Origin of the sequence: Methylobacterium sp. GC_Met_3, assembly GCF_026540775.1 — a bacterium.
In the GTDB taxonomy this organism is placed as follows: Bacteria; Pseudomonadota; Alphaproteobacteria; order Rhizobiales; family Beijerinckiaceae; genus Methylobacterium.
Genome location: NZ_JALNUL010000001.1, coordinates 554737 through 612407 on the forward strand (window position 1 = coordinate 554737; position 57671 = coordinate 612407).

The 57671-nt window shown below is 68.6% G+C and carries 46 protein-coding genes and 2 pseudogenes (1 of these 48 running past the window's edge); 29 read left to right on the forward strand and 19 right to left on the reverse strand.

Annotated features, from left to right (window positions below):
* Window positions 1–612: 612 nt before the first annotated feature.
* From OXS27_RS02740 to OXS27_RS02755, 4 genes and pseudogenes are all read right to left on the reverse strand, one after another.
* Window positions 613–826: pseudogene (locus tag OXS27_RS02740) on the reverse strand (MFS transporter); the annotation flags it as partial.
* Between the two features lie 83 nt (window positions 827–909).
* Window positions 910–3417: a GAF domain-containing protein gene (locus OXS27_RS02745; RefSeq protein WP_267354121.1), complete on the reverse strand. Its 2508-nt coding sequence runs from the start codon at window positions 3415–3417 to the stop codon at window positions 910–912.
* A gap of 242 nt (window positions 3418–3659) precedes the next feature.
* A complete protein-coding gene (locus tag OXS27_RS02750; RefSeq protein ID WP_267354123.1) occupies window positions 3660–4229 on the reverse strand; it encodes a type 1 glutamine amidotransferase domain-containing protein in 570 nt (189 codons plus the stop codon).
* A 54-nt stretch (window positions 4230–4283) separates the two neighbouring features.
* Complete coding sequence (locus OXS27_RS02755; RefSeq protein ID WP_267354125.1) at window positions 4284–5366, reverse strand: catalase family protein; 1083 nt, start codon at window positions 5364–5366, stop codon at window positions 4284–4286.
* 272 nt (window positions 5367–5638) lie between these two features.
* On the opposite strand from OXS27_RS02755, the gene OXS27_RS02760 reads away from it, so the two are divergent.
* Both OXS27_RS02760 and OXS27_RS02765 read left to right on the forward strand, forming a co-directional pair.
* On the forward strand, window positions 5639–6712 hold the full coding sequence (locus OXS27_RS02760) for a catalase family protein (RefSeq protein ID WP_267354127.1): 1074 nt from the start codon (window positions 5639–5641) through the stop codon (window positions 6710–6712).
* 54 nt (window positions 6713–6766) lie between these two features.
* Window positions 6767–8323, forward strand: a pseudogene (locus tag OXS27_RS02765) (ATP-binding protein); the annotation flags it as partial.
* A gap of 104 nt (window positions 8324–8427) precedes the next feature.
* Here OXS27_RS02765 and OXS27_RS02770 read toward each other — a convergent pair.
* Both OXS27_RS02770 and OXS27_RS02775 read right to left on the reverse strand, forming a co-directional pair.
* The gene (locus tag OXS27_RS02770; protein WP_267354129.1) at window positions 8428–10422 is read right to left on the reverse strand and encodes a PAS domain-containing sensor histidine kinase; all 1995 of its coding nucleotides are present in this window, start codon (window positions 10420–10422) and stop codon (window positions 8428–8430) included.
* Window positions 10423–11064: 642 nt separating this feature from the next.
* Complete coding sequence (locus tag OXS27_RS02775; RefSeq protein ID WP_346733080.1) at window positions 11065–11847, reverse strand: DNA-binding protein; 783 nt, start codon at window positions 11845–11847, stop codon at window positions 11065–11067.
* Between the two features lie 456 nt (window positions 11848–12303).
* On the opposite strand from OXS27_RS02775, the gene OXS27_RS02780 reads away from it, so the two are divergent.
* The 5 genes from OXS27_RS02780 (at window position 12304) to OXS27_RS02800 (ending at window position 22113) form a co-directional block, all read left to right on the forward strand.
* Window positions 12304–14085 (forward strand): ATP-binding protein, encoded by a 1782-nt coding sequence (locus OXS27_RS02780; protein WP_267354131.1) that lies wholly within the window; start codon window positions 12304–12306, stop codon window positions 14083–14085.
* A 1-nt stretch (window position 14086) separates the two neighbouring features.
* Entirely contained in the window at window positions 14087–14572 is a 486-nt protein-coding gene (locus tag OXS27_RS02785; RefSeq protein WP_267354133.1) for a metallophosphoesterase, read from the forward strand.
* On the forward strand, window positions 14569–15480 hold the full coding sequence (locus tag OXS27_RS02790) for a metallophosphoesterase (protein WP_267354134.1): 912 nt from the start codon (window positions 14569–14571) through the stop codon (window positions 15478–15480). The genes OXS27_RS02785 and OXS27_RS02790 overlap by 4 nt, the downstream gene beginning before the upstream one ends.
* A 106-nt stretch (window positions 15481–15586) precedes the next feature.
* Window positions 15587–20059, forward strand: coding sequence for an AAA domain-containing protein (locus tag OXS27_RS32635; protein ID WP_267354136.1), 4473 nt, complete (start codon window positions 15587–15589; stop codon window positions 20057–20059).
* Entirely contained in the window at window positions 20056–22113 is a 2058-nt protein-coding gene (locus OXS27_RS02800; protein WP_267354138.1) for a hypothetical protein, read from the forward strand. Before OXS27_RS32635 ends, OXS27_RS02800 begins: the two co-directional genes overlap by 4 nt.
* Before the next feature lie 42 nt (window positions 22114–22155).
* On the opposite strand, the gene OXS27_RS02805 is transcribed toward OXS27_RS02800, so the two are convergent.
* Window positions 22156–23553 carry a radical SAM protein gene (locus OXS27_RS02805; protein WP_267354140.1) on the reverse strand — a complete coding sequence of 466 codons (1398 nt, stop codon included), beginning with the start codon at window positions 23551–23553 and terminating at the stop codon, window positions 22156–22158.
* A 530-nt stretch (window positions 23554–24083) separates the two neighbouring features.
* Here OXS27_RS02805 and OXS27_RS02810 point away from each other — a divergent pair.
* From OXS27_RS02810 to OXS27_RS02830, 5 genes are all read left to right on the forward strand, one after another.
* Entirely contained in the window at window positions 24084–26063 is a 1980-nt protein-coding gene (locus tag OXS27_RS02810; protein ID WP_267354142.1) for an AAA family ATPase, read from the forward strand.
* 816 nt (window positions 26064–26879) lie between these two features.
* Window positions 26880–27479 (forward strand): hypothetical protein, encoded by a 600-nt coding sequence (locus OXS27_RS02815; protein ID WP_267354144.1) that lies wholly within the window; start codon window positions 26880–26882, stop codon window positions 27477–27479.
* Between the two features lie 76 nt (window positions 27480–27555).
* Window positions 27556–29769 (forward strand): hypothetical protein, encoded by a 2214-nt coding sequence (locus tag OXS27_RS02820; protein WP_267354146.1) that lies wholly within the window; start codon window positions 27556–27558, stop codon window positions 29767–29769.
* Window positions 29766–30815, forward strand: a complete 1050-nt coding sequence (locus tag OXS27_RS02825; protein WP_267354148.1) for an ATP-binding protein — start codon at window positions 29766–29768, stop codon at window positions 30813–30815. Before OXS27_RS02820 ends, OXS27_RS02825 begins: the two co-directional genes overlap by 4 nt.
* Window positions 30812–32806 (forward strand): TniQ family protein, encoded by a 1995-nt coding sequence (locus OXS27_RS02830; RefSeq protein ID WP_267354150.1) that lies wholly within the window; start codon window positions 30812–30814, stop codon window positions 32804–32806. Before OXS27_RS02825 ends, OXS27_RS02830 begins: the two co-directional genes overlap by 4 nt.
* On the opposite strand, the gene OXS27_RS02835 is transcribed toward OXS27_RS02830, so the two are convergent.
* Entirely contained in the window at window positions 32742–33407 is a 666-nt protein-coding gene (locus OXS27_RS02835; protein WP_267354152.1) for a hypothetical protein, read from the reverse strand. The two genes, OXS27_RS02830 and OXS27_RS02835, sit on opposite strands and share 65 nt — an antisense overlap.
* Window positions 33408–33886: 479 nt before the next feature.
* On the opposite strand from OXS27_RS02835, the gene OXS27_RS02840 reads away from it, so the two are divergent.
* The 4 genes from OXS27_RS02840 (at window position 33887) to OXS27_RS02855 (ending at window position 36351) form a co-directional block, all read left to right on the forward strand.
* Window positions 33887–34309: a hypothetical protein gene (locus OXS27_RS02840; protein ID WP_267354154.1), complete on the forward strand. Its 423-nt coding sequence runs from the start codon at window positions 33887–33889 to the stop codon at window positions 34307–34309.
* Between the two features lie 58 nt (window positions 34310–34367).
* Window positions 34368–35033, forward strand: a complete 666-nt coding sequence (locus OXS27_RS02845; RefSeq protein WP_267354156.1) for an HAD-IA family hydrolase — start codon at window positions 34368–34370, stop codon at window positions 35031–35033.
* Between the two features lie 46 nt (window positions 35034–35079).
* The gene (locus OXS27_RS02850; RefSeq protein WP_267354158.1) at window positions 35080–35871 is read left to right on the forward strand and encodes an ATP12 family protein; all 792 of its coding nucleotides are present in this window, start codon (window positions 35080–35082) and stop codon (window positions 35869–35871) included.
* 144 nt (window positions 35872–36015) lie between these two features.
* A complete protein-coding gene (locus OXS27_RS02855; RefSeq protein ID WP_267354160.1) occupies window positions 36016–36351 on the forward strand; it encodes a hypothetical protein in 336 nt (111 codons plus the stop codon).
* Here OXS27_RS02855 and OXS27_RS02860 read toward each other — a convergent pair.
* On the reverse strand, window positions 36324–36815 hold the full coding sequence (locus OXS27_RS02860; RefSeq protein WP_243916674.1) for a glutathione peroxidase: 492 nt from the start codon (window positions 36813–36815) through the stop codon (window positions 36324–36326). The genes OXS27_RS02855 and OXS27_RS02860 overlap by 28 nt on opposite strands.
* A gap of 230 nt (window positions 36816–37045) precedes the next feature.
* Here OXS27_RS02860 and OXS27_RS02865 point away from each other — a divergent pair, with 230 nt between their 5' ends.
* Window positions 37046–37306: a hypothetical protein gene (locus tag OXS27_RS02865; RefSeq protein ID WP_267354163.1), complete on the forward strand. Its 261-nt coding sequence runs from the start codon at window positions 37046–37048 to the stop codon at window positions 37304–37306.
* Between the two features lie 41 nt (window positions 37307–37347).
* Here OXS27_RS02865 and OXS27_RS02870 read toward each other — a convergent pair whose 3' ends face one another.
* Entirely contained in the window at window positions 37348–37881 is a 534-nt protein-coding gene (locus tag OXS27_RS02870; RefSeq protein WP_243916672.1) for a hypothetical protein, read from the reverse strand.
* Between the two features lie 120 nt (window positions 37882–38001).
* Here OXS27_RS02870 and OXS27_RS02875 point away from each other — a divergent pair, with 120 nt between their 5' ends.
* On the forward strand, window positions 38002–39390 hold the full coding sequence (locus tag OXS27_RS02875) for an aminotransferase (protein WP_267354165.1): 1389 nt from the start codon (window positions 38002–38004) through the stop codon (window positions 39388–39390).
* Window positions 39391–39594: 204 nt separating this feature from the next.
* Here OXS27_RS02875 and OXS27_RS02880 read toward each other — a convergent pair whose 3' ends face one another.
* The gene (locus tag OXS27_RS02880; protein ID WP_243916670.1) at window positions 39595–40917 is read right to left on the reverse strand and encodes an HlyC/CorC family transporter; all 1323 of its coding nucleotides are present in this window, start codon (window positions 40915–40917) and stop codon (window positions 39595–39597) included.
* A gap of 60 nt (window positions 40918–40977) precedes the next feature.
* Entirely contained in the window at window positions 40978–42414 is a 1437-nt protein-coding gene (locus tag OXS27_RS02885) for a hypothetical protein (RefSeq protein ID WP_267354167.1), read from the reverse strand.
* Between the two features lie 363 nt (window positions 42415–42777).
* On the opposite strand from OXS27_RS02885, the gene OXS27_RS02890 reads away from it, so the two are divergent.
* The 6 genes from OXS27_RS02890 (at window position 42778) to OXS27_RS02915 (ending at window position 48869) form a co-directional block, all read left to right on the forward strand.
* Window positions 42778–43176, forward strand: a complete 399-nt coding sequence (locus OXS27_RS02890; protein WP_243916668.1) for a DUF3775 domain-containing protein — start codon at window positions 42778–42780, stop codon at window positions 43174–43176.
* A 20-nt stretch (window positions 43177–43196) separates the two neighbouring features.
* Window positions 43197–44480 carry a phosphatase domain-containing protein gene (locus tag OXS27_RS02895; RefSeq protein WP_267354286.1) on the forward strand — a complete coding sequence of 428 codons (1284 nt, stop codon included), beginning with the start codon at window positions 43197–43199 and terminating at the stop codon, window positions 44478–44480.
* Window positions 44481–44690: 210 nt separating this feature from the next.
* Complete coding sequence (locus OXS27_RS02900) at window positions 44691–44948, forward strand: hypothetical protein (protein WP_243916667.1); 258 nt, start codon at window positions 44691–44693, stop codon at window positions 44946–44948.
* A gap of 53 nt (window positions 44949–45001) precedes the next feature.
* A complete protein-coding gene (locus OXS27_RS02905) occupies window positions 45002–46168 on the forward strand; it encodes an MFS transporter (RefSeq protein ID WP_267354169.1) in 1167 nt (388 codons plus the stop codon).
* Between the two features lie 65 nt (window positions 46169–46233).
* A complete protein-coding gene (locus OXS27_RS02910; protein ID WP_243916665.1) occupies window positions 46234–48429 on the forward strand; it encodes a primosomal protein N' in 2196 nt (731 codons plus the stop codon).
* Between the two features lie 77 nt (window positions 48430–48506).
* The gene (locus OXS27_RS02915; RefSeq protein WP_267354172.1) at window positions 48507–48869 is read left to right on the forward strand and encodes an STAS/SEC14 domain-containing protein; all 363 of its coding nucleotides are present in this window, start codon (window positions 48507–48509) and stop codon (window positions 48867–48869) included.
* Window positions 48870–48977: 108 nt separating this feature from the next.
* Here the strand turns inward: OXS27_RS02915 and OXS27_RS02920 are convergent, their stop codons facing one another.
* From OXS27_RS02920 to OXS27_RS02945, 6 genes are all read right to left on the reverse strand, one after another.
* The gene (locus OXS27_RS02920) at window positions 48978–49367 is read right to left on the reverse strand and encodes a hypothetical protein (RefSeq protein ID WP_267354174.1); all 390 of its coding nucleotides are present in this window, start codon (window positions 49365–49367) and stop codon (window positions 48978–48980) included.
* 455 nt (window positions 49368–49822) lie between these two features.
* A complete protein-coding gene (locus OXS27_RS02925) occupies window positions 49823–50029 on the reverse strand; it encodes a Trm112 family protein (protein ID WP_243925253.1) in 207 nt (68 codons plus the stop codon).
* Between the two features lie 12 nt (window positions 50030–50041).
* A complete protein-coding gene (locus OXS27_RS02930; protein WP_243925252.1) occupies window positions 50042–50707 on the reverse strand; it encodes an LON peptidase substrate-binding domain-containing protein in 666 nt (221 codons plus the stop codon).
* Between the two features lie 251 nt (window positions 50708–50958).
* The gene (gene trxA / locus OXS27_RS02935) at window positions 50959–51873 is read right to left on the reverse strand and encodes a thioredoxin (RefSeq protein ID WP_243925251.1); all 915 of its coding nucleotides are present in this window, start codon (window positions 51871–51873) and stop codon (window positions 50959–50961) included.
* Between the two features lie 84 nt (window positions 51874–51957).
* A complete protein-coding gene (locus OXS27_RS02940; protein WP_267354178.1) occupies window positions 51958–52425 on the reverse strand; it encodes a hypothetical protein in 468 nt (155 codons plus the stop codon).
* Between the two features lie 153 nt (window positions 52426–52578).
* Window positions 52579–53556 (reverse strand): glutathione S-transferase family protein, encoded by a 978-nt coding sequence (locus OXS27_RS02945; protein WP_267354180.1) that lies wholly within the window; start codon window positions 53554–53556, stop codon window positions 52579–52581.
* Window positions 53557–53796: 240 nt separating this feature from the next.
* Between OXS27_RS02945 and OXS27_RS02950 the strand changes: the two genes are divergently transcribed.
* Window positions 53797–54027: a hypothetical protein gene (locus OXS27_RS02950; RefSeq protein WP_243925248.1), complete on the forward strand. Its 231-nt coding sequence runs from the start codon at window positions 53797–53799 to the stop codon at window positions 54025–54027.
* Here OXS27_RS02950 and OXS27_RS02955 read toward each other — a convergent pair.
* Entirely contained in the window at window positions 54021–54983 is a 963-nt protein-coding gene (locus OXS27_RS02955) for a hypothetical protein (RefSeq protein ID WP_267354182.1), read from the reverse strand. The genes OXS27_RS02950 and OXS27_RS02955 overlap by 7 nt on opposite strands.
* Before the next feature lie 73 nt (window positions 54984–55056).
* Between OXS27_RS02955 and OXS27_RS02960 the strand changes: the two genes are divergently transcribed.
* The 4 genes from OXS27_RS02960 to OXS27_RS02975 all read left to right on the forward strand — a co-directional run.
* On the forward strand, window positions 55057–56178 hold the full coding sequence (locus tag OXS27_RS02960) for a spore photoproduct lyase family protein (protein WP_267354184.1): 1122 nt from the start codon (window positions 55057–55059) through the stop codon (window positions 56176–56178).
* Between the two features lie 25 nt (window positions 56179–56203).
* Entirely contained in the window at window positions 56204–56722 is a 519-nt protein-coding gene (locus OXS27_RS02965; protein ID WP_267354186.1) for a 2'-5' RNA ligase family protein, read from the forward strand.
* A 31-nt stretch (window positions 56723–56753) separates the two neighbouring features.
* Window positions 56754–57512: a phosphatase PAP2 family protein gene (locus tag OXS27_RS02970; protein WP_267354188.1), complete on the forward strand. Its 759-nt coding sequence runs from the start codon at window positions 56754–56756 to the stop codon at window positions 57510–57512.
* 136 nt (window positions 57513–57648) lie between these two features.
* Window positions 57649–57671, forward strand: partial view of a Gfo/Idh/MocA family oxidoreductase gene (locus OXS27_RS02975; RefSeq protein WP_267354189.1) — the start only. The gene runs 1282 nt beyond the window's last position; only the first 23 of its 1305 coding nucleotides appear in the window; the start codon lies at window positions 57649–57651; its stop codon lies off the right edge, out of view.

Here is a 57671-nt window from a genome sequence, read left to right on the forward strand (position 1 = left end):
ATCGCCAAGCTTTCCGTGCGCACGGAATGCATCCGGGATGCTCAAGGCAGTTGGCATCTCGTACCCTCGCTTGGTCCCGACCTGGATGTCGATCTCAATCAGTCGCCGGAATGGATGACGCAACAACTGACCGCGAGGATCTAAACTTTATCGAAGTTGTAGGATGGCGCGAAGGGCGGCACGACATACCGCCAGGACAAAGCCAGCCGCAGCTACGTTGGCGAGCGCATCTTGAACGGCTATTTTGCGAACACCCAATCCGCCGGGCCGATTTGGGGCTTCGGAGAGGCGATGTCGAGCAGCTGACGACCAGGAACTTCCGACACCTAGCGAAGCATCAACGCGACGACTAGATTTACATCAATCAATTCGGAGAGCCACGATATGGCGCGCGGAAAGCCGGTTGTCCTGCCCTCGCGAACGTTTGCGAACCAGACGCTTGCGGGTGAGCATTTCGCGTCGATGCTCAACCGATACAGCCCAGGCGATCGGGTTTCCGACGAGGACGCCGCCGAACTCGCGGACGAGGCCCACGCGTTCGAGAACCTCAGCCGTCTCGGCAGCCTTCAGGAATACTGCTCGAACCACCTACCAAACAACCGCGGAATGCTCACCGAGCGAGACCGGCGCCATCGCGACCGCAATCGTTCGGAGCGGATAGTGGCGGCCGTTCCCCGCCATCTCGATCAGCCGGGCTTCGACCTGCGCCGGACCGATGGCGCCGTACGAGACGGCGGAGGCCGGCGCCACACTTCGTCTTGAGCAGGGCGACCGGGGGCACCGATACCATCACCATCACGGTGCCCCCGAGGACGAGGACGGCCGCGGCGCTGGATGCCATCTTCCGCAATAAGGGCAGCATCGTCTGCCGCCGACGGTCGACGCATCGCAGGCTCCACGGCCATTCGCTTACAGGTGCTGCAACTGGGCCAGGGGCGCCCGCATCGTCGCCTCGAACCCCGAGGGCGGGTAGCGCAGGTCGACGTCGCCCGCTCCCACGAGCCCCATCCGAATGAGGCGAGAGCCGAACCCCTTACGGCCCGAGGTCGATGGCGGGACAGGCGACGGGCCGCCGCGCTCGATCCAGTCGAGCACGAGCTCGCGGTCGTCGTCCGCCCCGTCGAGACGCCATGTCAAAGCCACGCGGCCGTTTGGAGCCGACAGCGCACCGTACTTGGCGGCGTTGGTTGCCAACTCGTGCAACAGCAGCGACAGGGAAAGCGTGGCCCTTGGACCAAGGTCGAAGTCCGGACCCGCGGCATCGAACCGTTCGCCGTGCCCGGCAGCGCGGAGGACCTCATGAAGGACCTCCCGTGCCGGGGCTGCGGTCCATGTCCGGCGCAGCAATACGTCATGGGCGGTGGACAGCGCGAGGAGGCGTTTCTCGAACGCTTCCACCGGCGCCCGGTCCGGAACCTCGCGAAGTGTCTGCATGGCGATCGAGAGCACCATCGCCATCGTGTTCTTGAGCCGATGCGCGATCTCCTCGTTGAGGACGCGCTGATCCTCCTCGGCCCGGACCCGGGCGACGCCGGCCTCCAACCGCTGACCCACGCCATGGAGGAACGCCAGGGTCTCCGGCGTCCAGTGCCGCGGCTTGCCGTCCTGCACGATGAAGACCGCGACCGTGCGGCCCCGGTCGCGCACCGGCACGTTGACCAGGGCCTCGATCCCGAGGTCGAGCATCGGTCCCGGATCGTTCCGCGTACGCGGATCGAGCCTGACGTCATCGATGACCAAGGGCTGGCCCCTTTGAAGGTCGGCGCGGATGTCGCCGAAATCCATGAAACGATGGCGCCCGGCGATGCTGGCGACCCCTGGGGCGGTCCAATCCGACTCGATGTCGACGTGGTCGACTGTGGCGTCGACCCGGCCGAAGCCAGCACGGGCCGCTCCCAACGTCGTGCCGACGATCTCTGATGCCGCATGGACCATCTCCGGGACGGTCGTGAGGTCGCTGAGGCGATCCCCCAAGGTCGACATCGCGGTCCGGCGCGCGTCGGCATCCACCCGTTCCGTGACTTCCAGGAACAGCGCCGCGAACCGGTTTGCACCAATGGAGAAGGCTCGTCCCTCGTACCAGCGGCCAAGGCTGCCGACACGCCGCAGGAACGCGACGGGCTCCCCGCTCTCGACGACCTGCGCGAACTCGCTGACCCACTCTTCCTCGATGGTGGGAAACACCTCGCGGATCGTGCGTCCGGTCGCGGCACGGACGTCCACGCCGAGGAGATCGCCCCAGGCGCGGTTGGCCTCGACGAACCGCCAATCGACGGTTCGTCCCGCTTCGTCCCTCACTGCCTCGCCGACGACGAACCCCTCGCTGAGCCGCTCGAACATGCTGCGCCAGTAGGCCCCGGTCTCGGCCAGCGCCGCTTCGCCGTCCATGCGCTCGAAGACCGCCGCCATGAGGCGGGCCAGCGTCTCGAAGAAGGCGAGGGCCTCGGTGTCGAACGCCGGTTGCCGCGTCGAGCCAAACGCGATCACGGCCGTCAGCTCGCCCCGGCTTATGACGGGAAAACCGGCATAGGCATCAAGGCCGAGTTTGCGCGAAAGGGCATCCTCAGGTGCGTCGCCGGCTTGGATGGACGTACGGATCACCGGGAGCCGCGTCTGTGCGACGACGCCGCAGGCCGGATCACCGAACGCCCTGCGCCTCAGGAGCGCGTGCGCTTCCGGTGTGACGTTGACCGCGTGGCACAGGCGAAGGTGGCAGCCGTCCGGTGCGACGTCGTAGAGTAGGGCCCGGTCGAACCCGAGCACATCGGCGCCGTCGGCGAGGATGGGTTCGAGTACCGCGGTGGGCTCGTCGCTCAGGAGCAGCGCGGCCGACGCCTTGGCCAGCACGTCGAGGCGGCCGGCCTGGCGCAGTTCGGCCTTCTGATAGGCGAGCAGCTGATCCCGCTCCTCGACAGCACGCCGCATCTGGATCTGCACGACGACGTGGCCCGCAAGCGTCCGCAAATCCTCGAACTGCTCCGCGGTCAGGCCCTCGGGGCGTGGCACCATGTCGATGACGCAGAGCGATCCCAGCACCGCTCCATCCGGGGATCGCAGCGGGGCACCGGCGTAGAAGCGGATGTGAGGCTCGCCCGTCACGAGCGGATTGGCGGCGGTACGAGCATCCTTGGTCAGGTCGGGGATGACGAGAACGTCCGGCTCGGCCAATACGAACTTGCACACCGAGCGTTCGAGGTCGGTTTCGCAATGCGGAAAGTTGATCCTCGCCTTGAACCATTGGCGGTCAGCGGAGACGAAGCTCACGAGGCCGACCGGGGTCCGGCACAGACGCGTGGCCAAGCGCACGATGCCGTCGAACTCGGGTTCGGGAGGCGTATCCAGGATGCCGTAGGCAGCGAGCGAGGCGAGTCGGGCTTCCGAACCGATCAATATATCTGGAATCGTATGCAGGTTCATGCCTCGGCCATCGGCGCGGCCCGCGGGTCAAGCCTGCGTGATGGATGGTCCCGTCGACCGCAACGAAACGTCGATATCATTCCAAGCTTCGCGCGCAAACCAACGTGGTGCCGAAGGTGGGTCGAAGGACGCTGAAACCGCCGTGATTGAAGGGCGACACACTCGGCTTCCATCGCTTGCCGGGACGCTCGGGCGAAACAGTTAAGCTTCGACTTAGCGTCCCGGCAAATGGTTCAGTGCGATCAGGCGCTCCGGGCCTGGTCGGGATGGCGGCCTTCCGCGAACTCCTCGATGATCTTCGCGCAGAATGCGGGCAGATCCTTCGGGTTGCGGCTGGTGACGAGGCCTTGGTCGCAGACGACCTCTTGATCGACCCAGGTCCCACCGGCGTTTTCGATGTCCCGCCGCACGGTCGGGAACGACGTCAGCGTGCGGCCCTTCACGACGTCGGCCTCGATCAGCACCCACGGACCGTGGCAGATGACGCCGACCGGCTTCCCCTGGGCGAAGAAGTCCCGAACGAAGGCAACGACCGCCTCGCTCGCCCGCAGCTTGTCGGCGCCGACGCTGCCGCCGGGAACGACGAGCCCGTCGTACTCCGAGGCCGAGGCACCCTCGATTGTCTTATCGATCTTGTAGCGTCCGGCCGGATCGAGGTCGTTGTTGACCGTCTCGGCCTCGCCGGCCTCAAGCCCGATCACCGTGACGGCGGCTCCCGCCTCGGTCACGGCATCCCGGGGCTTGGTGAATTCCGGCTCCTCCGTCCCGCGCGGCGCGATCAGGATGGCAATCTTCTTTCCCTGCAAACTCATGTGTCGTTCCTTCCAAATCCAACAATTGAATCGAAGTGGCCGTGGCGGCGTTCGTCACGCGGGTATGCGGTCGATGCCGGTCGTGTCCTCCTCCGCCACGCCGTTTTCGCGATGGCGGAACGCGCTGAGCGCCCGATAGACCTGAAGCCGCGCCCGCATCACCGAGCCGAGCGGTCGGTGCGCCGCGAGGCTATGCGCGGGGCGGAATGTCATGACTTCGTCGAAGTAGCGCACCCGGTCCGGCGCGTAGGCATCCTGACGAGGAAGCCTGATCGTCGCGACCGTACGGTAAGTGCTGATCGAGACCGGCCAATCGACCGAGGCGTCCTCGATGGGCTGGCGTTCGGCGTCGGTCCAAAGCTGAGCCCTCAGTTCGAAGACCACCTCGTGCTCGCGGAAGAACGCGACCGCGGCATGGCGAAACCCGTCCTCGTCCTGGTTTGGATCGAGCCGCCATTCGGACAGGGCACGCTGGCTCTCGGTCGCGGGGACCGCCCCGAGCTTGGCGACGTAGTCGCCGTAGCGGACCGGAGCCTGGCTGAAGTAGCTGTCGGCAAGGGGGTGGCTGTAGGGATGGCCGAAGAAGTCGGCGAGCGCGCTCTCTGTCCCGAAGGCGTGCAGCGCACGGTTGAGGTTGCGCATGGTCGACGAGACCACGCTCTTTACCCCCTCCGGCAACCCGGTCGACTTGCCGATGACGGTGCCGTCGCGCAGGAAGCCGGCCGCCGTCCCCGACGGGAAGGTCGTGCCCGAGGCCAGCACGAAGTCCTGGGTCTCGACCGCATGGCCAGGCAGCTTCTCGCCAGGCACGTCGAATACCTTGATCGACATCCCGCGATGGGTCGAGACCCGGTCGCCCAGGGTTTCACCAGGGCCCTGCGCGAAGCGCACCGCAACCGGATGCGTCCCAGGAGTGGCGAACAGTCCCTGCGCCAGTTCCGGCGGCAAGCCGGCGGCGACCGTCAGATCGCCCGTGACGCAGGCCGTACTCTTGGCATGGCTGGCACGGACCGCGTGGTGCTCGCGCTTCTCGACCGTCTCCGACTGCTGCGTCATGCCCTTGATGATGCCGTCGATGGTCTCCTGCTCGTCCGGCGCCGGGCGCTCGATGTCGGGGGCGTAACGCAGGTAGGTCATGCTTATCCTTGAGCCGCTGTTTTCCACTTCGCCCGGTACGGCGACGAAGCGTAGCCGAGACGTTCCCCGACGCCGGTCGTCTCCGAGACGTGCGCCCAAGGTTCGGGTCAGGGTTATGGGAGTGCGGTCCGGGTGGACCAGCCCATGACAAACGCCGGATGCTTCGGTCGTTCCCAACGGATCGATCACGGGCGATTGACGGGGAAGGGACCTGGAACGCCGGAACGCCCTGGAGGTTCTGTTCCGAGGCCAGCGAAGAAGGACGTCAGACATTGCAGGCAGCGGTCAGCTACAGCGCCGACGTCGAGGTCGTGAAGCCGGATGAGGAAAAGACCATCGATGGTCTGAACGAGACCTTCGACACCATCCTGGAGACGGTCGCGAAGGACTCCGGGCATGCCGTGCGTTCGGTCCACGCCAAGTCGCACGGCATCCTGGAAGGCGTTTTGCGGATCGATGCCGACCTGCCGCCGGAACTCGCCCAGGGCCTGTTCGGGACGCCGGGCGAGCACAAGGTGATCATGCGGATGTCGACGAACGCCGGCGACATCCTTCCCGACGCCGTCTCCCTGCCGCGGGGGCTCGCCCTGAAGGTCCTGGACGTCGACGGCGAGCGCCTGCCGGGCGCGGAAGGCACGACCCAGGACTTCGTCATGGTCAACGGCAAGGTGTTCCAGGCGCCGAACGCCGAGAAGTTCCTCGGCAGCCTCAAGCTGCTGGCGAAGACGACCGACCGCATCGAGGGCGTGAAGGTCGCCGCCTCCACCGTGCTCCGTGGGGTCAACAAGGCTCTGCACGCGGTCGGCATCGAGAGCCCGACGCTGGGCTCGCTCGGCGGCGCGCCGAACGTCGATCCGCTCGGCGAGACCTACTATAGCGTCACGCCTTTTCGGTACGGCGACCATATCGCCAAGTTCTCGGTGGCTCCGGTCGCCCCGGCACTGACCGCCCTGACCGGCACCGAGATCGATGCCTCGGGGCGCCCAGACGCGATCCGCGAGACGGTTCAATCGGAGATGGCCGGCATCGAAGGCATCTGGGAGTTCCGGGTCCAGCTCTGCCGCGATCTCGAACGCCAGCCGGTCGAGGATCCGACCGTCGAGTGGAACGAGGACGAGGCGCCGTTCCGGCGTGTCGCCACCATCACGGTCCGGGCGCAGGACAGTTGGGACCCCGAACGCGTCGACGCCGTAAACGAGCGTATGCGGTTCGCGGTCTGGACCGGGCTCGCTGCTCACCGGCCACTCGGCAACATCAATCGGGCTCGCAACGCGCCCTACAAGCACTCTGCCGAGTTCCGGCAGCGCTTCAACGGTTGCCCGATCCACGAACCCGCTGCGCGTTGAGCATGGCCATGAAGCAAACACGAGCGGCGAACGGCTTTTTCGGTGGGTGAAAGCGAGGAGATCCACCGGCTCGGTGGTGATGGTTTCTTCGAAGAGTTGGCCGACTTCGCGCCCGTCATGATCTGGCGTGCCGGTACGGACACGCTGTGCGACTGGTTCAACAAACCCTGGCTGGACTTCACCGGCCGAACCATGGCGCAGGAAACGGGAAACGGTTGGACGGAGGGCGTTCACCCCGACGATTTCGAGCGCTGTCTCAGCGTCTACGTCACCGCGTTCGAGGCGCGCCGGCCGTTCACGATGACGTACCGGCTCAAGCGCCATGACGGCGTCTACCGGGAACTCCTCGACAACGGGGCGCCCTTCCACAGGCACGGAGCGTTCGCGGGGTACTTCGGCAGTTGTGTCGACGTGACCGACCTCAACGCGACGGAGGAGCGGTTGCGCCAGGCGCAGAAGATGGAGGCGGTCGGCCAACTCACCGGGGGGCTGGCCCACGATTTCAACAACTTGCTGGCGGGCATCTCCGGCTCCCTGGAGCTGATGCAAACGCGCATGCAGCAAGGGCGGGTGGCCGATGTCGAGCGCTACATGAGCGTGGCACAATCTGCCACGAAGCGTGCCGCCGCGCTCACCCATCGCCTGCTCGCGTTCTCGCGTCGCCAGACCCTCGACCCCAGGCCCTCGGACGTGACGCGGCTCGCCATGGGCATGCAGGAGATGATCCAGCGCACCGTGGGTCCGGGTATCCGGATCGAGGTGGTCGGCGCGACCAACGTGTGGCCCGCCCTGGTGGACCCCTCCCAGCTTGAGAACGCCCTGCTGAACCTCTGCATCAACGCCCGCGACGCCATGCCGGACGGCGGCAGCATCACCGTCGAGACCTCCAATAAGTGGATGGACGAACGGGCGGCTCGACAGCACGACATGCAGGAGGGGCAGTACCTCGCCCTATGCGTGACGGACACCGGCACGGGCATGCCGCCCGAGGTGGTCGCACGGGTGTTCGAGCCGTTCTTCACGACGAAACCGATCGGTCAGGGCACCGGACTGGGCCTCTCGATGATCTACGGGTTCGCGCAGCAATCGGGCGGGCAGGTGCGCATCTACTCGGAGGTCGGCCAGGGTACGACGGTTTGCATCTACCTGCCCCGCCACTCCGGCGCGGTCGAGGACGAGACCGTCGCCGAAACCATCGCCCGGCTACCGCGCTCGGAGTCTGGCGAGACGGTCCTGATCGTGGACGACGAGCCGACCGTGCGCATGCTCGTCACCGACATCCTCGAAGACCTCGGCTACGCGGCCATCGAGGCGGGTGACAGCGCGACGGGCCTCAAGGTGCTGCAGTCTGATGTCCGCATCGACTTGCTTGTCACCGACGTGGGCCTGCCGGGCGGTATGAACGGACGGCAGATGGCCGATGCCGCACGCGTCCACCGTCCGGATCTCAAGGTCCTCTTCATCACGGGCTATGCCGAGAATTCCGTCATCGGCAATGGCCACCTTCCGCCGGGCATGGCGGTGCTGACCAAGCCGTTCGCGATGGACGCGATGGCCGCGCGCATCCGCTCGATGATCGAGGGTGGCAGGGACCAGGCCCGTCGCACCTAGCCCCGTGTCCGCTAAGGATCGGATGTGGAACGGCCACCATCCGACGGAACCCCGGAAATCCTTCCGGTACACCGGCGAAGGTCATCGAACCGGCCCGGGGATCGCTATCGCCCCATGACGCGCTTGCGACGTTGCCAGGTCGCGACCTTGCGAAGGAGCCGAGAGAGCTGCTCGACCGAGTAGGGCTTGTGCAGGAGCTCGAAGCCGTAGGTGCCGTTCTGCGCGAGCACGTGGCTGTAGCCCGAGGCGAGGAGCACGGGCAGGTCGTGGTGCGTCTCGCGGATGAGGTGGGCGAGGTCGATGCCGTTCATGCCGGGCATGACCACGTCCGTGAACACCACGTCGAAGCGGTCCGCGTCCTTCGCGAGTTCGGCGAGGGCCTCCTCGGCGTTGGCCGCCCAGACGGTGATGTAGCCGAGCTCGGCAAGGGTCTGGGTCGCGAAGGTCCCGACCTCGACGTTGTCCTCGACCACCAGCACGCAGGTGCCGTGACCGTCGACGAGCGGCTCCGGATCGCGGTCATGATCCACGCGCGCCGACTCGGCTACCCGCGGCAGGTAGAGGGTGAAGGTCGTGCCCTTGCCGACCGTGCTCGCCACGGTGACCTCGCCGCCCGACTGCTTGGCGAAACCGAACACCTGGGACAGCCCGAGGCCGGTGCCGTGCCCGACGCCCTTGGTGGTGAAGAACGGCTCGAACACCTGCGTGAGCCGTTCCTCGGGGATGCCACATCCGGTATCCGTGACCGCCACGGCCACGAATGGCCCCGGAACGGCGGCATGGGTCCGCACCGCCGGCATCTGCTCGACAGCGTCAACGGTGATGGACAACTGGCCCTCGCCGTCCATCGCGTCCCGGGCGTTGACCGCCATGTTCACCAGCGCCGTATCGAACTGGCTCGGGTCGGCGTTCAGGAAGCAGGATCGCTCGGGAAGCTGCGTCACGATCCGCACCCGTGACCCGGTCAAGGTGCCCATCATCCCGCCGATGGCCCGGACGCTCTCGCCGGCGTCGAACACCTCCGGCTTCAGCGATTGGCGCCGGGCGAAGGCGAGCAGTTGCGAGGTGAGCTTGGCGGCCCGGTCGACCGTGTCCGAGATCGCCCCGACGTAGCGGATGCGCCGGTCCTCCGCGAGGTTCGGTCGCTTCAGCAGGTCGGTCGACGACTTGATGACGGTGAGCAGGTTGTTGAAGTCGTGCGCCACGCCCCCGGTCAACTGCCCGACCGCTTCCATCTTCTGGGAGTGGCGCAACGCGTCCTCCGCCGCCGCCAAAGCATCCGCCTTCTCGCGCTCGACGGTGACGTCGCGCCCAACCGCATTGATGACCCCGGCGTCCGGTCGGGTCGACCAGTTGATCCAGCGGTAGCCGCCATCCGCACGACGGTAACGGTTTTCGAAGCGCGCGAGGGACCTTCCCTCCGACGAAGCCTGGGCGCCTTGCACCGTACGTTCGATGTCGTCGGGATGGATGAGGTCGAAAACGGAACGCCCGACCAATTCTCCCTCGGTCCATCCCAGCACCTCCGTCCAGGCCGGATTGACCGCGATGATGCGCCCCTCGAAATCACACCGCAGCATGATGTCGGAGGACAGTTCCCAGAGCTGGTTGCGATCCTGCGTACGGGCCTCGACCCGGGCCTCCAGGTCCTTGTTCAGCGCCGCCAGGGCGGCCTTCGACCGGACCGCGTCGGTGGTCTCCACGCAGGCGCAGAACATGCCCTGGACGGTGCCAGCCTCGTCACGCACCGGGGAGTACGAGAAGGTCCACCACGTGTCCTCGTCGAAGCCGTTGCGCAGCATGACGAGCGGCAGGTCCTCCTGATAGGTCGCCTCGCCCGACATGGCCCGTTCAATGAACGGCGTGATCGCGTCCCAGATCTCGGGCCAGACTTGCCGGAAGGGTTTTCCGAGGCACTCCGGATGCCTCGTCCCCAGCATGCGCGAATAGGCATCGTTGTAGAGGAAGCCGAGGCCGTCGCCCCAGGCGACGAACATCGGGAAGGCCGATCCCAGCATAAGGCTCGCGACCATGCCCAGCGACGCCGGCCACGAACTCGGCGAACCGAGGGGCGATCCGAACCAGTCGTGATCGCGCATGCGTACACCCATCTCGCCGCCGCCGGTCAGAAACGGCGGTGAGGGTGTCCTTGGATGGGTGGGCGAAACGGAAAACGAGGTCACGGTCGCGGAGGCTATCCTGCGTGTCGAGAGGAGCGGTCCCGCCATCGGCTCAGGTCGGCTCGCTCCGGGGGCATGCATAGGAACCCCGAGATGTGGTCCCTCGACCGAACGCACCGGGCGGCGAAAGGATCACGGCAGCCGTAACGTCCTACTCCCGGGGCGATCCGATCCCCATTGGTGCGCCGCGTCCGTGAAGGAATCCTTAACCATGGAATGCATGGCGTCCCACTCTTCGGGAGCGTGATCCGACCACGAAGGTGGACGGACGCGGACGGCGCATAAGCCTTACGCTGGCAGGCTGCACCCGCCCGACCGCTCATACCATGATGGCCCGCCGCAGGCCCTCCTGGTCGAGCGGCCGACCCTTCCAGCCGGGAGCGGAGGACCGACCGCTCCGGAAACGGGGCTCCAGGTACGCGACGTCGGATCAGTTCGGCCTGCCTACCGCCAATGCGGCACGGTCCATGACCTGCACCTGCCCCCGGCGGATCTCGACCAGGCCGGCCGTCTCCGCGGCATGAGCGGCATCGGCCAGATCGCACCCGGGCGCTGACCGCATCACGCGGGGACCCCGCCGTCCTCCGGCTTGCGCCTCCGATAACGACCGCCGCCCTCGCTCACGAAATAACGGTTGCGGTACATCCGCTCGTCGATCGCGCCCCGGACCGTGTCGACGCCCCAAAGCTGCCCATGCTCGTCGGCCTCCTGGACCAGGTCGGCACCGATCCGGAGCGTGATCTCGGCCACGTGCAGCGCCTCGCGTTCCGGCAGGATGTCCCGGACCTCCTGGATCACGCGTCGCCAGAAATCGAGTGACCGGACCTTCCGGACACGCGCCTTCTCGCGTTCGAGCTCGGCCACGAACCACGCGATCTCGCTCCGCTGGGCCTCGATCACGGCGTCGCGCGCGTCCAACATTCCGAGCGCCTCGTTCCGGAGATCCCGCTCCGCCGCGATGGCCTCCGCCATGCGCACGCGATCCCTTACCAGGATCGCCGCGGCTTCGGCCTCCGCCGCCTTCCACAGCGCCACGCCGGCCTTCGCCAGCCCCGTCTCGACCGCGTCCGGCAAGCCCGCGAGTTCGATGATCGGGCTGTACGCTCGCTCCCGGGTCCACTCCGCCAGGTGCTCGCCGACGCATTGGTTGTTGCCGGCCACCCCCGCGTTCAGCTTGACCCGTGCCCACACGGTCCGAAGCGACACGCGGTCCCGTTTCTCCGCCCGGATCTGGTCCGCAGCGCGAAAGACCTCCCATCGCCGGGGATCCTCCATCCGCGATGGTCCCGTTTTCTTGCCCGCCATCGCCCGTCCTTCCACCGAGCGCCCACAAAACGCGATCATGGTTAACAAACCGGCCGATTCCGTAACGCATCGCGCATAGCGCTACACGCTACGCGTTATCCTCGGAGTCGCACTTCAATCGCTCGCCCGGCCGACCGAAGGCCGCGAAATCCATCCACACCCGTCCCCAACGCATTTTTCTGGACGACTTGCGAAACGTGGAATCCGGGAGCAGTCACGCTCCATGTCCGCGCATTCGAAACCCCTGGCGAACCGGAAGGCAGACGCCGTTCCGGGTCACGCCGATACCGCCTCCCGCGGATAGCCTCACGCCCGGGAAGCCCTCCAGGACCTCCCGATGACGTCGATGCACGAACTCCGAAAACCGGCTGCCATCAAGGTCAGGGTCACCCCCGGCCGCGATCCGTCACGGGCGTTCGCGCGCCCTCCCGACACCCCCCAGGGCTGACCCTGCCGCCATCGTGAGCGGTCGGCCGCCCCTGCGCGGAGGCAGCCATGACAAGAGAAACCGGCACGACCGGCACGGAATTCCCTACACGGACCGACAGTCCCTTCCTCAAGTCCACGCCCTGTCGGACCCCCGACGAGACCCTGGGCCGCCACCTGCTTGAGACGGTGATGACCCCCGCCCAGGTCCATCGTTTCCGATACGCACCGGGCCTCAGCGTCGTGATCGAAGCCCCCACGCCCGCCTGGGTCGCGCCCCTGCGATCTGCCGCGGTGGCGATGGCCGACTGGCACCTCGTCGTGAGCAACGACGGCATCCGGTGCCCATCCTCGGAGGCCGCCGCGGACGAGACGCCCATCACCCAAGCGCTGGCCTCCGGGCATCGCCTCGTGGCTGTCAGCCACGCTCCCGGGCGCCTTCTCCCGTCGGTCCTCGTTGCCCGGGCCGATATGAGCATCCGCACCGGCCACCCGACGTCGGCGGTCATCCGGATGGCCATCCGGGATGCGACCGACGTCGAACCCGGTATCACTTCGGAAAGCTTGGGCGACCGGTTGGACTACTTCGACCTCGTCAGCGCCATCCGCGTGGGGAGCGACGTGCGCTCCTGCCTCAGGAGGCTCGGGAGCGCCACGGCCAACCGGGCCGTGGTCGATCGCTTCCCCTCATGCGACACCGACCCGACGGACCTGCACGGATACGGGGAGGCCGCGGCGTGGTCCGAGCGGCTCATCGCCGACGTCGAGGCATGGCGCCGGGGCGAGATTGCGGATTTCGCCGACCCGGGCCGTCAAGCCGTGCTCTGCGGACCCGACGGCACAGGCAGGTCGAGCCTCGTCGCGGCCATCGCCAGGTCGGCCGGTCTCCCTCTGATCGCCACCCGCGTGCCGTCATGGCTCGTCGACGGCAATTCGTATCCTGATCGTGTGCCCCTCCAGGCGGAGGTCGCCTTCGCCCGGGCGGCGGATGCCTCCCCCGCGATCCTCCTCATCGACGCGATCGACGCGATCCCGAGCGGCGCTGCCGTTGGGCACGTCGGCCGTTTCCTCGACGGGATCGCCTTAGGCGGGCCATCCTCCCCGAGGCTGATCGTCGTTGGGACAGCGAGCTTCGGCGATGCGGTGGATCCAGGGCTCGTTCGCCCGGGCCGGTTCTCGCGGATCATCGAGATCCCACCGCCGGACGACGAAGCCATCCCGGGGATCCTCCGTCAGCACCTCGATTGGGACCTGGACGGCGTATGTCTCGGCGACGTCGTCGCCCTCGCGTCCGGATCGACCGGTGGGACACTCGCCGGATGGGTGCGGGATGCCCGTCGGCGTGCAAGGGCCGCCAGGCGGCCCATGGCGATCGAGGATCTCGTCGCGGAGGCGTCGGCACCGGGGAACCGTGCCCCGGGATCCTGGAGGAGATGCCGGGTCCGGGAGACGTTCCGCATCAACGGGCTCGGTGCCACCCGCGGGCATTCCAGCCAGGCGATCTCGCTGCGAAAGGCGGTCGGTCGTGGCGGGCGTACGGGGGCCGCCTCGCCGCAGGATGAGGTCGGCCGGAAAGGACGCTCATATCGAGGCGATCATCGCGACAATGCCGGTCGGACAGGCGAACGAGATCGCACATGGTTGCGTCGCGGTCGCGTCCAGGAAATAAGGAATCCCCGCCCGAGGAGCTTTTTCGATGAAACGCATAGGCCGTCCTTCGCCCCCCTGATTTCCGGAGCGTCAGCGACCCATGCGTCGAGCCTCCGCACCCGCGCGCGAGGCTCGAATGTCATCCCGAACACTCTTCACAGCCGACGATCATTTCGGCCATCAAGGCATCCTGAGCGATAGGATGGCGCTCCGCCGCCCGTTCGAGACCATCGAGGAGCACGACGAGACCCTCGTCGCGAACTGGAACGCCGCCGTGCGCCCCGAGGATACGGTCTGGCACCTCGGCGACTTCTGCTACCACTGCCCCGAGGCCCACGCCCGCGCGATCTTTTCGCGACTGAGGGGGCGCATCTTCCTGGTGCGCGGCAACCATGACCGCATCAGCGTCAGACTCCCGTGGGCCGGGCCCGTCGTCGACGTCGCCCGCGTCGTCGTCCAAAATTTTGACGGATCACCCCAGGGGCTTTTCCTGAGCCATTACGGGCATCGGGTGTGGCCCCGGATGCACCGCGGCGACATCCACCTCTACGGCCATTCCCACGGCACCCTGCCGGGCACCGCCGCTAGCACCGACGTCGGCGTGGACTGCTTCGACTATCGTCCCGTGACCCTCGAAGAGATCCGCGTGCGCCTCGCGGAGAACGCCACCGCCGGAGGTCAGCCATGACCTCCGGCCAGCAACGCCTATGGATCTGGTCCGACCTGCACCAGGATTGCCCGGAGAACGCATGGGACCCGGCCGCGCACGCGCCGGCCGCCGGCTTCGACGTGGCCGTGGTCGCGGGCGACGTCGACATGCCGCTGACACGAGCCCTCGCCTGGCTCGGCGATCGCCTGTCCGGAGTGCCGACCGTCTACGTCCCGGGCAACCATGACTTCTGGTGGGATCGCGGCGAGGAGCGCTACACCCTCGCCGATCAGATGTCCCAAGGCCGGGACATCGCGGCGCGTCTCGGCATCCACCTGCTGATGGACGACGCCGTCGTCATCGGCGGCACGCGCTTCGCCGGCGGGACCCTGTGGACCGACTTCCGCCTCGGCTCCTTCAGCCTGAGCCATGCCATGCGCACCGCCCAAGGCCGCTCCGGCATGGTCGACTACCGCCGCATCCGGATAGGCCCGAGCTCGCGCCACCGCATAGAGCCGGGCGAGGTCCTGGCCATGCACCGCCGGACCCGGGCCTTCCTGGAGGCGACCCTCGGTGAGCCCCACGCAGGGCCGACCGTGGCCGTCACCCATCACGCCCCGCACCCCGACAGCCTGCCGGACCCGCATGCCGACATGCGGTGGTGCTACGCCTCGGACCTCCGCGACCTCATCCACGCCAGGGGTCCCGACCTCTGGGTTCACGGGCATATCCATGCGGCTGCCGATTACATCGTCGGGCCGACGCGGATCATCTGCAACCCGCGCGGCCACGTCGAGGAGGCCACCGGTTTCGATGTGGCCAAGGTCATCACCCTGGATGGATCCCGACCATCGGAGACAACACCGCCGAATCGTCTATCGTCGGGCGAAACGACAACCTGGGGTCCGGCTGATGCCGGCACGCAGCGGCCCGAGGTTGTCCCATAGGTAACCCGGCCGGCACGTGGGCTTCGCCACCCGCCCCGTGCATGATCCGGCCGTCAGGCGAGGGATCGAAGTGTACGCTCTCAACAAGAGGACCCTCTCGCACTTCGTGAGCGGGGAATGTCGTCGCCGCCTTCGCCTCGACCTCTATGCGAACGACGCCGCGCGCGCCCACGACAACGCCCCCGTGAAGGACGTGAAGCGTCCGGGCCTGGCGATGCTGGTCAAGCAAGGCGGCCGGTTCGAGCGGCGCGTCTTCGCCGACCTGGTCGACGCCTTCGGCCCAAGGGTCGTCAGGGGCGTCGACCTTCCGGTCACGCAACAGGACGAGCGCGCGTTCGGCAAGATCGCCCTCGAAGATCACCTCGACGGCATCCGTGGGCACGCCTTCGTCATCGAGGCGGAATACCGGCCCACCCCCTCGTTCCGACGGGCCCATCGCCTGGATGACCTCGTGGACGGCGGCGCGTTCCCGCGCCATCCCTCCGCCGCGGCCCGCCCCGGCCTGACACTCGGCGTCGTCCGGCCCGACATCCTCGAAGTTATTCCCCCGGATGCGACGGCCCCCCGTCGCCGTGACACGATCCAGGTCGACGGCTCGATCCTCGGGATACCCGAGACCGACACGCGTATCGGATTGCGCATCGTCGACGTGAAGCTCTCGGGTGAACCGAGCCCGTCCCATTTCGCCGAGCTCGCCTACTACGGAATGATCCTCGCCGGTTGGCTTGAGGATACCCGCAGGACCGACCGCTACGTCGTCCTGAAGGACGCGGCGATCTGGCCCGGGAATCACGAGGCCTCCGCCATCCGGAGCCTCGACACCCAGGACCGTCGGAGCGGGGCCAGGGAACGCGACTTCGACGCCTACGTCGCCGCCTTCGGCAAGGATCTCGAAATCCTGCCCGCCGAGGTCGTGCTCGGCCGGGTTCGGCGTTTCCTCGCCGTCGACCTGAGGGACGCCCTCCTAACCGGGGATTGGACCACGCTGCCGTGGCATGTCGACAGCGGTTGCATCGGCTGCGACTACCTCGGCTACGACTGGAAGAGGAACTCCGAGCCGGAGCCCGAGCTCGATGTCGAGGACGGGACGGCGGCCACGCCCGGCGCCCCGTCCCTATGCTGGCACGAAGCCCTCGCCAGCGAACACCTGAGCCGGATCACGGGCCTCACCCGCGGGGCATGCGGGAAGCTGCGGGAACGGCTCGTCGGGAACGTCTCGCAGCTCGCCGCCCTCGAACCCAACGACGGCGCCTTCGACCAGCACCAGAAGCTCCGTGCCGGGCGGACCCTCTTCCGGGCCCGCTCCGAGGTGCTCGCCACCGGTGGCGAGCCGCGCTTTCCCGATCGCTCCGGAACGTCCGCGGTGCTGCCTCGGTTCAGCCACGTCCGGGTCGCGCTGACCTGCGACTTCGACGTCGGCAGCGGCCTGACCTTCGCGATCGGGTATCGCCTCGTCTACCTGATCCCGAACCTCCGGAAAGGGGGCGCCCCGGGACGCGGCCGCTTCGGCTACGGGGTCGAGCGCGAGCAGCACAACGTCATGCTCGTCGAGAAGCAGTCGCCCGACGAGGAACGCGACGTCGTCATGGACCTGATGGGTCGCCTGGTCGGCGACCTGACGCGGGTCGCAGCGGATATCCAGGCCGCCTACCGGAGGCACGGCATCGGCGACGAGCAGGACACCAAGGCGACCGTCCAGATCTACCTCTGGGACAAGCTGACGTTCGACCACATCTGCCGCATCACCGGACGGCACCTGCTCGCGCTCGTCGCACCGACCGCCGGGGGCGTTCATGCGAGGACCGCGCCGTTCGCCTGGCTGTTCCCGGCCGAGCAGGTCATCGAGGACGCCAAGTTCACCTCGGTCAGGTCCCCGATCTCCATCGTCTCCGACGCGATCGGCACGCTCCTCGCCCTGGACGTGCCGCACTACTACTCGCTCCTCGGGGTCGCCAACGCCTACCACTCCGAAGGCCTCGCCGCGTTCAGGCGCGAGAAGGAGCTCGACGGCATCCCGTTCAAGCTCCACCCCATGCTCCACGACCCGCTCTCGGACCAGATGCCATCGGAACGGGGGCACGAGGTCTGGTTGAAGAAATCGCCGATCACGCGCGTGAACTTCCAGACCTTCCGCGATCGATACATCCGGCGCGCCGTCGAGACGCGGCTCGACGCCATCCTCGCGGTCGCCGAACGAATCACCACCGACCTCGCCGACATGCTCTCGGCCGATGCACCGGAGGTCGACAAGGTCTTCGCGCAGACCGATGCGATGGGAGCCATGCCGCGGGACTGCGAGATAATACTCCAGCATGCCCGCCTGATGCTCGCGGCCGATCGCCTGCGGGTCGACATGCTGATGGCCATTCCCCCGCATCAACGGGAAGCCCGCTTCGAAAGCGCGAGGATGTCGGGCTTCCTGAAGGATGACGCCCGCACGGATGCGCTCGCCCGCATCGATCGCCCCGGCCTCGCCGCCGATCCGGACGTGCTCGTCTTCGAGCTCGCGAACCGATCCAGGATGACCAAGATCAAGGAGGGGGACTTCACCTGGTCGATCATGCCCGAAAGCCACCTGGGACGGCAGTTCGTGAAGGTGGCCAAGCTCAAGCAGGACCATGTCGAATTGGAACGGCTGTGCCCCTTCGAGAAGCGTGACTACGTCCTGACCCTGCGCGACGCCTGCAAGGTCGACATCCTCGCCTTCGACCGGGCGCGCCGGGTCGTCGCGGTCAAGCCACAGGGTCCGCTCCTGCCCGCCATGATCGCCACCGGCATCATCGACTTCGACGGCATCGGTCCCGTCCCCGGTGACGGCTCGACCCCCGACGCGCATGCCTACGCCATCCTCGACCCGATGGTGATCGACTTCTTCGTCAAGCCGCGTCTGGAGCCGGTCCTCGTCACGATGAAGGTCCCGCCCATCTCCCAGGCGCGACCGCTGTTCCAGGACGAGGTCCTGACCCGCCTCAGGTTCAGGACGCGCCTGATCGTGCGATCGGACGTGCCGATGGCCGGTTTCCTCTGGAATGCGGACGTGATGGCGACGACCGCCTCGGACTGGTCGCCCGAGGCCGGCCTCGCGCTGCTCGACCGGCAGAAGGTCGGCCTGTCGCCACGGCAGCGGGATGCGGTCGAGCGCTCGGTCACGCGACGGCTCTGCCTGCTCTGGGGCCCCCCGGGGACCGGCAAGACCTACACGGCCATCGCGATCCTGCGCACCCTCTTCGCCGACGCGATCGCGAAACGCAAAAGGCTCCGGCTCGCCATCACCGGCCCGACATGGGTCGCGATCGATACCGTCGCGAAAGGAATCCCCGCCCTCCTGAGGGGCTTCGCCCCCGAGGATCGGCCGTATCTCGCCCGTCTCGCGTCACGCCAGCCCGGACCCGACGGCATCGCCCCCGAACTCGAACCCTTCCTGGTGCGTACCGACGACATGCTGGCCATGAACACGCTGCGGGATCGGCTCACGACCGACCCCGGCATCACCATCGTCGCCGCCACCGCCCATCAGCTCGGCCGGCTCGGTCCGACCCCGAAGCGGCCGATGGAGGGCTACATCGACTTCATGCTCGTCGACGAGGCCTCGCAGATGCCGGTGTCTCAGGCCATCGTCGCGTTCGCGATGCTCGACGAGGGCGCCAGCGTGACGGTCGTCGGCGACGACCTGCAGATGCCGCCCATCCATCCCATCGAGCCGCCGGCCGGGAAGGACCACCTGGTCGGATCGATCTATGGGTTTTACCGGCACTACCGACGCGACGAGCGGGGCCCGGAGCCCGAGGTGCCCCCGGCCATCGATCGGATCATGCTCGACCGGAGCCGGCGCTCGAACGCCGAGATCGTCGATTTCGTGCGCCTCGCCGGATACGGCCCAGACCTCGTCGCCGTCGATCCTGCCCTGCGCATCCACCTGGACACGCCCGTCCCGGCACGCCGACCCGCGGACTGGCCCGCCGCGCTGCCATGGCACGCCCACCTCGCCACGATCCTCGATCCCGCCGAACCCCTGGTCGCGGTGATCCACCCCGACGAGTTCTCCAGCCAGCGCAACGACGACGAGGCCGACCTCGTCGCCGGGCTCGTCCGCAGCCTCGTCGGCCGCCTCGCCGAACCGATTATGGAACTGACCTATCCCACCCGGGACCTGTTCAAGCTGGGCGTCGGCATCGTCACGCCCCACCGGGCCCAGCAGGCCGCCATCGTCGACCGGCTCTCCACCTTCGTCACCGGCGACCGCGAACGCGCCGCGATGCTGTCGTCCGTCGATACCGTCGAGCGCTTCCAGGGTCAGGAGCGCGACGTGATGATCGCCAGCTTCGGCCTCGGCGACCGCGACCAGATCGGCTCCGAGGAGGAGTTCCTGTACAGCCTGAACCGCTTCAACGTCATCGCGTCGCGAGCCAAGGCGAAGCTCGTCGTCATCATGTCACGCCGCCTCGTCGACCATCTCCCACGCGATCCCCAGATCCTTCGCGCCTCCCGGCTCCTGAAGCACTTCGCCGATGGATACTTGCCACGCGTCGTGCCAGCATCGATCCCTGGCCTGGGTGCGTGCGAGATCAAGCTGCGATGACGGGGAGACTGCCCAGGCGATCCCTGCTCGATGCGGGCATCCTTCCGGTCGGCGAGATCGCGCGGATGGCCACCCGCGAGAGCGTGCGGCCGCGCGACGCCTATCAGGCGCACAAGTGGTTCGCGCGCCGCCTCGCAGCGACCGCCCGGTCCCTGCTCGTCGCCGCCACGACACCGGCGGACGGCAATTTCTGGTCCGCCTACTACGGCGCTGCGGACTGCGCCGGCCTGCGGGTGCTCGACCCGTTCATGGGCGGTGGCGTGATGCTGCTGGAGGCCTCCCGCCTCGGGGCCGACGTCCATGGGGTCGACGTCGAGCCCGTCGCCGCCGCCGTCTCCGACTTCCAAGGTCGCCTCGCGAGCCTCCCCGACCTCGGACCTGCGCTCGACGTCCTCGTCGCCACCGTCGGGGCCGAACTCGCGCCCTACTATGCGACGCGTGACGCGGCCGGCGTCGAGGAGCGTCTGCTCCATGCCTTCTGGGTCCAGCGCGTCGATTGCGCGGCCTGCGGACACGGCTTCGACGCCCATCCGACCTTCCGTCTCGCCTGGAACGACACCGCCCGGCGGCAGTGGGTCGCCTGCCGCTCCTGCAGCGGCGTCCAGGAAACCTCGACCGCCCGCGCCACGATCTCCTGCGACTGCGGGACCCTCACCAAGGCGCGCAAGGGCCACCTCGATGCCGGGACCGCCTGCTGCCCCGCCTGCGGCCACCGGGAGCGCCTCATCGATCGCGCCGGCCGCACCGGGAACCCGCCCCGGTTCCGGCTCTTCGCGGTCGAGACGATCCCGGTCGGCCCCGAACTACGCTTCACCGGCCCGAAGAGGCGGATCCGGAACGCGACCGATGCCGACCGCGCGTCCTACGCCGCGGCCGAGGCGCGGATCGCCGCCGAGGTCGTCGCCGATCCCGGCTTCCTCGTCGCAGGGGAGATCCCCCGGGAGAACCGCTTCGACAATCGTCTCCTGCAATACGGGTACCGCCGCTACAACGAGCTCTACAACGCGCGGCAAGCCCTGCATCTCGGTCTGCTCGCCCGTGCCATCGATGGGATCGGCGGTCCGGTCGGCGAGGCCTTGCGCATCGCGTTCTCCGACCACCTCGGCACCAACAACAAGCTCTGCGCCTACGCAGGCGGCTGGCGGCGCCTCGCCCCCCTGTTCGCGATCCGGGCCTACCGGCACATCGCCCGCCCCGTCGAACTCAACCCGTGGCTGACGAGGAACGGGCGGGGTACCTTCCCCAACGCGGTCCGGGCCGTGACCCGCGCGGCGCGCAGCCTCTCCGCCTCGCTTGAGGCCCCCGTGACCACCGGCCCCTCCATCCCCGTGCCGGTCCGCGAACCGGGGGCATGGGACGTGCGCTGCGGGGACGCCCGTGACCTCGCCCACATCCCGGCCGCCTCGGTCGACCTCGTCCTCACCGACCCGCCTTATTTCAACTACATCGCCTATTCCGAACTCGGGCACTTCTACGTTCCTTGGCTCGCCCGCCTGGGATTGATCGACCCCTCGCATCTCGGAGGCTTCCCCGAGGGCCAGCTCGCCTCCAACAAGGGCAGCGCCGCAGCCGCCCTGGCCTTCACGGAAGCCCTCGCCATCCGCTTCCGGGAAATCGCCCGGGTATGCCGCCCCGGCGCCCGGATGGTGTTCACCTACCAGAACCTCGACGGCCGCGGCTGGGAGGCCCTCGCCGCCGCCCTGGCGCTCGCCGGGATCCGTCCCGTCCAGGCATGGCCGATGTTCGGCGACGGTGGCTCCGGCCTCCACAAGCACGCCAACTCCATCTCCTGGGATTGCGTGCTCCACTGCGAGATCGATCCCGAGCCTTACGTCAGGTCGCCTGTCGCCGAGGATGCCGGGGACGGTTTCCTGTCGGAATGGCGAGGCCGGCTCGCCGAGAACGGCCATTCGCTCACCCCGGGCGACGATGCCAACCTCCGCCATGCCGGGCGCGTGCTTGCCTCGTTCCGCGGCGCGGCGCCGGAGGCGCCCGAGGAAAGTCGCCCCCCTGTCGCGAGCAAGCCGTCGTCCCTCGTAACGGTCGTACCGTGATCGATGCCGAACGCGGGCCGCCCGCCATCGGCATCGGGACGCTCACGCATCGGCCCGGGTGCGGGTCCGGAACGGGAGCACCGCCGGATCCGACGCACGGACATCCGCTTCGAAATCGTTCCGCCCGTATCCCCTCGGATAGTACGAGAACGACTTGAGATCGAAATAGTCGTCCTCCGTCATGTACCGCCGCGAGAGATCGAGGCTGATGGTCTCCGCCGCGTCGGCATTGATCTCCCGGCTCGGGTGGACCTGGGTGATGCCGCAGATATCCGCCGCCTCCGGATCCACGGCGCTCGCCCCGTGGCCTGCGAGGTCGGCCAGCAACGACGCCGCCCGGCGGGGCGGACCGAAGACTACGACGGGACCGACCGAGACGCCCTTGATCGCGTGGGCATGCTCGTCGAGCCAAGCGCGCGTCTCGCCGATCGTCCGCGCGGTCTCACCGGCATAGATCAGGACGTTGGCCTTCACCCACACCCCGTTGGCGGCGCACGCCCTCAGGAGATCGGATGCCGATCGCAGGTAGCGGTCGACGTCATCCGACTTGTTCATGGCGAGCACCTGGGTGGGCGACGCCGTCTCCAGCCCGAGATCGATGACCCTCATGCCGGCCGCCGCGAGATGCGCCACCGTCTCGGGCTTCATCGCATCGACACGGGTCTCGCACCGCCATGGGATCCGTAACCCGCGACGCTCGGTCTCCTGACGGAGCCGCGATGCCCAGGACGTGCTCGGCATGAAGAAGGAGGACTGCAGGTACGGGTGGATCCCGCCCCCTCCATACTGCTCCAGGACCCGTTCCATATGGTCGGCCAGGAGGGACGGATCGCGGAGGGGCGACAGCCGGATGTCACGCTCCTCGCAGAAGGAGCAGCCCATGCCGCAGCCGCGAGAGGCCTCGATGCTCGGCTGGAAGCGGTCGAACCCGTCGACGAGCTCATGATCGAGCGGAAGGCCCGGAAGCTGGGTTCGACCCGCGACGCCGGTCCCTGGACCGACCCCGATCAGGCCGTGGACGGTGCCCTCCGCCAGACCGGTGACCACATGATCAATCTCGGGTACCTGTCGCCGGAGCCAATCCGGATCCGGGTCCGTGACCCAGCGACCGCCGGCGACGATCCTGCTTTCCGGAAAACGCGCCTTCAGCGACGAGCAGAAATCCTTGGCCCACCCAAGGGCATAGAAGCTTGGAAGCGACAGCATGACGGGATGCCTGGACGGAAGCAGGCCCGCCGCATGGAGTTGCTCCAGGAAGGCGGACGGCTCCGCATGTTCCCCATGCGAAAGTGTGGAGGCATGACCATCGGCATCCAGGATCGTCGCGAGCGTCAAGGCGCCGTAGTTGAGATACAGCTGCCGGCGCGAGAGTGGATGGTCCCGCTTCTTCGGACGCGACATGCCCGCCGACACGAAGAGAACCCGCTCGGATAGCGACATCACTTGCGCCCGTGCGCTGAATGTATGGAAGAGACGCAGGCACCGTGACCCAGGAGGGGAAAGCAAGCCAGCGATGGCTAAGTCGCGACGCCGTCCATCGTTCCTCCGAGAATGGGACGATCATCAATCGTCGACGCCTCATCTCCTCACATGCTCTCCCCGTCGCGTGATCTCGATTATCCCCGTTGTCCAAAGCAGTATGGAATATTTCAGAAAAACCGGTCGACGCCGTTGACCCGGATTCCTAGGGTTCTTTATTCGTTCCCGTCTCGACGTGGTCCTGGCATGTCCGGCAGCCCCGGCGGTCAGTCAGCCTTCGGATCCCATGGTCCGAACTGAATCGATAGAGGACGTGGAATCATGACCTGCCTGCACGCCCGGCTCCGAAAACTCGCGCCCCGGTCCCTGGACCGGACCGCGGCCCGAACCGGCATCGCCCGGTCGCGCCGCCTCGCGAGACATTTGCGGAAATCCATTCCCGGGGCCTGACGGCGCGCGTTCGCGGCCGGCTGCCCCGCAAGGAGGCAGTCATGGCCCAACGCGCCACCACACCCGATTACGTCGAATTCCCCGAGGATGAGCTCCTCGACGACGAATACTCCCGCGCCACCCTGCAGGGCCTGCAGACCCCGCAGCAGACGCTCGCGGAGGCGGCCATCGCCGCGGCCTTCAAGCCCGCCGGCATCCGCCGGATGCAACGCCCCGGCGCCGCCGTCATCGTCGAGATCCCGAGCCCGGGCTGGGCCGCGGACGTCGAGATGATCGTTCGGACGCTCGCGTCGTTCGGGACGAGTTTCAACAGGGTCGGCTTATCAAAGGTTAACGATCGTCCGATTGAGGGCAACGGCCGCGTTGCGGAACACCTCTCCCGTCGTGGGAGCGTGCTGGGGATCTCGACCTCGCCGGAGATGTATCTCCCGTCCGCGCTGGTCGCGGCCGCCGATGTCCGCGTGCGCATCGAGACGCCGTCGAACCGCATCGTCGCCCACGTCATCCGAAAGGCCACCGGCCGGCGTCCGAGGCGCCTGCCGCCCAACGCCGCGGCTGGTCTCGACTTCGGCGAGATCTGTTCCTGCATCCGGATCGGCTCGACGCCGGCCGAATGCGTCCGCAGGCTGGCCTCCGCCGTCCGCTCGAAGCTCGGCACCACCGATGAGCAAGGCGCTGTTCCGGCGCTGTCCGAGCTCCACGGATACGAGGGCGGCGCCATGGATTGGGCGCTGGACCTCGTCCGCGACCTGACCGCATGGCGCGCCGGGAAGCTGGATTGGTCGGCCATCTCGCGGACCGCCACGTTCACAGGCCCACCGGGGACCGGGAAGACGACCTTCATCAGGTCGATCGCCAAGAGCGCCGGTCTGCCGATCGTCGCGACGTCCGTCTCCTCATGGTTCACCGGCATGTCGAACGGCCACCTGGACGGCGTCCTGCGCGAATTCGAGCGGGTCATCGGCCTCGCCGCGGCGCAGGCGCCCGCGATCCTGTTCCTCGACGAGCTCGACGGCCTTCCGAACAGGTCGACGATGTCGAACCGGGGAAAGGATTGGTGGCTGCCGGTCATCAACGGCGTCCTGCTCGCCCTCGATTCGACGACATCGGGACCGACATCCAAGCTCATCGTCATCGGTGCGACCAATCACGGGTCGCAGCTCGATCCCGCCCTCGTCAGGCCGGGCCGGCTCTACCCGGTCATCGAGATCCGGCCGCCTTCGATCGAGGCGCTGGCCGGCATCATCCGGCAGCACCTCGGTCCGGACGACCTTCCCGGCGTCGACGTCTCCGGCGTGGCGCGCCTTGGCGGGGGCGCCACGGGAGCCGAAGCGACGGCCTGGGTCCGCGACGCCCGCCGGGTGGCGCGCGATGCCGGCCGGCCCATGATCCTGGCCGACCTCGTGGGACGGGTCGCGCCGCCCGACAACCGCACGGAGGAGGAACTAATTCTCTGTGCGAGGCATGAGGCGGCGCATGCCACGGCCTGCCACGTCCTGGGCGTCGGCGTGGTGAAGGAAGTGACCATCCTCCTGAAGGCCGGCAGCGCCGGCAACATGAGCTCCAGCATCGCCAGGCGTGAGATCATGACCCGGGCCGACATCGAGAACCTGGTGATCGTGTCGCTCGCCGGTCGGGCGCAGGACGCCCTCGCGGGCGCTGCGAACACCGGTGCCGGAGGAAGCGCCCAAAGCGACCTCGCAGCCGCCACGGCGTACATCCTGCTGGCGCACACCTCGTTCGGCCTTGGTGGGACGCTGACCTACATCGCGAGCCGCGAGGAGGCCTGGGACCAGCTGCGGCGGGATCCCGGGCTTCGCGAACGCGTGGAAACCGATCTCACGGAAATCTATGCGCAGGGGGTCTCGTTCGTAGGCGCCCACCAGCCCGCCATCCAGGCCATCTCGCAGCGGCTGCTCGTCGATCGCATCGTGTCGGGCGACGAGGTGCGCCGTCTCATCGCCGAGAACGCGCCGCTGGTCGTGCACGCCATCGTACCGGGAGGCATCGATGCACGCTGATCCGGACCACCAGCTCGGGGATGTCGTGAGGCGCTTGAGCCAGCTTCGGTACGCCCTCGGCGAGACTGCCTACACCAGGGCCATCCACGAGGTCCTGGGCACCATCGGCGGAGTCGCCATGCACGAGGCGGAACGACGGGCGCGGTCCAGACTGGACCGCGCCGGGGAACGGCCTCGCCACGGGAAGGTGGTTCCGTTCCCGACGCGACGACCGCACGAGCCCCCGGGACGGTAGCGTCTGAGGCCCGCCCCGTTTCCCGCCCACCCACATGCGGGAAACGGGTTTTCCACAGGCCTTTGCCACGGCCCGGACCCGTCCAGGGTTTCGTAAACACCCTGTCAGGGGGTGCGGTGGCATCCTTGCGTTCTCGACCAAGCGACCGACCACCGGCCATGTGACGGCCCGAACCGCAGGAGGCAGGCATGCGCGACATCACCTTCGACGCCCCCCTTTCCGGCGGTTTCTCCTTGTTGGCGACGGTACCCTTCCGGAAATGACCAGGGACGCCCGCGGGCGTCCCACCCTTCCGATCGTCCGAAGGCGCGCCCGGCCACGGGGCGCAGTGCCATGCCAAATCCGAGGAGGTCCGACATGTTCGCTCGCAATTCAGTCCTCAGCGACCTCTGCCACGGTCGCCCGACCCTGTTCTCGACGCCTGCGGTCGTCGCCCCCAAAGGGTGACAGGCTAGCCCTGGCCAAAGGGGGACACGGGGTCATCCGCCAAGGCGGTACCCGATCTCGTCGGCATCGAATACTCCGGGACCGCTCCCTCCCGGATCCCACGCTCCCGCAAGAACGGACCTTCCGTCGGGGACGTGATCGATCCGATCAGGCGGAAGGTCCGCGGGTTCGACAGCGAGTCCGAGCGCACCGTCATCACGGTGCTGTCCTCGTTCTCCACCGTCCGGGCCATCCATGAGCAGGTGAAGCGGGAGTACACGCGCGATGGCGTGAGGTACGTCCATTTCATCGATCTCGTGGTCGAGCACCGTTGCGGCCATCGCAAGGCCTACGCGATCAAGGCGACGAGGAAAGACGCACTCGACGACGACATCCCGGCCAAGCTGCGGCTCCTGAGCGACCAGGACAGCAGGGGGTTCGCCGACGACTACCGGATGGCGACCTTCGAAGGGCTCTGCCCGGCCACGGTGCACAACGCCAGCCTGATCGCGCGTTGCGGCCGCGAGCAGGACCACGAGGCCTGGGAGGCCGTGCGCGCCATCCTCACCGAAGTCCCGGCGGCGGCGACGGCGGCCGAGATCGGGAACGCCTCGGGTCTCGGCGTCAGGGGAATGAGGGCGGCCTTCGCCCTCATTCCCGCTGGGGACCTGCGGAACCCGCCCGGGATCCGGCTCAACATGGACACGCCCTTAACCAATCGGGCGGGCCGCGAAACCACTAACCAAGCCGCTTAATCCACCCTGCACAAGCTCCCGGGAAGATGTCCTCGACGGACGTCCTCCCGGGGCGCGGAAATTATGGAAACGGGACATGCCCACCACTCGAAATTACCTTACGCTCAACGACAGCGTCAGACGTAACGGCGTTTCTTACCGCCCCGCGGAACGTCTCTACAATGCCTGGGTGCTCAAGCCCGTCATCGACGGCGAGATGGTCGAGGACGACGCTTGGTACCTCACGGACGAGAACCAGAAGGAACAGCGCGAGAAGAAGCTCATCGTCGTCCAGGAAGACTTCTTTTCGAAGGCCGCCAGGATGCTGTCGGCGCGCAACGACGACTCCGACCTCACCGGTCTGGACGACGAGAAGATGCGCACCATCGCCTGGAAGCTCGAATGGTGCACGCGGTTCAACCGGGCTCGCGCCGGCCTGGACGGGTACGACGATAGGCCGGTCCGCACGCCGGAAGGGTTCAAGGCCTTCATAGAGAGTGAGAAGGACAGGATCCACCGTTGGTACCTCGACACGTTCCGGATGACCCGCCCGCCCGGGCGGAAGATCGCCGGCGAGAAGGAGCGGAAGTTCTTCGACTACCCGAACCCGACCGCCCTTCGCGACTGGCTCGTCGCCTACGAGAGGGCCGAGCATAAGCAGAAGGCCTTCATCCCGAAGTACGGGAACTGCGGCAACCGGCAGCAGATCGACGGTCGCGTGCTGGAAATTATCCAGAGAAATGTCGGTGAATACTGTAGCCGGAGCGGACCCGCCAAGGACGATATCTACATGACTATCGACGGTGAGGTTCGACGCCTGAACCAATATCTGCCCAAGGAGTGCGAGCTGACCGTAACGGAGCGATCCATCCGTCGGCGGATCGACAAGCTGCCGATGATGCAGGTCGATGCCGGACGCCTCGGCCTGGAAAGGGCGGGGCGCAAGTACACGTCCGTGGGGAAGGGCATCGAGACCTACGACGGTCTGGAGCGTCTGGAGCGCATGGGCCGCGTCGAGATGGACGACTGGGAGATGGACCTGTTCGCCATCCTCGACGAGGCGGATGTCCGCAAGAGCCTGGACCCCAATGTCCGCAAGGCCGCCAAGAAGGTCGACCGGACCGTCCGCTGCACCATCACGGCCGGCATCGACGTCGTCACCCGTTGCATCGTCGCCCTGAACGTGACGCCGCATAAGCCCTCGACCATGGGCTCACGGCTCGCCCTCGACAGCATCTTCGTCGACAAGTCGTCTTGGGCCCGGCTCGCCGGGTGCAAGACGGAATGGCCCATGCGGGCGAAGCCGCGCGAGATCGCCACCGACGGCGGTCCCGCCTTCGCCGGCGACTTCCGTGACGCCATCGGGCGCCTCGGCATCACCGCCCGTTATCCCGGCGGCAACCCGACCTCGCGCGGGCACATCGAATCGTTCTTCCGGACCTTCAAGAGGTTCTGCCGCATGTTCACGGGGCAGGCCTTCGCGAACGTCGTCAGGCGGGGCGACTACGCGTCGGAGGAGATGGCCAGCATCTTCGTCCATGAGCTCGAACTGCTGATCGTCAGGTACATCGTCGACGAATACCACCAGAGGGAACATGCCGGACTGAGCGGGATGCGCCCGATCACGGCCTGGACGAGGTCGACGAACGAGCTTGAGGACGCGCCCGACGACATCCAGAGGCATGCGGCCTTCGGCATCCGTCGCACGAACCTCCGCATCCAGAAGACGGGCATCACGTTCATGCACGTCCAGTACAAGCACCCGAGGATGGCCATCCTGCACGGCCATGCGTCCCATCGCGACCTGACCGGCGTGATCAACCCCAACGACCTCGGCACCATCCTGGTGCTGGTGCCGGAGGAGGCGAGGATCGGGCTCGGCGGCAAGGGCGACTACATGGAGTTCAAGGCGGAGGACTTCCGCGGCGTCCCCCTGGCCAGGCTTGAGCACTTCAACGACGTGCTGCTCGAATTCGAGAAGGCCGAGAAGGAAGACGGTCGAAGCATCCGGCACGAGGCACGCCGGTTCATCAAGGATGCCGCCGAGACCGCGCGTGACCGGGCGGGCGTGCCGTCGGACACGATGACGAGCGAGCAATACCTCGACTTCCTCGATCGCATGGAACGTTCGAGCGTCCGCGCCACCCAACCACGGCCGAAGCCCGAGGGCGCGCCGATGTCGGACATGGACGAGCCCGACACCCTCGGTGAGTCCATCGCACGACCGCAGGGGGCTTCCCGCCTCGGCAAGCCGGGGGTGGTGCCGACCCGGCGCTCCATCAATCGATACCGAGACGAGGAACGCTCATGACCGGTCACGCTTCAACCCAGGGCGCCGACACCATGACCGAGGACGACGCCTATTTTCGGTCCGTCCTCGGCGGGATGCCCGACGACAGCCAGCGCGTCATCGAGGGACTGGAGAGCGTCAGGTCGGTCTATGTCGACTGCGCGCGGGACAAGGCGCTGCTCAACGGCTTCAATCGCTTCCTGGAGCGCGTTCTCGCCCGGCGGGCGGAAAAGCGCGACGAGGCGGAGGTCTTCTTCCTCGCCGGCGCCAGTGGCGCCGGTAAGTCCGCCGCGATCGGACGGATGCTGCAGAATCATGCCGCACTCCGACCCGAACAGACATCGTACGGCCACGTCCACCGTTACGTCTCGATCAAGCTGAAGGGATACACCCACCCGCGCCTCGTCGGTCGACAGATCATCAGGGAAGCCGGCTATGGGATGGGGCATAAGATGGGCCGCGGCGAGGTCTGGGACGAGATGGCCGGCCACCTGCGCTCCCAGCGCGTGTTCCTCGTCCATATCGACGAGGCACAGCACCTCCTCAAGAGGAACGCCTCGCATCAGGAGCGCGAGGATCTCGCAAACGCCATCAAGGCCGTATCCATCGACACGCATTGGCCCGTCGGCTTCGTGCTGTCCGGATTGCCGGATGTCCTGAAGATCGCGGGCGGGGACGAGCAGATCGAACGACGGGGAAACTTCGTCACGTTCGAGGATGTCCAGATTTCCGATGAGCGAGACCTCGTCGTCGACATCATCGCTAAGATGGCGAAGCCTGTCGGCGTCGCCACCGGTCACCTCGACGAGACCGATCTCCCGGAACGGCTCGCGCGTGCCGCAAGCTTTCGCTACGGCCGGGTCTGCCAGATCGTGGAAGGCGCACTCCAGGAAGCGCTTCACTGGAACAGGAAGAAGCTGACCGTCGGGCATTTCTCCGCCGCCTACGAACGAAGGTCGCACGCCTCCGGCCAGGAGATGAGGAATCCCTTCGACTACGAGTTCTGGCAACAGCTGAAGCCCGGCTCCTTCCCGTTCGCCGCCCGCGAGCCGGTGCGGACGACATGACGACGGCCACCGGCCGGTCGACGGCGCCGGACCTTTACCTGCGCCTCGGCCATCCGTTGCAGCGGCGGGAGCCGGCCTTGGGCCATGCCTCCCGCCTGGCCGCGCTCAACGGCGTCGACCTCAGGACCCTCGCACGCGACATGAACCTCGACGTGGTGGGCCTCGCGCGCGGCGACGGAATCATGGTCGGAAGGCTGAGCGGGTTACGCCGCCTCGGACCCGAGGAGGTGGCCTCGCTCGCGAGGTCCACGCCGACCTACGAGGGGAAGAACCTGACCCCGCACGTGAACGGCGAGGTCCTTCCCCGCCGTTCGATCCTCACGACCTTCTTCAGGGTCTGTCCGCATTGCGTCGCCGAGGACATGGATGCGTTCGAGGGGCCGGGGGTGGCCCGCGCCTGGCTGAGGCTGGAATGGATCATCGACGCCGTCCGTGCCTGCGACCGGCACGGGACCCTGCTGCATGACGTCAGGCCACCCGTTCAAACGCGCGGCGGCTTCGATTTCTCCGCAACGCTGTCATCGGAGGTGCTGCCGGTCCTGGATCGGTTGCGCCGGGAGGCCGCCGCGAGCCCGGACGTCGCATACCAACGCTGGATCATGGCGCGGTTGGATGGCGTGCGCGATCCGGCGAACTGGCTGGATGACGTGCCGATGGACGCCGCGATGGATTTCTGCGAGGCCCTCGGGGTCTCGGCGCTGCACCCCGTCACGACACGGCCGATGCATCTCGACGCGATCGCGTTCGGCGTCGCTTCCGAGGCGGGCTTTCGCATCGCCTCGCATGGCGAGCTGTCCCTCCATGCGACGCTGGACCGCCTGGTGAAGGACGCCGACCGCAAGGTCCGGGGCTCCGTCGGCTTCCTGAAGACCTACGGCCACGTATACCGGCTGCTGCAGGAAGACGGCCGCAGGGACCTGGAGAAGTTCCGACGCGTGGTCCGGTCGCATGCCTTCGCGAACCTGGCGATAAGCCCGGCAAGCACCTTCCTGGGAGGAAAGCTCGAAGTCAGGCGCTTCCACACCTTGCGAAGCGCCGCGCAGACGGCCGGCCGCACGGATCGAGGCCTGCGACGCCTCTTCGAACATCGCGCGGGAGCGGCCGGTTCGGAGTCTGAAGGCCGCTTCGTCGTGACGGCCGACGTGATGGACGAGGTCGTCTCCGGGCTCGAAGGCTATCTCAACACCAAGGAGGTCGCGGGTGCGACGGGGTTCGACATCCGGCTGATCGACGCCCTGGTCGAGGCCGGACACTTGAGGGCGCTGCCGATCGAGTTGCGGCTGGCCGGGGACTACAACCGGTTCCTCCGATCCGACGTCCAGGCGTTCGTCGATCGCCTATTCCGGGACGCGGTGCCGACGCGCCTCGGCCCTGGGCGCCAGATGCCGGTCGCCAGAGCCCGCAGGCTCGCCCGATGCCGCGCCAGCGCGATCCTAGGCTACATCCTGGCCGGACAACTCCGATGGGTCGGACGCGACGGCGCGGACGCTCGCTACGAGAACCTGCTCGTCGACGTGGACGAGGTCATCGCGCTGAACAGATCCCTTGCAGCGAGACAGGGACTGCTCCGCGACGAGGCAAAGGACTACCTGTACGCCAGTAGCCGAGCCGTGATCGGGAAGCTCGTCGAGGCGGTTTTGCTCGTGGAGACGGAGGAGTTCTGCGCGAGAAGCACAAGGACCGTGCGGATCATTCCGAGGAACACCATCGAGTCGTTCGTATCGGAGCACGTTTTCATCCGGGAGATCCTGTTGAGGAACCGGATCACGGTAAGTGCGGCTCAATGCCGTCTCTCGGACGCAGGTGTAGCGCCGTTGGACCGACCGCGCGGCATCGGTCTGTACAGACGCGCCGAGGTGGTGGCCTGCGGCTTGCTCAAGGCCGGTGATCCGGACAGGCGATCGTGGCCGACCCACCCCATTCCCTTCAGTGAAGGCCGAGGGCCGGATACGCATCCGACGCCATCCGGTGTGAGCCAGGATCGAACGTGACTTGGCTGATCCCGACGGCCATCGCGATGCAGCAGAACTTGCAGGCATCGTAGCGGCTCTGGAAGGACGCCGCATCCCAGGCCTCGCGCGTCACCGGCCCGCCGCCCGTGATCTCCACGCGGATGTCGTCGAGGTCGGACAGGACGTCGGCCGGATCCGTGCCGAGCGCCTTCGCCCGCTCGACGTAATCCGAGAGCAGCTTCGGGTGGACCGGCACCTCGTGGTCGTCGAAGCGGAACCAGCGCATGACCGTCGCGGTGTCCGGCGCCTGCACGGCGTCGCGCTGCGCGCAGACCGACATCATCCCGACGACGCTCTCGATGGCTTCGGCACGCGTCGTGACCGGTGCCGGCGTGCCGATCATGGCGGGGACACCGTCCGGCAGGCCCTTGAACTCCAGGTCGGCATGCCAGCCGTCGCCTTCCTGGTAGACGTGCACTCCGGAGGCCTTCGAGAGCTGCCAGTACGCCTCGGCCGAGGCCGTCGCATTGCTGGACGCCTCGACCTTCACGCCCGAGACGTCGATGAGCCGTCCCTTCAGCAGCCTCAGGAGAGAGGCGGCCTTCATCCGGTTCTGCGGGTTGCGATGCCTGTAGCCCATGACGAAACCTCGAACCGCCACCCAACCCCTGTCGGTTAGCCCGAGCGAGTGTCGACCCGCGCCATGAAAGCTTCAAACGCGCCAGGCACTTGAACCCTAGGTTTTGCATGCTCGCCAGGTCGAATCGGAACATTGGTGCGAGGAGAAGAAAACTTTGGTGTTGGCTCGGACCCGTGCCCTGGGGCAAGAAATTGGATCATTGGTTCCGCTATCATCGGCCAGATCGGACCACAGGTCGTGGTCGGTCATGAAGCCCGGAAGCAGCAGAAGTTTCATCGCAGGATCGTCATCCCGTCGCCCGCTGGGCTCGCGCCCGATCCTATCGCCCGTGAATTCCGCATCACGATCTGGGGGGCTTCCAAGGTCTTGGATTGGAGTCGGGTCTTGCCGAGGTCTTGGCAAGCGGAGGCGCCGCCTCATATGCTGCCCCGCGCCGCCGTTCCATCGCGGCTCCCTTCCCCGGCTTGAGACTTTGACGCATGAAGCTCGCGATGCTGGCCTGCCTCGCCGCCCTGTGCCTTGTCGGGCCGATCGCGCATGCCGCCCCGGGCGAGGCGTCCAAGCCGGCCGCCGGCACGAAGCTTGTCGAGACCGCGACGCCGCATTCGGCCACGATGCCGCATCCGGCCACGGCGCCGGCCGAGGCGGCGCCCGCGCAGGCGCGGCCGGGCACGAGTGCCCGGGTCGAGCGCCGCCGCCGCTCCTACGCGGCCTGCAACCGCGCCTCGCATCAGCGCGGGCTGCGCGGGGGCAAGCGCCGCCGCTTCTTGATCCGCTGCCGGCTCGGCTACGAGCGCACCCGCGGTCAAGCCGGTCCATCTGCCGGTCAGTCCGCAGGGCCGGCCGGCGGGCAGCCGGGTCAGCCCGCCGGGCAGCCGGTGCAGCCGGGCCGGAAGCCATGACCCGGCCCGGCGCCCACCCCGTCCGATCGGCCGGCCTGCCACGGGCTCGATGCCCGCGATGAGGCTCGTGGTCTTCGATGTCGATGGAACGCTCGTCGACAGCCAGCACCTCATCGTCGCGGCGCAGGGTCTCGCCTTCGCGGAGATCGGCCTGCCCGCTCCCGGACGACGGGAGGCCCTGTCGGTGGTGGGCCTTTCGTTGCCGCAGGCGTTCCGCCGCCTCGTCGGCGACGATGGGCCGATCGCCGAACTCTCGGAGAGCTACAAGCTGGCCTACAACCGGCTCCGGCTCGATCCCGCCTACGAGGAGCCGTTGTTCCCCGGCATGGCCGACCTCCTGGCCCGGCTGCACGCCCGCGACGACGTCCTGATCGGCCTGGCCACCGGCAAGTCCCGGCGCGGCGTCGACCGGCTGGTGGCGCATCACGGCTGGGGGGACTGGTTCGTCACCACGCAGAGCGCGGACGACGCACCGTCGAAGCCCGATCCGACCATGCTCCACCAGGCCATGGATGAGGCCGGCTGCGGGCCGGAGGCCACCGTGATGGTCGGCGACACCACCTTCGACATCGCCATGGGCGTCGCCGCCGGGGCCGAATCCGTGGGCGTGGCCTGGGGTTACCACCCGCCCGAGGCGCTCTACGGAGCGGGGGCCGCCATCGTGGTGCCGAGCGCCGGCGCGCTGGAGGCCCGCCTGTTCGACGCTGCGGCGACGCGTCCCTGACCCCGGGAGGCTCGCGCACCGGCCCGGGAAGGCCTATCTCGCCCCCATGAGCGACGAGACGACAGACTGGCTCGGCCAGCCGCATGACGACGGGGCACCCGATCCGGTGCGGGCCGCCCGCGGCCACGCCAAGCCCGCCCTGCCCCGCCGGTTCTACACGGAAGCCGGCTTCTCGGAGGGTCCGGACGGATTCCGGCTGACCCTGGATGGTCGTCCGGCCAACACGCCGGCCCGCAACCCGCTGCGCCTGCCCACCCGCGCGCTGGCCGAGCGGGTGGCGGCCGAGTGGGCGGCGCAGGAGACGCAGATCGATCCGGCCCGGATGCCCCTGACCCGGCTCGCCAACACCGCCATCGACGGTGTGGCCCCCCGGCTGGCGGCGGTTGCGGCCGACCTGTCCGCCTATGCCGGCACCGATCTCGTCGCCTACCGGGCCGGGGACCCGGAGCGGCTGGTGGCGGCGCAGGCCACGGCCTGGGATCCGATCCTCGCCTGGGCGCGGGAGACGTTCGGCGCCCGGGTGATTTTGAGCGAGGGCGTGATGCACGTCACCCAGCCGGACGACACCGTGCGCGCACTCTCCGCCGCGGTGCAGGCGGTGACAGACCCGTTCTGCCTCGCGGGCCTGCACACGTTGACGACCCTGACCGGTTCCCTGATGATCGCCCTGGCGGTGCTCAAGGGCCGTCTGACGCCGGCCGAGGCTTGGGCGGCCGCCCATGTCGACGAGACCTATCAGGCGGCGGTCTGGGGCCGCGATACCGAGGCGGAGGCGCGTCTCGAAGCGCGCCGCGCCGAATTCGAGGCCGCCGCCGAACTGGTGGCGCTTCAGCGCTAGAGCGCTCTCCGCCGAAATGGACACGCTCGATCGCGCCGATGCAAACGCGCAACAACCGGAAACTTGCGGGGCCACCGCCGTTCTGTCGGCTGACACCGTGCGGAGACTGATTTAAGGTCCGGGTTCGTCGAATTCGGGTCGACCATGTTCATCGCCGGGCCCCTGCACTGTGTTTTTGAGCGCGAGATTGCTGCGCTCATGGCCCGTATGCAGTCGTGCGATACGCGCCGCGACCGCTATGCCGTCTTCGATGCCCTGGTGGACCTCGAAGATCGCGCGCGCGGCGGAGGGGCTTCGCCCCTGACCTTGCGGAAGATTGCGGAAGTCCGCTTCCTCGTTGGGATCCTGCGCGAGGCGGTGCGCCCCGTTCCCGTCGCGTCCCTGCGGACGGTGCTGTGGATCCGCGGGCTCGGAAACAACCTGAGACGCAGCGGCGCGGCGCCGGACCAGCCTCACGCCGCCGCGGAGAGCGCCGCCTGAAGTTCCGCCTCCAGGGCGGCCGGCTTCGTGCCGGGGGCGTAGCGGGCCACGACACGGCCATCGCGCCCTACGAGGAATTTCGTGAAGTTCCACTTCACCGCCCGCGTGCCGAGCAGCCCGGGTTTGGCGCTGGTGAGATACGCGAAGAGGGGGTCGGCCTCCGATCCGTTCACCGCGACCTTCGCGAGCACGGGGAAACTCACGTCGTAGCGCAGGCTGCAGAAGCTCGCGATCTCGGCAGCGTCGCCGGGCTCCTGGGCGCCGAACTGATTGCAGGGGAAGCCCAGGACCGTCAGGCCGGCGTCGCGATGCCGGCGCCATAGCGCTTCGAGGCCCTCGTATTGCGGGGTGAACCCGCAGCGCGAGGCCGTATTCACGATGAGCAACACTTGGCCGCGGTGCTGCGCGAGCGGATAGGGCGACCCGTCGGCGGCGGTGACGCTGAAATCATGAACTGTCGTCATGCCCGATCAGTCGGACAAACCGGGCCGTGCCGCAAGGTCGGCGGGCCGGCCCCGTCGCCGCGGGCCTGGGACCCCAACGTCGCGGCCGGGCGAAGACTTAAATTTAATGTGGATTATAGTCATGGGCCGTGGCTTTGTGTAGAAATCGGATAATCGCAGCAACGAGTACCGGCGCGGCTGCGGGTGAGGGCTGACTGTACCCCCTGCCTCGACTTGACCAGGGTATGTCGATGCCGCGCTTTCACTTTCATGTCCATGATGGCTGCTCGGTGCTGGATCGGGAGGGGACCGAACTGCCGGACCCGCAAGCGGCCCGGCTCGAGGCCATCCGGATCGCAGGCGACATCCTCAAGCACGACGCACACCGAATCGCCCTCGGCGAGGATTGGCGCATCGAGGTCACCGACCATACGGGCTTGATCCTGTTCCAGATGACCTTCCTGGTCGTCGAATCGCCCGTGATGCGCCGGGCTGCCGCCCTGGAACGCTGAGCGACGAGCGACGGCGTTCGCCGGGGGACAGGAATTGCCGCTCAGGCCGGCACCTTCTCCACGTCGAAGCTCGGCCCCTGCGGCGTCATCCGCTCCCGCGAGACGATGCGCTCCTGCGCCGAGACCACCCCGAGGCTCACGTCGCGGTCCGGCAGGACGACCGTGGTGGTCTTGTTCACGTGTACCAGCACGTGCCGGTGCAGCGGCACCGAGGCCGCGGCCCAGCGCTTGAGCTGCCCGTAATAGGGCTCGCGCCGCCACGCGTTCGCCTGCCCGGGATCGACCTGCACGTTCATGTTGCGCGTGAGCGGATCCAGGGCGAGCACCATCTTGGCGCGATCGGGCTTCCATTCCGGCCCGAGCCAGGTCTCGGTCATCCACAGGCAGTGGAAGGCCCGGCAATGATCGGGGCGGGTGGCGTGGATGGCGCAGCCCTGCCCGGCCCGGGTGTGGCGGCACCATTGGCCCGCCACGCTCTCGACCGCCGGTACGTCGTAGACCTTGCAACAGAGCGTGCAGGCGCCGCAGGCGCGGCCGGGGGCGGGCTGGGCGACGAAGGCTTCGGGACTGAGCATTGGGTATACAGCGCGTCCGGCATGCATCCGACAACGGCCGGAGGCGGGTCCGCCGGGCTACCTGCCGGTGCATCGGGTCGGTAGTGTGGCGGATCCCCTCGGCACGAGGATCAGCCGCCGATGCTCTCGAATCTCGCGACCCGCGACGTCGAAACCCTGCTCCACCCCTACACCAACCTGTCGACGCATCGGCACACCGGTCCACTGGTGCTGGAGCGCGGCGAGGGCGTCCATGTCTACGACACGGAGGGGCGCGCCTATATCGAGGGCATGTCGGGCCTGTGGTGCACGGCGCTCGGCTACTCGAACGCCGAACTCGTCGAAGCGGCTCAGGTGCAGATGGCGCGGCTGCCGTTCACCCACCTGTTCTCGGGCCGCAGCCACGATCCGGGGATCGAGCTCGCCGAGACGCTCAAGGAACTGATGCCGATCCCGACCTCGAAGATCTTTTTTACGTCCTCCGGATCGGAGGCCAATGACACCCAAGTCAAGCTGACGTGGTACTACAACAACGCGCTCGGCCGGCCGAACAAGAAAAAAATCATCGCGCGGCAGAAGGGCTATCACGGTGTCACGGTGGCGAGCGCCTCGATGACCGGCCTGACCGCCAACCACGCCGATTGGGACCTGCCGCTGCCGGGCTTCCTGCACGTCGCGTGCGCGCACCATTACCGGGGCGCTGAAGCAGGTGAGAGCGAGGAGGCCTACTCGGCCCGGCTCGCCGCCGAGCTGGAGGAAACGATCCTGCGCGAGGGTCCCGAGACGGTGGCGGCCTTCATCGCCGAGCCGGTGATGGGCGCGGGCGGCGCGATCGTGCCGCCGCGCGGTTACTTCGCGGCGATCCAGGCCGTGCTGGCGAAATACGACGTGCGTCTCATCGCCGACGAGGTGATCTGCGGCTTCGGCCGGTGCGGCACATGGTTCGGCAGCGAGGCGCTCGGCGTCCGGCCGGACTCGATCTCCTTCGCCAAGGCGCTCACTTCGGCCTACATGCCGCTCGGCGGCGTCAGCATTGACGAGCCGCTCTATCAGGCCATGATCAGCCAGAGCGAGAAGCTCGGCACCTTCGGCCACGGCACCACCTATTCCGGTCACCCGGTGGCCGCCGCGGTGGCGCTGAAGGCGATCGAGATCTACCGGCGCGACAAGATCATCGAGGGCGCGGCCGAGAAGGCGCCGCACTTCCAGCGCCGGCTCTCGGCGCTCGCCGACCACGCCATCGTGGGTGAGGCCAACGGCATCGGTCTGATCGGTGGGTTGGAGATCGTCGCCGACAAGGCGAGCAAGCGGCAATACGATCCGAAGAAGGGGGTCGCGGCCCGCTGCGTGGCCTTCGCGCAGGGCGAGGGGCTGATCGTGCGCGCGCTCGCCGGCGACCGCGTCGCCGTCTGCCCGCCGCTGATCATCACACCGGACGAGATCGACGCCCTGTTCGACCGCCTCGGACGGGCGCTCGACCGCACCCGCGACTGGATCCGCGCCGAGGGGCTGGAGGCGATGCCGGGGTGAGGTCCGGTTCGGGGCCAACCCTTTCCCGGACGCCCGGAACGAACGTGGAAGGTGATCCTGAAACCAGCGCAAGGTCTCCGCGAAGCGCCGATCCGGATCGACCGGTGACTCCAGCGCGAAATCCCGGGCGTATGCCGATCACGCCGCATGCGCCCGGTAAGAGGCGCGCGTCGTGGGAGCGGGTGCCGGTCCCGCACTGCGCGCTCACACCGCGCCGCGCGGCCCCTCGATCTGCCCGGTCACCTGCACCCCCGTCGCCGTCAACGGCGTGATCCGCAGCGTCGTGATCCGGTTCTTGGCCTTCCGGATCACCTGGAAGCGGAAGCCGTGGAAGTTGAAGGCGTTGCCCTGGTCGGGGATGGTCCGGGCCTCGTGGATCACGAGGCCGGCGATGGTGGTGGCCTCCTCGTCGGGCAGGTTCCAGTCCATGGCCCGGTTGAGGTCGCGAATCGGCACGCCGCCATCGACGTTGACCGAGCCGTCCCCCTGCGGGCGTACCCCGGAGACGGTCACGTCGTGCTCGTCGGCGATCTCGCCGACGATCTCCTCCAGGATATCCTCCAGGGTCACCAGACCCATCACCTCGCCGTACTCGTCGACCACCAGGGCGAAGTGGGTCTTCTTGGTCAGGAACGCCTTGAGCTGGGCGCGCAGCGAGGTCGTGCCCGGCACGAACCACGTCTCCAGCGCCAGCGCCTCGACCTTCAGGCCGGACGCGTCACCCCCCGCGGCGTCGAGCGCCCGCAGCAGATCCTTGGCGTGGAGCACGCCGATGATGTTCTCGGGCGTCCCCCGCCACAGAGGCATGCGCGTGTAGGGCGAGGACAGGACCGCGCGCACGATGTCTTCGGAGGCTTGGTCGGCGTCGATCGCCCGCATCTTGGTGCGGTGGACCATCACGTCGGACACGTTCAGCTCCGACAGGTCGAGCAGACCACCGAGCATGTCGCGCTCGGCCTTGGCGACCCCACCCTCCCGGTGCATCAGCGCCACCTGTCCGCGCAGCTCCTCGGAGGCGGTGAGGATCGACTGGTGCTCGCCGATGGTCACGCCGAACGGCTTCAGCATCAGCCGCACCAGCTGCTCGATGGCGATCGCCAGCGGCCCCATCACGGCCACCGCGAAGGCGACCGGCCGGGCCGTGGCCAGGGCGGTCTGGTCCGGCTTGGAGATGGCGAGCGTCTTCGGCAGCACCTCGGCGAACACGATGACCAGCACCGACATGCCGACTGTGGCGTAGATCACGCCGCTCTTGCCGAATAAGGCGGTCAGCACGCTGGTGGTGAACGCCGAGGCGCCGATCGCCACGATGTTGTAGCCGATCAGCATGGCGCCGATGAAGCGCTCGCGGATCGCCAGAATGCGGTTGACGATCGCCGCCCGCGGATCGCCCGCCTGCTCCAGCGTATGCATCCGCGCCCGGGAGGCGGCGGTGAAGGCAGTCTCAGCGCCCGCGAAGAAGGCGGAGAGCAGAAGCGAGATCACCACGATGCTCGCGGCGAACCACAGGTCGATTTCGGTGTCCATCGGTTCCGTCAGGCCAGCCCAGTACGGCGAGTCGGCTGCCCATATAGCGGCTCGCGCGGCTTATTGCGCGTCGGTCCGGCGCACCGTCCACGTCGCCCAGTAGACCGGCCGGCCGTAGAGGCTCGACGTGTCGCGACCCGACGCCGTGGGGGCGAGCCGGTCGAGCCAGGTCAGGAAGCCGGCCTTGTTGGGGTAGATCGACGGCGTATCGAGGTTGCCCTGCGCGTCCGTCATCCAGAAATGGGCACTCCGGTCGAACCGGCCGCTGCCGTCGCCCCCCGAGCGCAGGCCGAGATAGGCCGGCGAGCGGCCTGCCTCGATCGGGTCGGCGTAGAGCTTGAGTGCGCCGATCCCGTCGAGATTCATGTCGGCGGTGTATTGCAGGCAGATATCGGCCACAGGCCCGCCCGGGGCGTTGGCCGGCCTCTGGCAGGAGTACGACACCGCCCAGCGCTGCAGGCCCTTGGCGCGGGCCACCCGCACGAGGCTCCCCGGCGGCAGCGGACCGGCGAGCTTTTTCGCCACCGACCAGACCTTCGGGCCCGACAGGTCCTGCGCGGTGCGCAGGTACAGCCCCGTGCGCCGCTTCTCCGGGGCGAGGCCGCAATCCTCAGGCAGCACGTCCGTGTAGACATAGTGATAGGTGCGATCGACGATGCTGATCGAGCCCGCGAGCCCATGCGTCTCGAAGGCCGGGGCCGTGCAGGCGGAGGCCACCGGCTTGCCGGCCGCGTCGATCACCGGCGCGGGCGCCGGCGGATCGCTCCGCCCGCGACCGGACTTCGTGCCGGTCTTGGGCTCGAACGGTGTCCAGGCGAGGCCGTAGCCATCGGCGGAGCGGGTGCGGATCTCGAAGGTCTGGAAGTCCAGGGTGCGGGCCTCGATCTGGACCCGGCGCCGGACATCGGCCGGTCCGGGTCCGGCCTCATCGGACTGTGCCCGCCGCCGCCGGCGCGCCGGCCCGTCGTCCTGGGCGTCGTCCTGGGCGTTGGCCACGGCCACCCGCTCCTGCCCGAGCAGGAACACGTAGCTGTAGGCCTCCCCGGCCCAATCGCGGCCGGCCACCGCGATCGGGTCGCGTGGGCCGATCCCCTCCGCGGCCGGCGTCGGCTCGGACCAGCCGCGGGACTTCGCGCGCTCCTCCGGCAGATCGACCCAGAAGCGGTCGGCCGTGGGGGGCAGCGTCGTGACCAGAGCCTCGACGGTGCGCCCCGTGCGCAGGGACCCGCCGTCCCGACTGTCGATCGCGCGTCGCTCCGGGCAGGGCTCGTCGCGGCGGCTCGCGATCGGGGTCTGGCCCTGGAACAGGGTCTGGATCGGACCAGGCGCCTCGGTGCGGGGCAGTCGCAGGATCTGCACGCCGCGCACGAAGGCGCAGGGCGCGGGCGCGATCAGCACGCCCTCGGCCTCCGAGCCGTCGCGGCAGATCTCCAGGCCCCCGCCGCCGGTCACGTAGCAGCTCGGCGCGCTGCCCTCGAAGCCGGCCGGACGGGCCATCGCGCCATCGGGCGCGAGAAGCCCGGAGGTCACCAGCGCGCCGAGTCCGCTCAGGGCCAGCGCTCGCCGCCGGGCAATATGCCGGGAAGAGCAATGATGGACTTGAGATGCGACGCGATCGACGGGCGATGTGAGGGCAGTCTTCTGTGAAACCACGTCACTCGCCAGTCTTGATCCGGTCGTCGGAGAAGTCGCGTTGGCTCTAGCCCACGGACGCGGGGCCGCAAAGGGGCGCGGACCACGCATGCACGGTTCGATACGGCGCGGTTCGATGAGGATAGGGCGAACCCGGCGCCCGCTCGCCCGTTGTCGCCGCTTGAGGGCCCTGCGGGCCCGACCGTTTCAGCGTCCGGAGCACACCGCATGGATATCGCCGTCGAAACCGTCACCGACATTGTTTTCCGGCTGCGCGCCATCGCGGTGAAGGAGGGCAACACCGATCCGGATTCGGGCTCGAACCCGATCGACGACGGCTCCACGGACGTCCTGATCTCCGGCACCGACGATGCCACGGAGGAAGAGGTCCGCGGCATGATCGCCGGGCTCGACGACGATGCCCGCGCGGAGCTGCTGGCGCTGCTCTACATCGGCCGCGGCGACATGGAGCCGGAGGAGTGGGGTGACGCGGTGCGCTTCGCCCGGGAGCGGGAGGCTGCGGGCGACGGCGCCGTGAAGGAATTGCTGGGCGCGCCCGATAGCGGGGACCTGCTGGAGGAAGGCCTGGACGCGCTGGGGCTGAGCCCCGAGCTGCCTCAGGCCTGATCGACGCCATGGCGTCCCGCATGAGCGCCCGCGTGCGCAGGGGCGCCGGCAAGGCGCTGCGTGTCCTCGTCCGGCCGGTCCGCCGGGCGCAAGGCCATGGCGGCAAGGGCCGCGGCGGGCTCGTGGTCGAGCCCTATCGCGGCTACGGCTCGCGGGAGGCGATCTTCCTGATCGGGCGGGTGTTTCGCCAATCCCCCGGCATCCCGGGGGAGGATCCGGATTCGCTGCGGGCGCAGTGGCGCGACCTGCGCCGCCGCATCGCCCGGCGGACCGTGGCGGGGGCGTCCGTATCGGCCCGGTTCGGCGGGGCTGCGGTCCGGGTCGAGACCGACCGCGACGGCTATTTCCGTATCCACCTGCATCCGCACGACCCACCGGCGGAGCGGGCCGCGTGGCATCCGGTCGAGCTGGTCCTCGAAAGCGATCCGCCGATCCCGGCCGAGGGCGCGGTGTTCATCCCGCCCGAGAACTGCCGCTGCGTCGTGGTCAGCGATATCGACGACACGGTGATGCGCACCGGCGTCGCCAACAAGCTGAAGATGCTCTGGCGGCTGTTCGTAGAGGATGCCGACAGCCGGGTTGCCTTCCCGGGCGTCGCCGCCCTGTACCGGGCCCTGCACGCGGGCGTCGGCGGCGCGGACGGCAATCCGATGCTCTACGTCTCCCGCGCCCCCTGGGGCCTCTACGAGATGCTGTCGGAATTCTTCCAACGGCACGGTATCCCGGCCGGGCCGGTGCTGTTCCTGCGGGAATGGGGCCTGTCCTGGACGCACCCGCTGCCGCGTCGGGCCACCGACCACAAGCAGGCGGTGATCCGGCACATGCTCGCGCTCTATCGGGACCTGCCCTTCGTGCTGATCGGCGATAGCGGGCAGCACGACCCGGAAGTCTACGCGCAGATCGTCGAGGAGAATCCCGGGCGGGTTCTGGCGGTCTACATCCGCAATGTGTCCCGCGATTCCGGGCGTGTCGAGGAGATCGTCCGCCTCGCCGCTGCGGTCGCCCGGGCGGGGTCGAGCCTCGTGCTCGCCGCCGACAGTGTCGCCATGGCCGAGCACGCCGCCGCGATCGGCCTGATCGCCCGCGAAGCCGTGGCTGGTGTCGCCGATGAGCACGCCGCCGACGCCGAGACCGGGCCGCGCCGGGAGACTGCCCGGATCACGCCGGATCCCGCCGGACCGGCAGCGGAGGACCCGATCGCCCCGGAGGCGATCGCCGAGGCGTTGGCGGGCGACGGCGCCGTGCCGGCGACCCTGGTGGTCGAGCCGGAACGCCCGGCCACGCTCCCGCGCCTCGACGCCTGAACGCGCCGCGCGTCAGCCGGACCGCTGGTCGCGTCGAACGCGTCCCCTGTGGCCCGGTTCTTCGACGCCCATCGCGGGCGCTGATGGCTGGTCCTCACGCAATGGTGCAATGCAGCATCGCGCTTGGATGGGTTCACATCCGGGTTGCGATGCTTAGGTTCCGCCGCTCGCATGCTGGTCCATGCTCGTAAAATCCGCTGGAGCCCATCCGTGCAAACCTATACCCTCGCGATCGCCGACGGCGTCCTGTTCGCCTGCTTGCCCGACGAGGCCGACATCTCGGCTGCGATCACCGACGCGACCGCCACCAATTACGGCTTCGGCCTCAGCCTCGATATCGTCCGCGGCGCGACCCTGACCGACGCGGCCCGTCCCGAGGACGAGGTGGTCTGGCAGGAGAGCCCCGACAGCGAGTTGGTGGACGCGCAGGGTCGCCGCTATCGCTTCGCGGTCCGTCGCCCCTGCTGACCGGCCCGCATCGGCCCTGACACACGGGCTCGCACCGGTGCTACGCTCCGCCCATGGGGGCGGGAACGATCAGCACGCGGAGGGGCGGCCTTGTCGGCTTCCTCGTCCTCTACAGTACGCTCTACGGGGCCTACGGTATCCTTTCGCCGATCCTGCCGGGCTTCCTGGCGATGCGCGGCCTCGATCCCGGCGCGATCGGGATGCTGCTCGCCGCAGCGGGCGCCCTGCGCCTCGTCATCGGCCCACTCGCCGGGGCGTGGTCCGATCGGTGGCAGGCGGCCCGCCCGATCCTGGCGGCGAGCCTCGCCGTGGCGGGCCTCGCGGTCCTGGCCCACCTGCCCGGCATCGGGTTCGCACAGCTGATCGGGCCGGCCCTGCTCTACGCGGCGGGGACGGCCGCCCCCGCTCCGCTGGCCGACGCGTTGACGCTGGCCGCCGCGCGGGGCGGGGCAGCCTTCCAGTATGGCTGGGTCCGCGCCGCCGGCTCGTCCGCCTTCATCGCGGCGACCGTCGCGGCAGGCTGGCTGATCGCGGCGCTCGGCCTCGCGGCTGCCCTCTGGGCGAGCGGCACCCTGTTCCTCGCGGCGGCTGCCGCTTCCCTGGCCCTGCCGCCGTCTGACCGCACCGAGTCCGTTGCCGCCGGGCCGCCCTGGCGGGGCTTCGCCGCGCTCATCGTGCTCCCGCGCTTCCGCCGCACGGTGCTGGCTGCCGCCCTGGTGATCGGCGCCCACGCCATGCATGACGGGTTCGCCATGATCCTGTGGCGCGCCGCCGGGATCCCGGCCGGAATCGCCGGCCTGCTCTGGTCGGTCTCAGTTCTCGCCGAGGTCCTGGTCTTCCTGCTGGTCGGACCGCCCCTGCTGGCTCGGATCGGGCTTCCGGCCGGCATCGCGGTGGCGGCCATCGCGGGCGCCCTGCGCTGGGCGGTGCTGGGCGCGACAGTCGTGGTGCCCTGGCTCGCCGCTGCCGAGGCGCTGCACGGGTTGAGCTTCGCGCTCCTGCACCTCGCCTGCCTGGGCCTGATCGAGCAGACCACGCCGCCGGAGCTGCGCGCCACCGCGCTCGCCCTCTACGGGACCCTGGGGCTCGGCCTGTCCGGCGTGCTCGCGACGCTCGCCTCCGGGCTGCTCTACGGCGCGTTCGGGGCGCCGGCCTTCTGGGCGATGGCGGCCTTGAGCCTCGCCGCCCTGCCGCTGGTGCCCGGGCTGAGGCCACGCTGAAGCCACGGGTTCTTTTTTCGAGCCTGTGGTACGGACCCGGAACGGAGCCGCTCGAAAAGCCCAGTATGCCGTCTATCGCCGAGATCCTGATCCCGCTCGCCCTCGACACGCCCTACAGCTACGTCGTGCCGGCCGGGCTCGAACTCGCGATCGGCGACGTGGTCCAGGTGCCGCTGGGGCCGCGCGAGATCGTCGGCGTCGTCTGGGGCCTCGCCGAGACGGCCGGCGGCTCGAACCTGCGGCCGGTGACGGGCCGCCTGCCCTACCCGCCCCTGTCGGAGCCCCTGCGCAGCCTCGTCGACTGGATTGCCCGCTACACGCTGGCGCCGAAGGGCTCGGCGCTCGCCATGGTGTTGCGCCTGCCCGACGAGGCCAATGCCGCCGAGACCATCCGGGTCGCCGTCCGCCTCACCGACAAGCCCCCGTCGCGGCCGACCGCCGCCCGCACCAAGGTCCTGGCGGTCGCCGCCGACGGCGCGCTGCGGGGCAAGAGCGCGCTCGCCAAGGAGGCCGGGGTCTCCGCCTCGGTGATCGACGGGCTGATCGACGACGGCGTCCTGGAGACCGTTGCGGTCGAGCCCGAGCCGGTCGCGCCGCGGCCCGATCCCGCATTTCCGCGGACGCCGCTCTCGCCCGCGCAAGGCGATGCGGTCACCGCGCTGCTCGAAGGTTTCCCCTGGCACCGGCCGCCCGGCGAGCCGGAAGCGGCCGCCGACCCGCGGCCGGTCCTGCTGGAGGGTGTCACCGGCTCGGGCAAGACCGAGGTCTATTTCGAGGCGGTGGCGGCCTGCATCCGGGCGGGTTTTCAGGCGCTGATCCTAATGCCCGAGATCGCGCTCACGGCGCAGTTCCTCGACCGGTTCGCGGTGCGCTTCGGGGTGAGGCCGGCGGCCTGGCATTCCGGAATCGGCGGCAAGAGGCGTGAGCGCCTGCGGGCCGCAGTGGCCGAGGGCGAGGCGCTGGTGGTGGTCGGCGCCCGCTCGGCCCTGTTCCTGCCCTTCGCCCGCCTCGGCCTGATCGTGGTCGATGAGGAGCACGAGACCGCCTACAAGCAGGAAGACGGCGTCCACTACCACGCCCGCGACATGGCGGTGGTGCGCGGACGCCTCGAAGGCTGCCCGGTGGTGCTGACCTCCGCGACGCCCGCCATCGAGACGCGGGTGAACGCGGCGCGCGGCCGCTACCGGCACGTGCTCCTGCCCGAGCGCTTCGGCGGCCGGCAGATGCCCGATATCGCGGCGATCGACATGCGCCGGGACCAGCCCGAGCGCGGGCGCTTCCTCAGCCCCCCGCTGGTCAACGCGGTGAAGCACACCCTGGAGCGCGGCGAGCAGGCGCTGCTGTTCCTCAACCGCCGGGGCTACGCGCCGCTGACCCTGTGCCGGGCCTGCGGCCATCGCTACCAGTGCAAGAACTGCTCGACCTGGCTCGTGGAACACCGGTTCCGTCGCGCCCTGGTCTGCCACCAGTGCGGCTACGCCGAGCGCCGGCCGGAGGCCTGCACCGAGTGCGGCACCTTCGACAATCTCACGGCCTGCGGACCGGGCGTCGAGCGCATCGCCGAGGAGGCCGCCGAGCTGTTCCCGGACCGGCGCATCGTCGTCCTGTCCAGCGACTTCCCCGGCGGCGCCGAGCGCCTGCGGCAGGAGCTCGACGCCGTGGCGGCCGGAGAATGCGACGTCGTGATCGGCACCCAGCTCGTCGCCAAGGGCCACAATTTTCCGTTCCTGACGCTGGTCGGCGTACTCGATGCCGATATCGGCCTGACCTCGGGCGACCCCCGGGCAGCGGAGCGCACCTTCCAGCTGCTCCAGCAGGTGACCGGCCGGGCCGGGCGCGGCGAGAAGCCCGGTCGGGCGCTGGTCCAGACCTACCAGCCCGAGCATCCGGTGATCGCCGCCCTGCTGTCGGGGGATGCCGAGCGGTTCTACGCCGAGGAGATCCAGGCCCGCGAGGCGGCGGGGCTGCCGCCCTTCGGCCGGCTCGCGGCGCTGATCGTCTCGGCCAACGACCGGGCGGTCGCGGAAGCGCACGGGCAGGCGCTGGCCCGCGCCGCCGACCCGCCGGAGGGCGTGATGGTGCTGGGCCCCGCCGAGGCGCCGCTGGCCCTGATCCGCGGGCGCTACCGCTTCCGGCTTCTGATCAAGACCGAGCGCAACGTCGATCTCCAGGGCTATCTGCGCGCTTGGCTGGCCCGGGGGCCGAAGGTGCGTGGCAACGTCCGGGTCGCGATCGATGTCGACCCGCAGAGCTTTTTGTAGGAGACTCGTCTAAAGGGGCCGCGGACCTGGGCCGGACACCGGCTACGGGACGCGGGCGATTCCCGGAGGAGCGATCAGTGCTGACCTACACCAAGACGCCGAATTCGAATGTCGCCGAGATCGTGGTCGACGGGAAGATCACCGACGAGGAGATGAACGCGGCGATGACCGCCATGAAGGCCGACCTCGACAAGGGCGGCAAGATCAAGCTGCTCGAGGATATCCGCGCCTTCGAGGGCATGGAGCCGGCGGCGTTCTTCAAGGACCCGCGCTTCGGCATCTCGATGATGAAGAGCATCAGCCACGTCGCCCTGGTGACGGACGCCCCCTGGCTGAAGGCTTTGGCCGAGACCTTCAACTTTGTCTCGCCGACGCAGATCAAGGTGTTCGAGCGCGCCCGTCTGGAAGACGCGCGCAACTGGCTTGCCGCCGCGGCCTGAACGCGGCTAGAGCCGTGCCCGATCGCGTCGCAATCGTGCGCGGCTCTGAGCTCTTGTTGTGACGCGCTCTCTTCGGTCGAACCGGTGTCCACTTCGGCGGAGAGCGCTCTATTCGGCCTGCGCGGTGCGGGTATCACTGCGCCGCGCGGTCCAGCGGCCGGAGCAGAGCGAAGACACTTTCCAAGTGCCCGCACCGGTTCCGGCCTGCAGCCGGCCCGTTCCGGTGCCGCTCGCCGTCCCGTTGCTGACGCTCAGGCCCACAACGCCGTCGGCGCCGACATGGCCGCTGACCCGGGCTCCGGCGCTGCCGGAGACGAGCTGCAACTGCCCCTCCCGGATGGCCAGCGCGTAGCTGTAGCGGGCGTTGCACAGGCCACTCTCGGTCACCAGCTCCACCGACCACCGGCCGTTATGCGTGCCGGGTTCCGCGGACGCGGAGGCACAGATCGGCATGGACAGGCCGGCGGCGAGGGCCGCAAGGGCGATGGGCTTCAGCATGTAGAGCAATCTTTCAGCGATGCGGGTGCCGCGCTGGGCGACACGCAGAATCGTCGATCGAGGATGACTCTACGCTGAACGCATTGCGCGGCAAGAATATGGCCGCAATCATGCGCGGCGTGATCAGATCTTATAGCCAAGTCGGGCCGGAAAGTCGACCCGGGGCGATCTGATGCTTGGCCGTATCCTGCAGGAGCGCAGAGCGTTGCTTGTGCTCAGGCGGATGATGGGAGATTCAAGACGCGCCTTTTCCCTTCCCCCTTGCGGGGAGGGGTCAGGGGTGGGGGTGGTTCAGAAGGAAACGCGGCGTTCGATCCTGCGCCCCCCTTACCTCCAACCCCTCCCCGTCAAGCGGAGGAGAGACCCAAGCCGCCACCGATCGGTCAAATACGATAGCTGTCTCGGCGGGAGACGCCGCAAACGCCGCGCGTCGTCCCGCAGAATCCCGCCTCGGCTCAATCCATCAGCGGCCGTGCTTCCTCGGGCAGCATGATCGGGATGCCGTCGCGGATCGGGTAGGCGAGCTTGGCCGAGCGGCTGATCAGCTCCTGGCGGGCAGCGTCGTATTCCAGCGTGCCCTTGGTCAGCGGGCAGACCAGGATTTCCAGGAGCTTCGGGTCGACGCGGGTCGCCTCGACGGGGGCTGTCAGCTCGTTGCTCATCGTGCGTGAAACCTACTGCATCGTCGATTCGGGGCCTGCGCCGCGAATCAGTTCCATCTGGGTGACCGCGATCAGGATCTCGGCCCGGGTCTTCAGGTCGGGGGCTTCCAGCATCGCCTGCTTCTCGCGGACGCCGAACGGACTCATCATGCAGAGGGCGTTGACCAGCGCCTCGTCGGGCGCCTCGTCGATCCCCGCCCAATCCACCTTCAGGTCGTTCGAATCCACGAAGTCGCGCAACGCCTTGAGCACACCCGCACGGTCGACATGCTCCTCGCCCGCGCGGGGCGCGAAGTCCACCGCGAAGGTGTCGTACGAGACGTGGCAGCGCCGGTACAGGCTGGCGGAGGCCAACTCGCTCTCGATGCGGAAACGGCTGACCCCGGTGAGCGAGATCAGGTAGCGGCCGTCGCCGGTCTCGGCGTATTGCGTGATCCGGCCGGCGCAGCCGACGCGGTAGAGCTTCGGATTCGTGGCGCCCGAGTTCTCGGGATCCGGCTGGATGATCCCGATGATCCGGTCGGTGCGCATCGCGTCGTCGACCATCGCCAGATAGCGGGGCTCGAACACGTTCAGCGGCATCTGGCCACGCGGCAGCAGCAGCGCGCCCGAGAGGGGGAAGACAGGGATCACCGCGGGACAATCTGCCGGGCCCTTGTAGCTCGATTGGGTGCTCATGGCGCCTCCCGAAGGGACTAAGCAGTGTCGCGTCGGCGGGCCGACGCAACGGTGCTTAGTTTCTTGGCCGCTCGCAGGTTTTGATCGCAAAACCGGCGGCCACTTGTGCTGAACCTGCTTGGGGCGCTGTCCCCGATCGCCGCGCGATCCGGTCCGCCCCAGGGCCTAACTGTGATGCGTTCGCCTGCGCCGAGCCGAAATCTCTTCGGCGAAGAGCGCCCTCACGGGTGCCCCGGTCGCGGGACGACGCCTTACGAGAACAGAAGCGTCGAGAGCTTGCGCCGCCCGCGGATCGTGTCCGGATCCATCACGCCCCAGGCCTCGAAGAATTGCAGGAGCTGCTTGCGCGCCCCGTCCTCGTTCCAGTCCTTGTCGCGCTTGCGCAGCTCGATCAGGTGATCGACCGCCTGTCCGCGCTCGCCCCGGGCGGCCAGCCCCAGGGCAAGGTCGAACCGCGCCTGATGGGCATCCGGATCGGCCTCGACCGCCCGCTGCAGGCCGGCGAGGTCGCCCAGCGAGGCAGCCTGCTCGGCGAGCTCCAGGGCGGCGCGAATGCCGGCGAGCGCCGGGTCATTCGCCTTCGCCTCCGGCACCATCGCCATAACCTGCTTGGCGTTCTCGACCTCACCGGCGTCGAGCTGCATCTTGGCGAGGCCCGCCAGCGCCGGTACGTTGTCGGGCTGCTGCTCCAGAACCGCCGCATAGATCTCGGAGGCGCCCGCGAGGTCGCCCTCCTCGATCAGGGCGGCCGCATCCGCGAGCGCGGCCTCGACCGGATCCTCGGCCGGCCCGGCGATCCGCCCGATCAACTCCTTGATCTGGCTCTCCGGGACCGCGCCCATGAAGCCGTCGACCGGCTGACCCTTCTGGAAGACGATCACCGCCGGGATCGACTGGATGCCGAGCTGACCCGCGATCGAGGGATGCTCGTCGATGTTCATCTTCACCAGGGCGACGGCGCCTGCGGCCTCCTTGACGACCTTCTCCAGGACCGGCGTCAGCTGCTTGCAGGGCCCGCACCAGGGCGCCCAGAAATCGACCAGGACAGGCCGATGCATCGACTCGGCGATCACATCCTGACGGAAGCTCGCGGTGGTCGTATCCTTGATCAAGGAGCCGGTATCGACGGCCGAGGGAGCGCCTCCGGCGAGGCTGTCATTGAGCATCGGTCTGGCTTCGGAACCTTTTTGCTGGAGCCTGTTAAATGGGGCTTGCAGGCCCGTCTGACCAGTCCGGATCGGCGACCCTGCTCAGCGAGCTGGCGGGGAGGCCGGCGCGCCCGCGGCGGCTTTGGCGGCCGTTACGAAGGTCCCCGCGAAGGGGCGCCCATCCGCCGCGCTCGCCTCGCAGGTGATCGCCGTGCGCCCCGGTTCCGGTGTGGAAAAGCGGCAGGCGCCGATCGCCAGCGTCGGGGCTGCGTCCTTGCCGATGGTCACGACGTTGATCGGCTGCAGCGGGTCGGATTCCTCGGTGGCCTCCTGCTGCGCTCCGTTGCCGCTGAAGCCGATCGTCTGGCCGTCCGAGGTGGTGAAGTCGAAGCTCGTGCGGTTGCGGCTCACCGCATTGGTCAGGACGTTGCTGCAGGCGGCGCTCAGATCCTGCGTGCCGATCACGAGCTTCTCGCAGGTCCCCTCGAGCCGCAAGGCCGCCTGGGCGTGCGCGGAGGCGGGCAGACTGGACAGGGCGCAGAACAGGGCAAGGCGCAGACGATTCGTCATGGCGTGTTGGGCATCCTCCGGTTGAAGGCCGAACTAGGCTCCGCGCGCCGGCCGTCGAGGCCCACGGCCTGACGGACGGGTGTCGGGCCGCGGGACGAACACGGTCGGGCCCGTGCGCCGAGCGAAGCCGCGCAGCGGTGACGCGGGTTCCGGCTACGCCGCGTATCGCAAGGCCCGGTCGTTGGGCGCGGAAAAATCGAGCTCCGGCCCGAGCGGCACGATGCCGGTCGGATTGATGGTCGGGTGGCTCTCGTAATAGTGCCGCTTGATGTGCGTGAGATCCACGGTCGGCGCGACGCCCGGGAGCGCGTAGAGATCGCGCAGGTAATTCGACAGGTTGGGGTAGTCCGCGATCCGGCGCCGGTTGCACTTGAAGTGGCCGACATAGACCGCGTCGAAACGCACCAGAGTGGTGAACAGCCGGACATCCGCTTCCGTCAGCCGGGCGCCGCACAGGTACCGGCCGCGGTCGAGGCGCGCCTCCAGGGCGTCGAGTTCCGCGAACAGGGCCTCGAAGGCGTCCGCGTAGGCCGGCTGTGCGGTGGCGAAGCCCGCCTTGTACACGCCGTTGTTCACCCGGTCGTAGATGCGGGTGTTCAGCGCGTCGATCTCGGGGCGCAGATCCTCGGGATAGAGGTCGGGTCCGGTGCCGCCGAAGGCGCCGTTCAGCATCCGCAGGATTTCGGCGGATTCGTTCGACACGATCGTGGCGCGCTGCCGGTCCCAGAGCACCGGCACCGTCACGCGGCCGGTATAGGTTTGTTCCGCCGCCAGATAGACCTCGTACAGGCGTTGCGCGCCGTGGATCGGGTCCGGTGTCGCGCCCGGCGTGTTCCCGAACACCCAGCCCTCCGCGCCCATATGCGGATCGACCACCGAGACGCCGATCGCCGCCTCCAACCCCTTCAGGGCGCGGCCGATCAGGGTCCGGTGGGCCCAGGGACAGGCCAACGAGACGTAGAGGTGGTAGCGGCCCGGCTCTGCGGGAAAGCCGCTCTCGCCCGAGGGCCCCGGCGAACCATCGGCGGTCACCCAGTTGCGGAAGCTTGACGCCTTCCGTTCGAACCGGCCGCCCGTGGCGGCGGTGTCGTACCACTGATCGCGCCAGACGCCGTCCACCAGAAGACCCATCGTCGTATCCCGTCCCGTCGTATCCCGTCCACGCGCGATCCGTCGCTCAGATGGGTCTCGCGGCGTTCGCGGGAAGACGCCGGTCGCATTTCGGCCGATGCGCAAGGCGTTCCCAGCGGCCCGCGATTCCCGCGCAAGGCAGGCTTGCGCGTGCCCTTCTGTTGCAGTGCAGCAAAATGCGCCATCTCTCCATCCGGCGCGGTCGGACCGGCCGAGTGAGACCTGTATGGAGATGGAGTGATGACGTTCGCGCTGGTGCCCGTCGCCGAGGCGGCCCTGTTCACGTTCGGATGCCTGGTGATCCACGCTCTGAGACGCCACGCGGACGTGGTCACGGCGACGCTGGCCTGCCTCGCGACCCTGCTCGTCCTCATGATCGGGATCGCCTACGCTCCGGAATCCTTCGCCAAGTATCAGGCGGCGAGCATCAACGACTTCGCCGTCATGGACACTGCGACCGCGATCTACTGACCGGCCGCCGATCGCGCCTTCAGGCCGCCCTGCCGGATCTGCGCCAGTCGTCCGCCGGTGCCGCGCTGGCCCGCGACCGTGACGTCGAAATCGTCCTTCGGCAGGCGTGCGAGGAACCGCTCCGCCACCTCGAACAGCAGGATGTCGGGGCGGACGCGCTCGATGTAGGGCCAGTCGAGGCCCGACGACCAGACGAAGTGGACCTCGCTGAAACTCTCGGCGAGGAGCCCGGTCAGCATGAACGGGTCGAAATGCGCGCAGGAATCGCCGAACAGGACGAGCCGGCGCGGATCGGCGGTGGGCACGTCGTTCCGGTAGACGACATGCGCGCCGACATGCACCTCCCGGTCGCGCCCCTCCGCCTCGTAGGTAGCCAGCAGCGGCCCGGTTTCGACCCGGCGTGAATCGCGCTGCAGCATGAACCGCTCGATGCGCTCCCGCGGCCGCTCGCGGAGCTTCTCGCCGAGATCCATCAGCTCGTCCGAGACGATCTGCGGGCGTGCCCCGATATCGGCCGGCGGGATGGCCCCGAGGACCCGCATGATCTCGCGGTAGGCGAGCAGGCAGCCCTGCAGGGTCCAATGGGTGTCGGTGCGCAGGTAGAGCGGCACCGTCCCGCTGCGCGCGGCCCGGAGTGGGGCGAGGAGATCGAGATAGGCGGGGTGACGCGCGAGAAGCCTTGCGAGGCGGCGAGTCGAGGCCTTGGCCGGGTCGTAGCGCAGGCCGTCGGTCCTGTCGTCGTAGACCGACAGCTTCTCGGGTACGATCACGTGGAGGCAGCGGATGCCGAGGCGCTCCGCGCGCCGGGCGCGAGCCCGGATCAGCCGCGCCCAGCCCCGCAGCAGCAGCCAGTGGCGCAGACCGCCGCGATAGCGGTCGAGGACGCGGTTGGTGCCCCCGATGAGAAACAACCAGCCATCGCGGCCGACATGAACGCTCTCCCTGCCTGCAGACATGGCGGTGCTTTAGCCGCACCGCGACCGGGCGACTAGACCGGACCCGCGACGTGCAGCGCCGCGTTCGACAGAGATGCCGTCCTCCCCCGCCCTGGCTCTCGAAGACCCCGTCGAAGCGCAGATCGGGGCGCAACGCCCGGCTCGCCTGTGGCGCCCGCGCCGGGTGCTGGTGACGCCGGCGGCGCTCGAGCATGCCCATGGCCGGGCGATGCTGGCACGCGCCGAGGCGCTGGGCTTGGCCGTCGAGCGCCTGTCGGCCAATCGCCTGCCGAGCCCGCGCGAGCCGGACCCGCGGCGCGCCTACACGGCCGCCAAGGCGACCCTCGCCCTCACGGTGGCACCGCCGACGAAGCTGCGGCTCCAGCCGATCCCGCCCTCGGCCGACTGGCGCTTCGACCTCGCGGAGGGCTGCCCGGCCCATTGCCAGTACTGCTACCTCGCGGGCTCGCTCCAGGGGCCGCCGGTGACGCGCGCCTACGCCAATCTCGACGCGATCCTGGGGAACCTCGATGCCTATCTGGGGCGCGGCGCGGTGACCTCCGCCTCGGCCGAGCGGGCCCAGGAGGGCACCACCTTCGAGGCCTCCTGCTACACCGATCCGCTGGGCATCGAGCATCTCACCGGCTCGCTCTCGGCGGCGATCCGGCATTTCGGAGCCTGGGATGCGCCGGTGCAGCTGCGCTTCACCACGAAGTTCGCCGCGGTCGCGCCGCTCCTCGACCTGCCGCACAACAGGCGCACCCGCATCCGGGTCTCGGTCAACGCCCGCCCGGCGGCCCGCTACGAGGGCGGAACCGACACCCTCGACGCGCGGCTGTCAGCGCTCGGCCAGATGGCGCGGGCGGGCTATCCGGTCGGACTGACGATCGCGCCGATCCTGCCCGTGCCGGATTGGGAGGCGGCCTACGCCGCCCTGATCCGCGATGCCGCCGACGCGCTGGCTGGCGCTCCGGATCTCGATCTGACCGCCGAACTCATCACCCACCGCTTCACGCCCGGCTCGAAGGCGGTGCTGCGCGGCTGGTATCCGGGCTCGGACTTGCCCCTCGACGAGGCCGACCGGGTGGAGAAGCGCACCAAGTTCGGCACGGTGAAGCACGTTTTTCCGAAGCCGCTGATGCAGGCGATGCGCACCCATCTCACCGAATGCCTCGCCCGGGACTTGCCGGCGGCGCGGGTGCTGTACTGGACGTGAGGGCTCCAGGCGCCATCTCGGCCCGATGCAAGACGCAGCTCCCCTGATCCTGACGCTGGCCTTCGACGAGCCGACCTTCGCGCGCTTCGACGGCGAGCGGCGCCGGTTCTTCCCCGAAAAGCTGAATTTTATCCCGGCTCATGCGACGCTGTTTCACCACCTGCCCGGCGAACGGGAGCGCGGCGTCATCGAGACCATCACGACGCTCGCCCGGACGATGCCGCCGCCGGAGGTCGCCGTGACGGGCGTTCGCTTCACCGGCCGCGGTGTCGCCTACGTTCTTGAATCCGAAGCCCTGACGGCGTTTCGCGGCCGGCTCGCGAAGGCGTTCGAGCCCGATCTCACCGCACAGGACCGGCAGGGCTGGCGCCCGCATGTGACGGTTCAGAACAAGGCCACCCCGGAGAAGGCCCGCGCGCTCCACGCCGACCTCCAGGCCGGTTTCGCGCCGTTCCGCTTCACGGCCCCGGCGACGCAGCTCTGGCGTTATCTGGGGGGACCCTGGGAGGCGGTCGCGCGCTTTGCGTTCGGGGAAAACGCCTGATGACCTCCGTCCTGCCCCCGGAGACCATGCCGTGAGAGTCCCTGGCAGCCTGCGGCACAACCGCCTGATCGAGCCCGCCACGGCGGTTTGGCTGCGGCTGCGCCTCAACGAGGTCGGGCCTCTCGTGGCGCTCCTCGGCCTCAGCATCCTGGGCTACGGGTTCTTCTATCTCGCGCACGAGGTCGGTGAGGGCTCGACCGCAGCCCTCGACCGCCGGATCCTGCTGGTTTTGCGCAACCCGGCCGACCTCGCCGACCCGATCGGGCCGCCCTGGCTCGAGGAGACGATGCGTGACATCACCGGGCTGGGCAGCGTCTTCACGGTGTTGTTCCTGACCTGCGCGGTAGCGGCCTATCTCGGCGTCTCCGGCCGGCGGCGGATCGGCCTCTACGTGCTCGGCGCGGTGGGCGGCGGCGAGCTGGTCTCGACGGTGCTGAAGCTCTTCTACCAGCGGCCCCGGCCGGATCTCGTCCCGCACGGCATGGAGGTGTTCACCGCAAGCTTCCCCAGCGGCCACGCCACCATGTCGGCCATCGCCTATCTGACGCTGGCGACCTTGGTGGCGCGGGTGGAACGGAACCGGCGCGCGAAGGCCCTAATGCTCGGCCTCGGCGTGAGCGTGACGCTGCTCGTCGGGATCAGCCGGATCTATCTCGGCGTCCACTGGCCAAGCGACGTGCTGGCCGGCTGGTGCATCGGCGCGGCCTGGGCCTGCCTGTGCTGGTTCGTCGCCCTGCAATTGCAGCGCCGCGGCGAGGTCGAGGCGCCGGATCCGCCGCCGGCTGCGTGACGGCGCATCTGCGCGCCGCGGGAAACACCGCACGGCCTGACGGCGTTCAATGAGCGAGCGGGTCGGCCCTCGGCGGTGCGCGGCCCCTCCCCCGGCGCCCCGGCGCGCCATTCCGATCAGCAAGACGGCGAGGCCCATGGCGGACGACGACACACGGCT

Excerpts from the sequence above, each read along its gene's own strand:
- OXS27_RS02875 (WP_267354165.1), top strand. The coding sequence starts at position 38,002 with ATGCTCTCGAATCTCGCGACCCGCGACGTCGAAACCCTGCTCCACCCC.
- OXS27_RS02775 (WP_346733080.1), bottom strand. The coding sequence starts at position 11,847 with ATGATCGCGTTTTGTGGGCGCTCGGTGGAAGGACGGGCGATGGCGGGC.
- OXS27_RS02830 (WP_267354150.1), top strand. The coding sequence starts at position 30,812 with ATGACGACGGCCACCGGCCGGTCGACGGCGCCGGACCTTTACCTGCGC.
- OXS27_RS02845 (WP_267354156.1), top strand. The coding sequence starts at position 34,368 with ATGAGGCTCGTGGTCTTCGATGTCGATGGAACGCTCGTCGACAGCCAG.
- OXS27_RS02905 (WP_267354169.1), top strand. The coding sequence starts at position 45,002 with ATGGGGGCGGGAACGATCAGCACGCGGAGGGGCGGCCTTGTCGGCTTC.
- OXS27_RS02860 (WP_243916674.1), bottom strand. The coding sequence starts at position 36,815 with ATGACGACAGTTCATGATTTCAGCGTCACCGCCGCCGACGGGTCGCCC.
- OXS27_RS02920 (WP_267354174.1), bottom strand. The coding sequence starts at position 49,367 with ATGCTGAAGCCCATCGCCCTTGCGGCCCTCGCCGCCGGCCTGTCCATG.
- OXS27_RS02885 (WP_267354167.1), bottom strand. The coding sequence starts at position 42,414 with ATGGCCCGTCCGGCCGGCTTCGAGGGCAGCGCGCCGAGCTGCTACGTG.
- OXS27_RS02950 (WP_243925248.1), top strand. The coding sequence starts at position 53,797 with ATGACGTTCGCGCTGGTGCCCGTCGCCGAGGCGGCCCTGTTCACGTTC.
- OXS27_RS02820 (WP_267354146.1), top strand. The coding sequence starts at position 27,556 with ATGCCCACCACTCGAAATTACCTTACGCTCAACGACAGCGTCAGACGT.
- OXS27_RS02855 (WP_267354160.1), top strand. The coding sequence starts at position 36,016 with ATGTTCATCGCCGGGCCCCTGCACTGTGTTTTTGAGCGCGAGATTGCT.
- OXS27_RS02930 (WP_243925252.1), bottom strand. The coding sequence starts at position 50,707 with ATGAGCACCCAATCGAGCTACAAGGGCCCGGCAGATTGTCCCGCGGTG.
- OXS27_RS02840 (WP_267354154.1), top strand. The coding sequence starts at position 33,887 with ATGAAGCTCGCGATGCTGGCCTGCCTCGCCGCCCTGTGCCTTGTCGGG.
- OXS27_RS02965 (WP_267354186.1), top strand. The coding sequence starts at position 56,204 with ATGCAAGACGCAGCTCCCCTGATCCTGACGCTGGCCTTCGACGAGCCG.
- OXS27_RS02835 (WP_267354152.1), bottom strand. The coding sequence starts at position 33,407 with ATGGGCTACAGGCATCGCAACCCGCAGAACCGGATGAAGGCCGCCTCT.
- OXS27_RS02750 (WP_267354123.1), bottom strand. The coding sequence starts at position 4,229 with ATGAGTTTGCAGGGAAAGAAGATTGCCATCCTGATCGCGCCGCGCGGG.
- OXS27_RS02755 (WP_267354125.1), bottom strand. The coding sequence starts at position 5,366 with ATGACCTACCTGCGTTACGCCCCCGACATCGAGCGCCCGGCGCCGGAC.
- OXS27_RS02745 (WP_267354121.1), bottom strand. The coding sequence starts at position 3,417 with ATGAACCTGCATACGATTCCAGATATATTGATCGGTTCGGAAGCCCGA.
- trxA (WP_243925251.1), bottom strand. The coding sequence starts at position 51,873 with ATGCTCAATGACAGCCTCGCCGGAGGCGCTCCCTCGGCCGTCGATACC.
- OXS27_RS02865 (WP_267354163.1), top strand. The coding sequence starts at position 37,046 with ATGCCGCGCTTTCACTTTCATGTCCATGATGGCTGCTCGGTGCTGGAT.
- OXS27_RS02785 (WP_267354133.1), top strand. The coding sequence starts at position 14,087 with ATGGCGCTCCGCCGCCCGTTCGAGACCATCGAGGAGCACGACGAGACC.
- OXS27_RS02850 (WP_267354158.1), top strand. The coding sequence starts at position 35,080 with ATGAGCGACGAGACGACAGACTGGCTCGGCCAGCCGCATGACGACGGG.
- OXS27_RS02910 (WP_243916665.1), top strand. The coding sequence starts at position 46,234 with ATGCCGTCTATCGCCGAGATCCTGATCCCGCTCGCCCTCGACACGCCC.
- OXS27_RS02870 (WP_243916672.1), bottom strand. The coding sequence starts at position 37,881 with ATGCTCAGTCCCGAAGCCTTCGTCGCCCAGCCCGCCCCCGGCCGCGCC.
- OXS27_RS02880 (WP_243916670.1), bottom strand. The coding sequence starts at position 40,917 with ATGGACACCGAAATCGACCTGTGGTTCGCCGCGAGCATCGTGGTGATC.
- OXS27_RS02955 (WP_267354182.1), bottom strand. The coding sequence starts at position 54,983 with ATGTCTGCAGGCAGGGAGAGCGTTCATGTCGGCCGCGATGGCTGGTTG.
- OXS27_RS02805 (WP_267354140.1), bottom strand. The coding sequence starts at position 23,553 with ATGTCGCTATCCGAGCGGGTTCTCTTCGTGTCGGCGGGCATGTCGCGT.
- OXS27_RS02945 (WP_267354180.1), bottom strand. The coding sequence starts at position 53,556 with ATGGGTCTTCTGGTGGACGGCGTCTGGCGCGATCAGTGGTACGACACC.
- OXS27_RS02810 (WP_267354142.1), top strand. The coding sequence starts at position 24,084 with ATGGCCCAACGCGCCACCACACCCGATTACGTCGAATTCCCCGAGGAT.
- OXS27_RS02925 (WP_243925253.1), bottom strand. The coding sequence starts at position 50,029 with ATGAGCAACGAGCTGACAGCCCCCGTCGAGGCGACCCGCGTCGACCCG.
- OXS27_RS02890 (WP_243916668.1), top strand. The coding sequence starts at position 42,778 with ATGGATATCGCCGTCGAAACCGTCACCGACATTGTTTTCCGGCTGCGC.
- OXS27_RS02800 (WP_267354138.1), top strand. The coding sequence starts at position 20,056 with ATGACGGGGAGACTGCCCAGGCGATCCCTGCTCGATGCGGGCATCCTT.
- OXS27_RS02940 (WP_267354178.1), bottom strand. The coding sequence starts at position 52,425 with ATGACGAATCGTCTGCGCCTTGCCCTGTTCTGCGCCCTGTCCAGTCTG.
- OXS27_RS02960 (WP_267354184.1), top strand. The coding sequence starts at position 55,057 with ATGCCGTCCTCCCCCGCCCTGGCTCTCGAAGACCCCGTCGAAGCGCAG.
- OXS27_RS02780 (WP_267354131.1), top strand. The coding sequence starts at position 12,304 with ATGACAAGAGAAACCGGCACGACCGGCACGGAATTCCCTACACGGACC.
- OXS27_RS02825 (WP_267354148.1), top strand. The coding sequence starts at position 29,766 with ATGACCGGTCACGCTTCAACCCAGGGCGCCGACACCATGACCGAGGAC.
- OXS27_RS02790 (WP_267354134.1), top strand. The coding sequence starts at position 14,569 with ATGACCTCCGGCCAGCAACGCCTATGGATCTGGTCCGACCTGCACCAG.
- OXS27_RS02770 (WP_267354129.1), bottom strand. The coding sequence starts at position 10,422 with ATGCGCGATCACGACTGGTTCGGATCGCCCCTCGGTTCGCCGAGTTCG.
- OXS27_RS02895 (WP_267354286.1), top strand. The coding sequence starts at position 43,197 with ATGAGCGCCCGCGTGCGCAGGGGCGCCGGCAAGGCGCTGCGTGTCCTC.